The sequence below is a fragment of the Breoghania corrubedonensis genome (genome assembly GCF_003053845.1).
GTDB classification, from domain to species: domain Bacteria; phylum Pseudomonadota; class Alphaproteobacteria; order Rhizobiales; family Stappiaceae; genus Breoghania; species Breoghania corrubedonensis.
In genome coordinates, this window is sequence record NZ_QAYG01000013.1 from 1 (window position 1) to 55,726 (window position 55,726).

Consider the following 55,726-nt stretch of genomic DNA (forward strand, 5'->3'; position numbering starts at 1 on the left):
TGACCACGCCAATGGTTCAAGCATGGAGGTCTCTCACCTATATTGTAGAACTCGTCCAGTCCTCCACCGTAGGTGGAGGTTTATCTAGGATGTAAAAAAGGAGAGACGGGCCGCCTCTCCTTTTGATCAGGTCACAGCCGATGCTTGAGATCAAGTTCTCGGCTTCACGCCCCGCACCATCATCGTCATGCCCGGGATCATTTCCGAAACCTCGATATCGGCAAAGCCGGCGTCTTTCATCAAGGAACTGACAAAGCCACCGGTGATCGACTTGGCCTGCGGGTTGAAGGCGACATGCTGGAGCTGCCACAGCGCGGCGAGCTTCGGCCCCGTGCGGTCATCCCCGACCATGAAGTCATGCACGATGAAATGCCCGCCAGGCGAAAGCACCTCCATCGCCTTGCGAACGAGACCGGGAATCGTCTCACCGGGAACCCCCGAGAAGAGATAGGACATCAGCACCACGTCGACCGGCGCCGGCCATTCGTTCTCCAGCGCATTGCCACCCTGGAAGGAGATGCGTTCGGAGAGCCCCGCCGCTTTCACGAAATCCTCGCCGACCTTCACCACGTTCGGAAAATCGAGCACCGTGGAGGTCAGTTCCGGATAAGCCTTGCACAGCGAAATCGAAAAGGCGCCGGTGCCGCCGCCCACATCCAGCATCTTGCGCGCGGCCGAGAGATCGACCGTACGGGCCAACGACCGGCCGGGACCGAGCGAGCCGGCGTGCTGGGATTCCGAATAGAGCCGCGCTTCCTTGGGATCGGAGAACCAGTCCGCATAGGAGGAAACCTGCTCCGGGTCGAGTTCGCCCGTCAGAGCGCCTTCAAGTTGCGTCAGGAACGGGTACATCTGCTTGTCGATCTGCAGACGGAGATAATCGCCGAAATCATATTTGCGGCCATTGACCAGGAAGGATTCGGCGGCGGGCGAATTGCGGTAAGTCCCGCCCGCGCACTCGACAAGCCCGAGGCTTGCCAACGCGGTCAGCAACGTCGTCGCGCGGTCGGGATCAAGCCCCGTCCTGTCCGCAACGATATCCAGCTCCGCTCCTTCATCCGCCAATGCCGTGAACAGTCCTACATGCAGCGCGGTAAACAACGCTTTCGATCCCATGAAGGCGAAGGCAATATCCGAAATCTGCTCAGCCGATTCGAGCGGCTCTGGACTGATCATCGGGACGTATCTCCTCAAGTCTAATTGCACAAAAAGCCGTCAAACAACCGATGAAAACGGAGGCATAACGTTGCATGGATTGTGTCGCGTGTCGGTATCATATGTGCCTTTGCGCTGGATGCCAACTTCCGTAACGGAATTTGCTTGTGTAAGCTTCGACAAGTGTTTCGCGCATTTGCACTTGCTCCCGACTTTTGCCGATTTGCAGTCTCGACAGCCCTGCTTGAAACCGCTTAGAAACAGCGCCATGAGCACAGAGCGATACTTCGAAGATTTTTCTTCAGGAGAAATCATCACCCTCGGCCCGCGCATCGTGGAAGCCGGGGAAATTGTCGAATTCGCATCCGAGTTCGACCCTCAGCCCTTTCACCTCGATGAGGAGGCGGGCCGCAAGTCGCTGTTGGGGGGCCTTGCCGCTTCCGGCTGGCACACGGCCGCGCTGACCATGCGGATGATCTACGACGCGTTTCTTGCGCAAACGGCATCGATGGGGTCGCCCGGAATTACCAGCGTCAGTTGGCGCCGGCCGGTGCTTGCGGGCGACACGCTTTCCGGTGTCGCCGAGGTACTGGAGACCCGCCGCTCCTCCTCGCGTCCGCAGATGGGCGTCGTGACCTTCCGCATCACCCTCGCCAACCAGAAGGGCGAGACCGTCATGATTCAGGAAAACCCGATCTTCATCGGAAGCAGGGAGGTGCCCGCGTGAAGTTCTTCGAGGATATCGAAATCGGTGTGGAGGAGCACCTGGGCGCCTATACGTTCACGGCGGAAGAGATCAAGGCCTTCGCGGCGAAGTTCGATCCGCAACCCTTCCACATGGACGAGGAGGCCGCGAGGCAGAGCTCGTTCGGTGGACTCTGCGCGTCCGGCTGGCACACCGCGGCGATCTGGATGAAGGTGATGATCGCCTATCGCAAGCGCCAGATGGAGGAGACGACTGAGAACGGCGACAACGGCCACCGAGGTCCCTCCCCCGGCTTTGAGGACATGAAGTGGCTGAAGCCCGTCTATGCGGGAGATACGGTCAGCTACACGGCAAAGGTGGTCAGCAAGCGGCCCCTGGCCACGCGAGCCGGATGGGGACTGGTGTCTCATGACAGCGCCGGCGTGAACCAGCACGGAGAAACGGTCTTCTCGTTCCGATCCCACGTGCTGGTCGGGTGCAGGAGCGCGGTGGCAGCAGGGTAGTCCCGCAGCCCGTCCGCGTTCAAATGGCGACGCGGACGCAGGCCGCCTCAGTGCCCCTCGAATTCCACCAGCGTGCGGACCGGCACGCCAAGCGCCTCGATCTTCTTGCGTCCGCCGAGATCCGGCAGATCGATGATGAAGCAGGCGGCGACGATATCGGCCCCTACGCTGCGCAGCAGGTTGATCGCCGCCTCCGCCGTGCCGCCGGTGGCGATCAGATCATCGACCAGGATGACTTTCTGTCCGGGCTGGATCGCATCCTTGTGGATCTCGATCTCGTCGAGACCATATTCCAGGGAATAGGAGGCCGATACCGTCTCGTAGGGCAACTTGCCCGCCTTGCGGATCGGCACAAATCCCGCAGAGAGCTGATGCGCGACGGCACCGCCCAGAATAAACCCACGAGCCTCGATGCCCACGATCTGATCGATTTTCGAACCCGCCCACGGCTGGACCAACGCATCGACAGCCTGCCGGAAGGCCTTGGCGTTGCCGAGCAGGGTCGTGATATCGCGGAACAGGATGCCCTTCCGGGGGTAGTCTGGTATTGTCCGGATCGCGGCGGTGAGTTCATCCGAGACGCTGGCACTGGTCATGAACTAGACGCTCCTTGCCGTTTCATGCGAGATCGCCGGCCGTTTGACCGATCCCTGTCAACACATAGCCGATGGCACCGGCTACCCGCCATAAGCAATCCACCATTTCCGAAGAGGTTTTTTCCATGAGCGACCCGACCGATCCCGGCAGACGCGTCACGTTGACCGACATAGACATCCCCTTCACGCGGCTCATCCTGATCTTCATCAAGTTCGGCCTCGCCGCCATTCCCGCTGCAATCATCCTGTCAATTATCATGGGCGTTGTCATGGCCGTGCTCGGCGGAATTTTCGGCGGAATGTACGGTGCGGGAATGATGGGCGGGCGGTTCTAGAACGCGACCTTGCCGGGCAAGCCGCTCCACCAAGCCGCATGTCCCATTCTTCCACGTCATTCATCCGTCGTTGCGGTTCAAAACCCGGCCCGCGACGGCGCCAAGCTTTTCCGCAAGCGCCGGATCTCGCATGTCGGGCGCCGTCATCAGCGCATATTCGAGCGCGGTGTCGGAACCAACCGGACAGGCCGGATGTTCACGCGGGAAATCCTTGGCGATCCGGCCCACCAGCCGCTGTGCGTTCTCCGCATTGTCCTTGAGCACGCGGATGATCATGGTGATGTCCACCTCGCCGTGCTCGGGATGCCAGCTGTCGTAGTCCGTGACCATGGCCACCGTGGCGTAGCATATCTCCGCCTCCCGGGCGAGTTTGGCTTCCGGCATGTTCGTCATACCGATCACGTCGCACCCCCAGGAACGATAGAGATGGCTTTCGGCGAGCGATGAGAACTGCGGCCCCTCCATGGCAAGATAGGTGCCGCCGCGGCGGTGGCGAATGCTCTCGGCCCGCGCCGCAGCCTCGATCGCGTCAACAAGCTTGGGGCTCACCGGATAGGCCATGGAGACATGAGCCACGCAGCCCGCACCGAAGAAGCTCTTCTCGCGGGCGAAGGTGCGGTCGATGAACTGCTCGACCAGAACGAAGGTGCCCGGTGCCAGCTCTTCCTTGAGCGAGCCGCAGGCGGAAACGGAGATCAGGTCGGTGACGCCGGCCCGCTTCAGAACATCGATATTCGCACGGTAGTTTATGTCGCTGGGCGAAAGGCGGTGCCCGCGGCCGTGGCGGGGGAGAAAGACGACCGTCATGCCGCCGACCTCGCCAATCCTGAGTTCATCTGACGGCTCACCCCAGGGGCTCTCCACCTTGACCCATTCGGCCTTCTCAAGCCCCGGCAGTTCGTAGATACCCGAACCGCCGATAATCCCCAGCACCGATTTCGTCATCACGATCCCCGTTTGTCATCTCAAACATCAGCATGTCCGGCGGCCGCCGTTTGTCAACGCGGCCATTGCGGCGACCGGACACGAAAACGCCGCGCGATTGCTCGCGCGGCGTGAAATCACGGCATCTGATCAGCACTCAGTGCGCGACGTTGCGCCAGATCTTCTTCTTCGTGAAGTAGAGAAGGCTGGCAAAGACAACGAGGAAGATCATCACCCTGAAGCCGATCTTCTTGCGCTCCTCCAGCTTGGGCTCGGCTGCCCACATCAGGAAAGCGGAGACGTCGGTCGCATACTGATCCACCGTCGTCGGCGAACCGTCGGGGTAGTCGACCAGATCGTCCGACAACGGAGGAGGCATGCCGATGGCGGGACCCGCGATGAAATGGGGATTGTAGTACTTGCCATCGGGGATTTCGACATCCTCGGGAACGTCCTCCTCGTACCCCGTCAGAAGACCATGGATATAGTCCGGCCCCTGCTCCTGGTACTGGGTGAAGGCATCGAAAACGAACCAAGGAAAGCCGCGTTCAACGGCCCGCGCCTTGGCGATCAGCGACAGGTCCGGCGGATAGGCGCCGCCATTGGAGGCTTCCGCCGCCTTCCTGTTGGGGAACGGCGCGGGAAAGCGATCGGACGGCTTGGCCGCGCGCTCGAACATGTCGCCTTCGTCGTTCGGCCCATCCTGGACGGTGTACTCCGCCGCCAGCGTCTTGATCTGGTCGTCGTCGTAGCCAAGTCCGCCGGCCTCGCCAAGATTGCGGAAGGCGATCTGGTCGAGGCTGTGACAGCTGGAACAGACTTCCTTGTAGATCTTGAAGCCGCGCTGCAGCTGGGCCTTGTCGTAATGACCGAACGGTCCGGAGAAGGTCCATTGCTGCCGTTCGATATGAGGACCTTCGCCCGCGGCGAATGCCGGTGCGGCCATCCCGACGAAGGCGGCGGCCACGGCCACACGGACGGAGGTGGAGATGAGGGTCTTCATGGTTTGATCTTCCTCTCTTCCGTCCATCAGCTCTTGGTCTCTGGTGCGGCGACCGCACCGGAGGGCTGACCACTGCCGTTCTTTTCCAGAACCGCCTCGTTGATGGAGGCGGGCAACGGCTTCGGCTTCTCGAAAAAGCCCAGCAACGGCAAAATGACCAGGAAATGGATGAAGTAATAGGCTGTGCAGATGCGCGAGGCCAGGACGTACCCACCTTCCGGCGGCTTTGACCCGAGCCAGCCCAGGACAACGCAGACCACCGCGAAGATCCAGAAGAACTGCTTGTAGATCGGGCGGTAGGTCGCAGAGCGGACACGCGAGGTGTCGAGCCAGGGCAGGATGAACAGCACCGCGATGGCGCCGAACATCGCGACCACGCCGCCGAGCTTGTCGGGAATGGCACGCAGGATCGCGTAGAACGGCAGGAAGTACCATTCCGGCACGATGTGCGCGGGCGTCACCAGCGGGTTGGCCTCGGTGTAGTTGTCCGGGTGCCCCATGTAGTTGGGTGCGTAGAAGGCGAACCAGGCGAACAGCAGCATGAACACCACGATCGCGTAGAGGTCCTTCATCGTGTAGTACGGATGGAAAGGGAGCGTGTCCTTGTCCGACTTCGGATCGACGCCGGTCGGGTTGTTGTTGCCCGACGTATGGAACGCCCACACGTGCAGCAGCACAACGCCGACGATCATGAACGGCAGCAGGTAGTGCAGCGAGAAGAAGCGGTTGAGCGTCGGATTTCCGACCGCGAAGCCGCCCCACAGCCAATGGGTGATCGTCTCGCCGACAAGCGGGATCGCCGAGAACAGGTTGGTGATCACCGTGGCGCCCCAGAAGGACATCTGGCCCCAGGGCAGCACGTAGCCCATGAAGGCGGTCGCCATCATCAGTAGGAAGATGATCACGCCAAGGATCCACGAGATCTCGCGCGGATCCTTGTAGGAACCGTAGTAGAGGCCGCGGAAGATGTGGATGTAGACGGCGATGAAGAACATCGACGCGCCGTTGGCGTGCAGGTAGCGCATCAGCCAGCCGTAGTTCACGTCGCGCATGATGTGCTCGACGGAATTGAATGCCATGTCCACATGGCCCGTGTAGTGCATCGCCAGCACGATGCCGGTGACGATCTGCGCGACTAGGACGAAAAAGGCGATACCGCCGAATGTCCACCAGTAGTTCAGGTTCTTGGGCGTCGGGAAATCAACGAAGCTGCCGCGCACCAGGCTGATGACCGGCAGGCGTTTTTCCAGCCACCGGGCAGCCTTGTTCTGCGGCACGTAGGTCGAATGTCCGGCCATGGTGCTTCCTCCTCGCAACAGCGCGTCAGCCGATCGTCACGACCGTCTCTGAAGTGAACTTGTAGGGCGGGATCAGAAGGTTCTCGGGAGCGGGACCCTTCCGGATACGGCCGGCGGTGTCGTAATGCGAGCCGTGGCACGGGCAGAACCAGCCATCGAAATCGCCGGACTCGCCAAGCGGGATGCAGCCCAGATGGGTGCACACGCCGACCATGATGAGAAGCTTTTCGCCGAGATCCGCGCCACCGCCTTCCGCGCCGCCGGCGGCGCGGTTCTCGTCGGTCGCCTGCGCGTCGGCGGGCAGGTTCAGATTGCGCGCGAGCGGATCGCGCAGCTCGGAGATGTCGACGGCCTTGGCCTCTTCGACTTCCTTGTCTGTCCGGTTACGGATGAAGAGGGGCTTTCCGCGCCACATCACCTTGATCTGCTGGCCCTCGGCGACGTTCGAAACGTCGACCTCGATGGAAGCCAGCGCCAGCGCGGATGCGTCCGGGTTCATCTGATTGATGAACGGCCATGCCAACGCCCCCACACCGACAGCACCCACGGCACCGGTCGCGATATAGAGGAAATCGCGACGGGTCGCCTCTCCCATTTCCGTCGTAGCCAAGGTCTGATCCTCTCCAATCGTGTCGCCACGCCAGCAATCTACCATGCATCGCGTGCGGTTCCGTAGATGGAACGCACGTGATCTATGCGGCTTCTTCTGGCGCAATCTGCGGCTAGACCGCACATTCCCAAGCGGTTGGTCTTTTTGCACCCTTCCCAGCAGTTGTCCAGATGGGCCTTAAGTTTAAGGCCCATTTGTTGCCCGCAGGGCACGCGCGGTCACCGGTCTGTGTGAGCCCGGCTGCGAGACTTTATAACAATTCAAGAATGCACGCGCCGTCGAGCGGGAAAAGCGCAACGGACACTGTGTCGCAGGGATCAAGCGGCGGCGGTCTGCGCCAGAAAGCCACCGGACTGGCGTTCCCAAAGGCTGGCATAAAGACCTCCCGCCTCAAGCAGCTCCCGGTGCGTCCCCTGTTCGATGATATCACCAGCATCCATCACGACGAGCCGGTCCATCGCCGCGATGGTCGACAGTCGGTGCGCGATCGCGAGCACGGTCTTGCCCTCCATGAGGACGTTCAACTGCTCCTGAATCGCCGCCTCCACTTCCGAATCAAGTGCGGATGTCGCTTCGTCGAGCACCAGTATCGGCGCATTCTTCAACAAGACGCGCGCGATGGCGATGCGCTGGCGTTGTCCGCCGGAAAGCTTCACGCCGCGTTCGCCGACGAGTGCGGCAAACCCGCTGCGTCCGGCCCGATCGCGCAGTTCGGGAATGAACCCGTCGGCCTGGGCGCGCTGGACGGCCTCCAGAACGTCCTCGCTGTCCGCGTCGGGCTGGCCGTAGACGATATTGTCGTGGACAGAACGATGCAGGAGCGCGGTGTCCTGTGTGACCATGCCGATATGGCGACGCAGAGAGTCCTGGGTGACGTCCGAGATATTCTGCCCGTCGATGAGAATGCGCCCCGACTCCAGATCGTAGAAGCGGAGCAGCAGGTTGACGAGCGTCGACTTGCCGGCACCAGAGCGCCCGACCACACCGACCTTCTCGCCTGCCTTGATCGTCAGCGAAAGATCGTCGATGACGCCGCCTTCCTTGCCGTAGTGAAATCCGATCCGCTCAAACCGGATCTCCCCGCATGGAACGCTCAGCTCCCGCGCGCCAGGCTTGTCGACGACACTCGTGGGCCGCGACAGGGTCTCGATGCCGTTCTGAACCGTCCCGACATTCTCGAAAAGCGCGGTCACAGTGCGCAGGATCCAGCCCGACATCTGGTTGAGACGGATGGAAAGCCCGTTGGCCAGCGCCACGGCGCCGACGGTAATGGCACCGGTGTGCCACAGCCAAAGAGACAACGCGCCAACGCCCACGATCAAAAGGCTGTTGAGCACCGTGAGCACGACCGTCATCGACACGATGGCACGCAAAAGCCGCCGCATCGCGCCAAGCTGGCGCTCCAGCCCTTCAAGCACGAAGCCCTCGGCCCGTTCGGGATCGGAGAAGAGCTTCAAGGACTGGATATTGGTGAAGCTGTCGACAATACGCCCGGAAAGCGCGGAATTGGCCTCGGCGACGGCGGCTGAGCGCGCGCGCACGGGCGGGACCAGATACAGGATCGTCGCCCCGTACCCGATGGTCCAAAGCACCAGCGGCAGGGCCATGCGCCAGTCGAGTCCGACGAAAAGCGCCAGCGTTCCCGCCAGATAGATGAACAGAAACCAGACGCCGTCCACGACATTGACCACGCTTTCGCGCAGCGCCATGCCGGTCTGCATCACCTTTTGCGCCACACGTCCGGCGAAGTCGTCCTGAAAGAAGGAAAGGCTCTGGCGCTGCACATAGCGATAGCTGCGCCAGCGCACGATGGCCGTCAGCCCGGGAACCAGCGCGAGATTGATGAGCCCGCGCGCCAGCAGCGTCAGTACCGGCCGCATTACCAGAACCACGAAGGCCATGCCGGCCAGAACGGGCCCCTGCGTTTCGAAGAAGGCGTCGGGACCGTTGGCGTTCATCAGGTCGACCAGATCGCCGACGAAAACGAATAGCGCCATTTCCGCCAGCGCGGCCAGAAGTGATATGAAAAGCGTCACCGCCAGAAGCCGCCACCATGGCTTCAGGTGGTAGAGGTAGAATCCCCGCGCGGTATCGGGCGGACATTCGACGGGACTATCCTCAAACGGCTTCAGCAGGTTTTCGAACCAGGCGAACATCGCTATCCCGTGACTTGCGGCCCTTCGACCGAATCGGCCCCGGCCTGGCAGCTCTGAAGATAGGACTGCCGCGCCGTGGATCAACTTCACAACAGCCTCCTTGCCGGAAGGCGGGATCTCCAGCCCGATGACACCCAGATGCCCGATATAGCCCTCTTCCAGCCCGACATTCCGCAGAACACCGGTACCATCCTGCGCATGGCAGCCTGCCTCGGGCTGACGGTACATCTGATCGAGCCGGCGGGCTTCGCGCTGTCAGATCGAAATTTCCGCCGTGCCGGCCTCGACTATCTCGACCAGGCCGCCATGCGCCGCCACGTTGACTGGTCCGCCTTCCGCGACTGGCAGACGAAAACCGGCCGACGGCTGTTGCTGCTCACCACGAAGGCGGACATCGTCTATACCGACTTCTCGTTCAGGGAAGATGATATCCTGCTTCTTGGACGCGAAAGCGCCGGCGCGCCGCCAGAGGTCCACGCCGGCGCCGATGCACGGCTGAAGATCGCGATGCGGCCGCAGACGCGCTCGCTCAACATCGCCCTTGCCGCCGCAATGATCACGGGAGAAGCCTTGCGACAGACGGATCAATTCCCCTAAATCTTCATTAGGGAGAAACAGGAGGACTCATGAGCGATCGGGGCGGGCCGATTCCGGAGGGGATCGAGGAAAAGAAGGTGGAGGCGGCGGACTGGTTCCGTTCACTGCGTGACAAGATCTGCGCTCTTTTCGAGGAGCTTGAGGACGAGATCGGGCCGCGCGGCGGACCGCGTGGGGAAAAACCGGCCGCCCGCTTCAAGCGCGAGCCGTGGGAACGTACCGATCACTCGGGCGAAAAGGGCGGCGGCGGCGAAATGTCGATGATGACGGGCGGGCGTCTCTTCGAGAAGGCCGGCATCCACATCTCGACCGTTCACGGCGAATTCTCACCGGAATTCCGCGACCAGATACCGGGCGCTTCCGAGGATCCGCGTTTCTGGGCGTCCGGCATCTCGCTGATTGCCCATCCGCATAATCCGAATGTGCCCGCCGTCCACATGAACACCCGCATGGTGGTCACCACCCGGCAATGGTTCGGTGGCGGCGCCGACCTGACACCGATGCTGGAAGACCGGCGCACCCAGGATGATCCCGATACAAAAGCCTTCCATGCAGCCATGGAAGCCGCTTGCGAGGACCATGCGAGTATCGACTACCAGCGTTACAAGACGTGGTGCGACGAGTATTTTTTCCTTGCCCACCGCAACGAGCCGCGCGGCGTCGGCGGAATTTTCTACGACTATCTGAATTCCGGAGACTGGGTGGCCGATTTCGCATTCACCAAGGACGTTGGCCTCGCGTTTCTTGGCATCTATGCCGAGATCGTTCGCAACAATTACCTGAGGCCCTGGACCGAGGAACAGCGCGAGGAACAGCTCGTGCGTCGCGGCCGCTACGTGGAATACAACCTGCTTTACGACCGCGGCACGATCTTCGGCCTGAAGACCGGCGGCAACGTCGCCTCGATCCTGTCGTCCATGCCCCCCGTGGTGAAGTGGCCTTGAGTGCCGCGACCATCTGAATTGCACGGAGGGGGGGCGCATACGGGTCACCCCCGACCGGCGCGAGCGGGCATGTGCCGGCAATCGCGAGATCAGACAGACGCCAGCAACGCGTCCCTGCCGAGCGTAAAGCCCGATGCGATCCAGTCAGCCTCGATGGCCCTGAGCGCTTCGCCGAGCCCCGGCCCCGGCTTCATCCCAAGCGCAAGGAGATCACGGCCCGCAACGGGAAAGACCGGCACGGTCTGCGCGCGCAGTGAAACGATCAAACGCCGCCAGGACTGATCCTGTGCCCCCGCCGCAACGCGGCACCAGGCGAGCAGCGCCGCATCGATCGCCGTTTCATGGCCCAGCCGGTAGAGCCGTTCGCGGCACGCGATGTCGTCAAGCGCCGGCGAAAACGACGATGCGGCGACCAGGACGAGTGCCATGCGCCCCGCTTCCGCATTGGAAAGACGAAGTCGTTCGAAGAGCCGGTCCACGTCTTCCTGAACGAAGCACGACAATGCGGCAAGGCGCAGGATGGCATCGCCCGCTTCCGCGGCAAAATCCTTCAGGCGGTGAAGATGCGCAAAGTCCTCCAGCCGCACCACCCCGCCGAACGCGATCTCGATGATGCCCGTCTCCGCCATCACGCCCACCGTTTCCACCGCATACGGAGCCGGCAGGATGCGACGGATCTCGTGGCCGACACGTTCGCCCGAAAGCTGACGAATTCCCTCGCGTGCGGCGATGACGGCGGAAAGCCCGGCCGCATCGATGGCGCCGGATCCATAGTGCGCATGGAAACGGAAGAAGCGCAGGATGCGCAGGTAGTCCTCGCGGATGCGTGCATGAGGATCGCCGATGAACCGCACGCGACGGGCAAGGCAATCGGCATGCCCTTCTCCCGTTGGATCGTGGATGGCCCCGTCGGGATCGGCATAGAGCGCGTTCATGGTGAAATCGCGCCGCGCCGCATCCGCCTGCCAGTCCCGCGAGAACCGCACCACCGCGTGCCGGCCGAACGTTTCCACGTCCTCGCGCAGCGTCGTCACCTCGTAGGGCGTACCGCCGCTGACCACGGTGATCGTTCCGTGTTCGATACCGGTCGGAATGGGCTTGAGCCCTGCGGCTTTCGCGCGTTCCATGACCGTTTGAGGCAATGCGGTGGTCGCGATGTCGACATCGCCGACGGGTTCGCCCAGCAGCGTATTGCGCACGGCCCCGCCAACCACGCGCGCCGTATCGCCATCGATCGCGATCGCGTCGAACACGCGACGGATGCTCGCGCTCGTGAGCCATGGCGCGTCGGTTAGTCGTGCGGGCAAGGGCCTATTCCAGCTTGCCGGGGACGAGTTTGCCGTTTTCATACTGCATCGGCGTATAGGTCGCGTCCGCGTTGTCGTCCTCGAAGGAGGCCAGCATGACGAGGCTGACAATCACGATGACACCACCGATGAGCGACAGCCACAGCATCGGCGCGTCGCGCCAGTTTTCCGCGGATGCCGAGCGTCGGACAATCATCAGCCACACGCCATAGGCGATGAATGGCAGGAGAAAGAGCAAAAAGTGTACGACGATGACCCGCAACATGTTCTCAGCCGTATACCGTATCGTAGAGGCTACGCAAGATCCCTGCGGTCACACCCCAGATATATCTGCTCTCATAGGGCATGGCGTAGAAATAGCGCCGGGCGCCCTGCCATTCCCGTGACAGCTTCTGATGGTTGCCGGGCGACATCAGAAACGCCAGCGGCACCTCGAATATATCCGCGACTTCGCCGGGTTCGGGACGCAGGTTGAAGCCCTCGCGTACAAAGCCCACCACCGGCACGATCCGGAAGCCTGAGCCGGTGAGATAGGGGCCGAGCCGTCCGATCGGCTCCACGAAATCGGGGGCGAGGCCGATTTCCTCGTGCGCCTCGCGCAGCGCCGCATCCGTGGCGTCACGGTCTCCCGCGTCGATCTTTCCCCCAGGAAAAGCGACTTGCCCCGCGTGGCTCGACAGGTGATCTGTTCGCAGCGTCAGCAGCACGCTTGCTTCCCGTCCGCGGTCGACGACGGGAATGAGAACCGCCGCATCGCGCAAAGAGCGCTTGGACGATTCGGGAAACAGCGTTGGATTGAGAACGTGGTCGCCCGTTTCCCGGCCCACCTGGTCAAGGCGCATGCGAGCGCGTTCTCGAAACGCGTAAGCGGAGAAATCACCCATATCAGGCGACGTCGCATTATCGCCGGAAACTATTCCGAGCGTTTCACTCGTCATTCCTGCCAAGCGCCTCTCCTCACCTTTCATCCTCCCCGGACCGGGCAGAATGCTGCGGATGCATCTCGAAGAAGCACCCGCCACTCCATACGCCAAACCGTGCCGCGCCGTCCCCGGCCGTCTCCGTCGCGAGATCGGCCAGCTCATAGAGAAGCGGCCGCGCGAGCTTCGCTTCCAGCCGTCCCCGAACCAGTATATAGGGTATGAGGCCGCCCGTTTCCTCCTCCTCGACAAACCGCAAGGCGTGATCCGCGCCGGCCTCGACCACATCGCCGACATTGGTCCGGAAGGTCAGCACCTGATCCTTACCCTCCCCGCGCGCATGCATCTCCACTGCGAGGAAAGGCGCGTCCTCGACCGTGATGCCGATCTTTTCCACCGGAGTTACGAGGTAGTATTCTCCATCGCCATCGCGGCGCAGAACCGTCGAAAACAGACGCACGAGTGCTTCACGATTGATCGGCGTGCCCATGTAGTACCAAGACCCGTCGGCCGCGATGCGCATGTCGATCGCGCCGCAATAGTCAGGCTCCCAGCGCTCCACCGGCGGAAGCCCCTTGCCGGAAGGCGCGGCGCGGCGGATCAGCTCCTGCAACGCGTTCGGGGTCACGTCAATGTGATGTGGCATGTCTCCGTCTTTTTTCGCGCTCATATTTCACCAATTCCTACGCACTATAGCTGACATTCTTGCCTTCTTTCTGTCAGTATTGCTCCCTCAAATCCAATGGTCGGCCATGAATGGCATCGTGGCCGCCGGTCAAGTGGATTGTGTTCCCCTTCACATCGCGGAAGGACCGCCGCACAACACAGTAGGATTACCGCGCTTGACGCGCGGCGCCAGCGCCGCATTGTGGAGACGACTTGAGTCCGCGCCCTGATGCCCTTCCGCGCAGGACCGACGTTGGGCAAAGACTGATTACCTGAAGGACTTTCATGCAGGACCGGCGACATCGAGCCGGCCTTCGGCTCAGGGACGGGGAGACGAATGAGCGCCTATCAAGCTACTGAATCCGACGCCGTCGTTGCCGAGACGGAGGCCGCCGTAAACCGTCTCGCCGCCGCGCGCGAGGAGATCGGCCGCGTGATCTTCGGCCAGCAGTCGGTCGTGGATAATTCGCTGATCACGATCCTCGCCGGCGGCCACGGCCTTCTCGTCGGTGTGCCAGGTCTTGCCAAGACCAAGCTCGTGGAAACGCTCGGCACCGTGATCGGACTTGCGGCAAACCGCATCCAGTTCACCCCCGACCTCATGCCGTCCGATATTCTGGGCGCGGAAGTGCTGGAACAGGCGTCGGACGGCACCCGTTCCTTCCGTTTCATTCCCGGCCCGGTCTTCGCCCAGTTGCTGATGGCCGACGAAATCAACCGCGCCAGCCCGCGCACGCAATCAGCACTGCTGCAGGCGATGCAGGAGTATCACGTCACCGTCGCCGGTCAGACCCACGACGTGCCGCGCCCATTTCACGTGCTGGCCACGCAAAATCCGCTGGAACAGGAGGGAACCTATCCCCTCCCCGAAGCACAGCTCGACCGCTTCCTGATGCAGATCGACGTCTACTATCCCGACATCGAGGCGGAACGGAAGATCCTGCTGGAGACAACCGGCTCGCGTGGTTCAACGGCCACTGCCGTGCTCAATGGCGTCGAGCTGAGCTCGTACCAGAACCTCGTGCGCCGGATACCGGTGGGAGACTCAGTGGTGGAAGCGATCCTTAAGCTGGTGCGCTCCGCCCGCCCCGGCGAAGGAGCGGACCCCATCACCGAACGCATCGCCTGGGGGCCGGGCCCGCGCGCCTCGCAAGCCCTGATGCTGACCGTAAGGGCCCGCGCGCTGCTGCAAGGCCGGTTGTCACCGTCCCTCGATGACGTCATGGCCATGGCCGAGCCGGTTCTGCAGCACCGCATGGCGCTCACGTTCGGCGCACGTGCGGATGGTCACACCGTGCGTGGCGTTATCGCCGAACTCAAGACGAAGCTGGCCTGAATTTCAGCGCTTCTGCGCGGCACCCGGCCAACCAACCGCCGGGCCTGATACGGACGCAAGATGCAGCCGACACCCGAGCCCGACATGCCCTCACAAGAGGCCTTGCTGAACGTCATCGGCGAAGCGCGTTCCCTGTCGGAGGCGTTGCCGGACCTGCTCGTGGAGGCCAAGCACATCGCCAACACTGTCGCGGCCGGCTGGCATGGCCGACGCAGGGCGGGACCGGGCGAAACCTTCTGGCAGTTCCGCCCCTTCAACATGGGCGAGCCGGTCAAGCGCATCGACTGGCGTCGGTCGGCGCGCGATGATCATCTTTTCGTGCGCGAACGCGAATGGGAAGCTGCCCACACCATCTGGCTGTGGCCGGATCTCTCTCCTTCCATGTCCTTTCGCTCCCGCCTAGCGGCAGCTTCCAAGCGTGATCGCGCGCTCGTGATCCTGCTGGGCCTTGCCGATCTGCTGGCCCGTGGCGGCGAACGCATTGGGCTGACGGGCCTGACCCGTCCCCTCTCGCATCGCAACGCCGCGGAAAAACTCGCGGCCGCCCTCAGCCATTCTTCCCCGCGTATTTCGCTGCCCGACACCCACTCCATCGGCCGGTTTTCCGAGGTGGTTCTGATCGGCGACCTGCTTGATCCGGTGGGCGAGACCGCGACCTGGGTCCAGCGCGTGGTCGCATCGGGCGCGCGCGGCCATCTGGTGCAGGTGATGGACCCGGTGGAGGAAACCTTTCCCTTCGCGGGACGCACGGAATTCCGTGACCCGGAAACCGGCGCGCGGTTGACGGCGGGACGCGCGGAATCCTGGCGCGACGCCTATCAGCAGCGCCTCATCCGCCATCGCACCGAACTCTCCGAACTGGCCCGCAAGGCGGGCTGGACGTTTCTCGTTCATCACACCGACCGCCCGGCGAACGAGCCGCTGCTCGCGCTGCATGCCCGCCTTGCCGACAATGCCGATGCGGCGCCGCGCAAGCCGGCCATGGCAAGGGGTGCATGATGTTCGGCCTGCCGCTCGCCTTCACAAGCCCCTTCGTCCTGGCAGCCCTGTTGAGCCTGCCGGTCATCTGGTGGCTCCTGCGGTTCACCCCGCCACGCCCGAAGGAAATCTCCTTTCCCCCGACGAGGCTGCTGCTCGATGTCGAAAAGAACGAGGAAACGCCAGCGCGCAGTCCGTGGTGGCTGACCCTGCTGCGGCTGCTCTTAGCAGCTATCCTCATTCTGGCGCTGGCGGGGCCCGTGTGGCGTCCGCTTGCCGATACCGGCGGTGGCAGCAGCGGCCCGCTCTGGCTCATCCTCGACAATGGCTGGACGTCGGCGCCCGGGTGGGATGCGCGGCTCATCACTGCCGAACGTCTGATCGACGGGGCGGAGAGCGAAGGTCGCCCGGTTCTGGTCGCGGCGAGCGCCGATGGACCGGGACAGTCCTTGAACCCGATCGGCGCAGGCGAGGCGCGTGAGCGGCTGCGCGCGCTGGAACCGCGTTCCTGGGTTTCCAGGCCCGATGATCTCCTTCCCGCGCTGCGCGCCGCAGCGGCCGAGACCGCCCCCGGCGCCATTGCCTGGCTGCAGGACGGGCTCGGCGGAGATCCCATCACCCATTTTGCCGAAACGCTGCGGGATATGGCCGGCGATGTCCGGATCGGCATTTACATGCCCGAGCGCCTGCCCGCCGGCCTGAAAGGCGTACGCAACGATGCCAACGCGCTGACCGCAACCGTTATCCGCGACAAGGGACAGAGCGCGCGCGACATGTCCGTCCAGGCAATCGACATGAAGGGCCTCGTCATTGCGGAAGCTCCGGCCCGATTTGATACTGGCGCAAGCGAAGCCGAAGTCCGCTTCGAACTGCCGGTGGAACTGCGCAACGAGATCGCCCGGCTTCAGGTGGAAGGCGAGCGCGCCGCCGGCGCCGTCCAGCTTGTCGACGAACGCTGGCGGCGGCGTACCGTCGGGCTCCTTTCCGGCGATTCGACACAGCGTGCGCAGCCTCTTCTGGCGCCTCTCTACTATCTCCGCCGGGCATTGACGCCCTTTGCCGATCTGCGTGAACCGCGATCACTGGACTTGGCGCAGGCGCTGCCGGAACTGATCGAGCAGAATGTGTCGGTGCTGCTGATGGCCGACATCGGCAACGTGCCACCGGACTCAATCGACGCTCTGCGTCGCTGGGTTGCAGCCGGCGGTGTGCTGGTGCGCTTTGCGGGACCGCACATGGCGGCGCGTACGGATGATCTCGTTCCCGTCGACCTGCGCTCGGGCGGCCGCGCACTGGGCGGCAGCCTTTCCTGGGAACAGCCACAACCGCTGACCGGTTTCTCAGAAAATGGCCCCTTCGCAGGCCTTGCGGTGCCCGATGACGTCACCGTCCGCCGGCAAGTTCTGGCCGAACCCGACGCGACGCTTCCCGACAAGACCTGGGCGAGCCTTGCTGACGGCACACCGCTCGTCACCGCGATGGCGATCGACCGGGGCTGGGTGGTGCTCTTCCATGTCACCGCGGACACGACCTGGTCCAACCTGCCGCTGTCTGGAACCTTCGTCGACATGCTGAGGCGGATCCTCGCTTTTTCCGCAGCCCGCGTATCCAGGTCCGGCGAAGGTGAGGGCTCCGCCAAGGTGGCGCTCGCCCCGATGCGGCTGCTGGATGGCTTCGGCCACTTTGTCTCGCCGGGAGCCACCGCAAGACCGGTGTCGGTCTCGGACATCGACGGCATAGAGCCGGGCCGGGAACACCCGCCCGGTCTTTATGGTGTGGACGATGCCTTCCGCGCGCTTAATCTGCTGAAGCCCGATTCCGAACTCGTCCGTTTCGATGCCAGTGCTTTGGGATCCGGGATCTCGATCGAAAGCTATCGGACTGCCGGTCCTCTCGACATGCGCGCCGGCCTGTTTGTCGTCGCCCTGCTTCTGCTGATCGCCGACGCGCTCGCCGTCCTTGTGCTCGGCGGCGGGTGGCGTCTGTTGCAGCGTCCTGCCGGGGCCGCCGCAGCCCTTCTGGCCATGGGGCTTCTCGCCGGAATGCCGACGGATGGCCATGCGCAAGGCACAACGGCCACCGGATCCGGGCGCACGGTCGCCAACGAAGCCTGGGCACTCGATGCAGTACTGACCACCCGTCTGGCCTATGTGGTCACCGGCAATGCGCAGATCGACGAGACCAGCCGCGCGGGCCTTTACGGCCTGTCACGCTATCTGGAAAGTCGAACCGCGCTGGAGCCCGGTGATCCGATCGGTGTGCGGATCGATCAGGACGAACTGTCCTTCTTCCCGCTGCTCTACTGGCCCATCGACGAAAACGCCGCCAAGCCGGACGCACAGACGACCGCGCGCATCGACGCCTACATGCGCGGCGGAGGCACGATCCTGTTCGATACCCGCGACGAGATCGGCGGCACGGCGGCGACAGGCGGTTTCGGCACGTCTCCCGCAACCCGCAAGCTGCGCGAGATCCTCTCCGGTCTCGACATACCGGCGCTGGAGCCGGTGCCGCCGGATCATGTGCTGACGAAGGCCTTCTATCTGCTCGATGAGTTTCCCGGCCGCTGGAGCGGCGGTCAGCTCTGGGTGGAGGCGACGCCGGAGACCGACGACGTCAGCGGCAGGCCAGTACGCGCGGGCGACGGGGTTTCGCCGATCCTGATCAGCGCGAACGATTTCGCATCCGCCTGGGCAACCGACGAGATCGGCAATCCGCTTTATCCGACCGTGCCCGCCGACCCGATGCAGCGCGAACTTGCCTACCGCTCCGGCGTCAACATCGTCATGTACACGCTCACCGGCAACTACAAGGCGGACCAGGTGCATGTGCCCGCACTGCTCGAACGGCTCGGACAATAGAAAGGCGGCGCGATGAACACGACCTGGAGCATCGACTTCGCACCGCTGGTGCCCGTTTGGCTCATCATCGCGCTCGCCTGCGCGGCATTCGTCCTCATGGCGCTTGCCTTGTGGCGGCGCCAGCGCGGCACCCTCGTGCGCTCCTGCGCCTTTGCCGCACTCCTGCTCGCGCTGCTCAATCCGGCCGTCGAGCGTGAAAAGCGGGAACCGCTTTCAAGCGTCGTCGCCCTCGTCGCCGACCGAAGCCAGAGCCAGGATCTCGACGGTCGCAGGCAGACAACCGACAAGACGGTCGACGCTCTCAAGGCACGCCTGGAGGCCCTTCCGAACGTTGAGGTGCGGGTCATCGATGCCGGGCGCGGGCGCAGCGATTTGCAGAATGACGGCACCGCGCTGTTCGCTCCCCTGAACCAGGAGATGTCCGACGTCCCGCCCGACCGCATCGCCGGCGCCATCATGGTCACCGACGGTCAGGTCCACGATATTCCCGAAAATGCCGGCGCCCTTGGCTTCAACGCCCCCATCCACGCGCTGATCACCGGCCATGAGAAGGAGCGTGACAGGCGCATCGTCATCGAGCGCGCGCCCCGCTTCGGCCTCGTCGGCAAGGAGCAGCAGGTGCGTTTGCGCGTCGCCCAGGCCGGCGAAGGGCTCGATCAGGCCCCCGCCCGCATGACGGTGCGGCGCGACGGTGAGGAAATCGACAGCCGGATGGTTTCGCCGGGCGAGGCGGTCGAGATCCCGGTCGAGATTGCCCATGGCGGCCAGAACATATTCGAATTCGAAGTGGAGGCACTCGACGGCGAGCTCACCACTCTCAACAACCGTGCGGTCATCACGGTCGACGGCGTGCGCGAGAACCTGCGCGTGCTGCTGGTCTCGGGCGAGCCTCATGCGGGCGAGCGGACCTGGCGCAACCTGTTGAAGTCGGACGCGGCCGTCGATCTCGTTCACTTCACCATCCTGCGCCCGCCCGAAAAACAGGATGGCACGCCCATCAGCCAGTTGTCGCTGATCGCCTTTCCCACGCGCGAACTGTTCTCCGTCAAGATCGACGAGTTCGACCTGATCATCTTCGACCGCTACAAGCGCCGTCGCGTGCTGCCGATTCTCTACTTCGACAACATCGCCCGCTATGTGCGCGACGGCGGCGCGCTGCTGATGGCGACGGGCCCGGAATATGCGGAAGCCGGCAGTCTCTACCGCACACCGCTTGCCACGGTCTTGCCGGCGGAGCCTTCCGGCCGGATACTGGAGGAACCGTTTCTGCCGCGCATCTCGGGACTTGGCCAACGCCATCCCGTCACCCGCGGTCTGCCCGGCAGCCGCGGCGAAACGCCGGACTGGAGCCACTGGTTTCGTCTCATCGACACCGTCAACCACCAGGGCGAAGTCGTCATGAACGGGCCCGAGAACAAGCCGTTGCTGGTCCTCGACCGCCAGGGCAAGGGCCGGGTCGCCCTTCTGCTGTCCGATCATGTCTGGCTCTGGGCGCGCGGTTACGAGGGCGGTGGACCGCACGTGCAGCTGCTGCGCAGGCTCGCCCACTGGCTGATGAAGGAACCCGATCTTGAGGAAGAGGCGCTGAGGGCAACGAGCCGAGGGCACGAACTGACCGTCGAGCGCCAGACGCTGGGTGAGAGCGTCGGCCCCGTCGAGATCACCGGACCGACCGGCGACACGCGGACCGTCACACTGAAGCAGGCGGAACCGGGTTTGTGGCGCGCGACGGTGGAAACGGACGATATCGGTCTTTATTCGGTACGCGACGGTGAGCGCACGGCACTTGCCAATATCGGTCCGGCGAACCCGCGCGAGTTCGCCGACGTGCTTTCCTCATCCCAACCGCTTACGCCGCTTGCAGAGGCGACACGCGGCAGCGTCCGACGGCTTGAGGGCAGCGGCGATGAACCGAACGTGCCGCGTGTCGTCGCGCTTAACCGGGCCACGTCCTATTCGGGAGCAGGCTGGATCGGCCTGAAGATGAGCGATGCGAGCGTGTTGAAGGGAATAGACCGTCTTCCCCTCTTCATCGGGTTCCTGGGCCTTGCCATCCTGCTGGGCCTCGTCTCGGCCACCTGGTATCGCGAAGGACGGTGACGCGCCCTATCGGGCGCGCACGTCATCCCAGTCCGGATGCTGCAGGAACTGCGTTGCCGCGTAGGGACAGACCGGATTGATCTTCTTGCCGCTTGTGCGCGCATGCGCGACGATGTGCTTGAGAAGCTTCAACGCGATGCCCTGACCGCGATAGTTTTCCGGCACTTCCGTATGATCGAGGACAAGCACATCCTCCCCTTCCTTGGCGAAGGTGAGTTCCGCCTCCCCCATGCCGGGCTGCTGATAAACGACGCGCCCCCTGGTTTCGGTTTCTTCCAGCGCAATATCAGCTTCGTTCATAACTCATACTTCCTTGCGACAGGCCGCGGCCGCCCGGATGACGGGCATGTGCGGCGGCGATGGAAACTTCAGGACAACGGCGATAGCCGCGGATGTGCGCGCCGGGAGGGGTACGCCGTCAGGACATAGTGCCAGCATCCACATCGACAAGCGGGCCCTACGAACGGCCTCCATGAACGCTACCCTGTGCTGCCTCCAGCGCGCCCTCGACAAGCTCCGCGGCGAGAAGCCGAGTGGGATCGACGGGACCGGGCAGCTGGATCCGGCCCTGCGGCACACGGCGAAACCCGAAAGGCCCGTAATAGGGCAAGTCACCGACGAGCAGAACGAGTCCCTCACCAAGCCGGGCGCTTTCTTCCAGTGCCTTGCGCATCAGCGCTCGTCCTATGCCCAACCCCTTGCAAGAAGAGATGACCGCCAACGGACCGAGAAGCTGGGCGGGAGCCTCGCCGATGCGGATCGGCGTGAGGCGGACAGCCCCCAGAAGCGCGCCTTCCGCCAACGCGACGAAGCTCAAACGCGGGTCATGCGGCACGCCCTCGCGGATCCGGAAAGCGGTTCGAGCAAACCGGCCCGGCCCGAAGGCATCGGAGTGGAGGGCTTCGATAGCGGCATCGTCGTACGGCGTCTCGAGCCGTATGTCATAGGAAAGGGGCGGCATCGTGTGATCCTGCTTGGGGATGTCGGTCAAGCAGTCCGGCCTGCCTTGCGCGCGACTGGCACGCAGTGGGACGGGGCTTTGAAATCGTCGGGAGACGACAGGCGGCGGACAGGGCAATATCGGTCGAGGCGCATAAAGCGCGTTCAGCCCATTCGTCGTCGCCGCTGGATCACCATGTCTACCCGTTCTGGAGGCACCCGATCATGGGCGCCAGTCTGGAAAAACCGTTCCCGCAAAATCCGCGAGGCAGGTCCGATATCATGCCACATTTCCCGCGTCCAGCCGGATTACATCAAACCCGTGCGGAAACTGCCCCTGGCTGATCCGCACGATGGTGAACGCTGCGTCCACATGCCGACGAACCATGACGCCACCTGTTAGGTTCTTCCCAACATTCGGGCCGCGCCTTGCGGAACTTCGGTCTCCGCTGCGCGGTTGATCTCGACAAAAGTCAGTCGCCGCGATACGCGGCGTTACAGAGTGCGAAAGGATCGGGTCATGGGACTTCTGATCGACGGCAAATGGCAGGACCGCTGGTACGACACCGCCAAGACCGGCGGCAAATTCAAGCGCGAATCATCGAAATTCCGCAACTGGATCACCGCAGACGGCAGCCCCGGACCGACCGGCGAAGGCGGCTTCGAGGCCGAGGCCGGCCGCTATCATCTCTATGTCGCCAACGCCTGCCCGTGGGCCCACCGCTCGCTCATTTTCCGAAAGCTGAAGAAGCTCGAGGACATGATTACCGTCTCCGTGGTGGAGCCGCTCATGCTGGAAGAAGGCTGGACCTTCGCCGAGCCTGACCCCATCAACGCCGTGACGCGGCTCTATAAGGTCTATCTCGCTGCCGATCTCACCTACACCGGCCGCGTTACGGTACCGGTGCTATGGGACAAGAAGCGCAAGACCATCGTCTCCAACGAGAGCGCGGACATCATCCGCATGTTCAACAGCGCATTCGACGGTATCGGCGCCGCAAATGGCGACTACTATCCTGAGGATCTGCGCGAAGAAATCGACGAGATCAACGCCAAGGTCTACGACACGGTCAACAATGGGGTCTACAAGGCGGGCTTCGCGACCAGTCAGGACGCCTACGAAGAGGCCTTCAACGCGCTTTTTTCGTCATTGGACGATCTGGAAAAACGCCTGTCGCGCCAGCGTTATCTGACCGGCGACCGGATTACCGAGGCCGACTGGCGGCTCTTCACGACGCTGGTTCGCTTCGATGCGGTCTATGTCGGCCACTTCAAGTGCAACTTGCGCCGCATCGCCGACTATCCGAACCTTTCAAACTACCTGTGCGAACTCTATCAGGTGCCCGGCGTTGCCGAGACGGTCAACATGGACCACATCAAGCAGCACTACTACGGGAGCCACAAGACCATCAATCCGACAGGCATTGTGCCGGCGGGGCCTGAACTCGACTTCCTTCGTCCGCACGACCGGGCCCGGCTCGCCGCCTGAGGCACCACGCCCTTCCCCTCTACCAGATCTCGTCCCGTTGCCTCTCCGCGCCGATTTCGTCAAGGCGGCGGAGGGTAGCGGGCGTGGTTTCTGCGGGAAGATCATCCAGACGAAAGAACCCGGCTTCCGCGATTTCGCGGTTTGGCAGGCGCGGTGGTTCCGGCTGGCGCCAGGCCCTGATCACATAGAGCGCAACATGATTGCGCCGCGACAGCCGCGCATTGAGGTAAAGCCCGAACAGCTCGGGACGTCCCTCCACCTCGATATTGCCTTCCTCGCGCAATTCCCGGATCACCGCGGCTTGCGATGTTTCACCCGGGTCAACGCCCCCGCCCGGCAGATACCAGCCCGGCAGATAAGTGTGGCGCACCAGAAACACCCGCCCCTCCCCGTCAAGAACCGCCCCCCGGACACCCACCGTCATGGGCCGCAGCAGCAATGTCCCCAACGCGATGGCGCGACGGATCAGCGGCTTGAACAGACGAACAATTTTCCTGGTCATTTTGTAATCGGGCCCCGAATGCAGGCATTATTGGCTGAGATCTGAAGAAACAAAGCTGATTAACGAAGAATTAATCATGATCCTCATGCGTTGAATGCATGTCGGACACGCGATTTATGCACTTCCAACCAGGCGACAACGATGTCAATAAAACGCCGCAACGTCAGGAAAGATCGCACCCGACAAAGAAGTGCAATCTGACGCCCCCCAGAAAAGAAAATCGAGTTCGTCATGTTCTCCTCGCTGTTCTCCCGTTCGCGCCACCAACGCCGTTTTTGCTGGAAGCCCGCCCTGGCAGGCGATCATGCTCGCCACTCCCTGGCGCTGACGACGTTCCCCCTCAACTAAGGGCACCGCCGGCAATGTGGGACGGCGTGAACCGTCTCCCGTTTGGGACCGCCAGGCGATTATGGCAGCGTTGTCCTTGACCTGCGAACGCAGGCGGGGATGATGGCCGGACCATGTTTATTCTCGCTCACTTATCCGATCCTCATCTCGGCCCGCTTCCGAGCCCATCCTTGCGCGAGCTCGCTTCCAAGCGGGCTATCGGCTATCTGAACTGGCAGCGCAACCGTGCTTCCAAGTTCACCACCGCGCATCTGGACGGGCTTGTCGCCGATCTGAAGGCGCAGGCTCCTGACCACATCGCGCTCACCGGCGATCTCGTCAATATCGCCATCGAGGCAGAATTGGCGCCTGCCCGGCGCTGGCTCGATGCGCTCGGTGCTCCCGAAGATGTGTCGGTCGTTCCTGGCAATCACGACGCCTATGTCCCCGGCGCCTTGCGCAAGGCGAGCGAGGCGTGGGCGCCATTCATGCGCGGTGACAACGAGCATCTGGCTGCCGCCTACCCCTATGTGCGCCGACGCGGCGATATTGCGCTCGTCGGTGTTTCCAGCGCGCGTGCCTCGGCCCCGTTCCTGGCCACGGGCCATGTCAGCACGGGCCAGGCCAAGCTGCTTTGCCAGCACCTCCAAACACTCGGACGCAAAGGGCTGTTCCGGGTCGTGATGATCCACCACCCTCCGGTTCGCGGCTCCACCGATTGGCACAAGCGGCTGGTTGCAGGTTCCCGGGTTCGAGCCGCCATTCAGGAAGGCGGCGCCGAGCTCGTGTTGCATGGCCACACCCACGTGGACAGCCTGCACTGGCTCAAGGGACCGAAAGGCCCCGTTCCCGTTGTCGGGGTTCCGGCGGCATCGAACGCACCGGGCGGCAAGAAGCCAGGTGCGCGATACAATCTCTTCGGGATCGAGAAGGCCGGCGACGATTGGCACTGTCACTGGCGCGAGCGCGGATACGAAAAACCGGGCCAGGGTGTCGTGGATATTCGCGAGCGCAATCTTTCGGACGAGTTGCTCGCGGCGGCCGAATAACGGACTTATGCCGGCATCGACCGGATACCCGTATCAGCCCAGCGGATTAAAGAACCAGGCGTAGCCAACGATCCCGGCGATGCCGATCACAAGACCAATCAGAAAAACGAGGGCGGTCGCAGCGACGCCGAAGCCGCGGCGCGGCAGCCCCGCCTTGCGACGATCCTCCGCTTCGACCATCGCCTTGTCCGCATCCGCGCGCAGCCGCTTCAGCAGCCAGTCCGATTCGAGCGCGCGTTCACGGTCGATCATGCGTTCCGCAACATATTCGGTGATGCAATCGGCCATCGCGTGGGCCGAGTCCGTCTCCAGAAGAACGGTCCGTCCGAGACGCGTATCCTTGACGAACCGATAGGTCCGCCGGTCGCGTGCGATCACCACATGACTGGTAACATCGATCCACATGCGCGGCGGATTGCCGGGCACGACCTGCAGCATGAACTGCTCGTCGCCATCCGGGATTTCCTTGGAAACGCCTTCCAGTTCCTCGCACAGGATTTCGAGCCGCGCCCTCTCCGTCTCCTGCAGCTCGATGATGACGTCGGTTCGCTCGGCCTCGGCCAGGCGGACCTTGCGCATCGCCTCGCGCAGGCTGCGCACCTTGGCATGCGGCACAACGTTATCCGCCTGATCGCTCATCGCCGTAACTTCTCCGGGCTTCGATCGCAGGAAGGAATGCGGCCATTGCGAAGCCGCGACCTTCAACTCGCACGTGAATATATATTAATACGTCATTAAGTAACACGGTGAGAGTCCCGTTTCAGCTTCACGGCCACTTGATTGCGAGTCTTCCCCGGTTAATCTCCCCGTCATGGTAAACATTCACGAGGCGAGAAAATGACAGTGATACCGGCAAGCGCCGAACTCGTTAGAAACGCTGCGGAAGCCGCTGGCTTGTCCATTCACGTCGTGGAGGTCCCGGGAACGGCGCGAACCGCGCAGGAGGCGGCCGACTCGGTCGGCAGCACAGTCGGCCAGATCGTCAAATCGCTGGTTTTCAGGGGGCGTGATTCGGCCAAGCCGTACCTTCTTCTGGTCAGCGGCGACAACCGCGTCAACGAAAAGGCCGTCGCCCGCGACATCGGAGAAGCGCTTGAGCGGCCGGACGCCGCATATGTCCGTGAAGTGACCGGTTTTGCGATTGGCGGCATTCCACCGCTCGGCCATGCCCAACCTATGGCGATCTACATGGACGAAGATCTTCTCGCCAAGGACGAGATCTGGGCGGCTGCAGGAACGCCGCGCTGCGTCTTCGCGACCAATCCGCAGGCCCTGCGCGAGGCCACCGGCGCGACGGTGATCTGCGTCAAGGGCTGAGAACAACTGGCGCCCCCATGTTGCGGACGACACAATGGCGGCGCGACGACGCGAAACGCACGAAACGGGAGACAGACGATGCTGGTGGACGGAAAGCCGTATCGCACGATCTGGCTGAACGAGGATGGACGCTCGGTCAACATCATCGACCAGACGCGGTTTCCGCACGTCTTCTCGATAGTGACGTTGAGATCGATGAAAGCGGCTGCGGTCGCGATCCGCACGATGCAGGTGCGCGGCGCTCCGTTGATCGGAGCAACGGCCGCCTACGGCGTGGCACTCCAGATGGCGGAGGATCCCAGCGACGGGGGCCTCGATCACGCCTGCCGCACGTTGATGGCGACGCGACCGACGGCGGTCAATCTTCGCTGGGCGATCGATGAAATGCGCACGCTGCTGAAGGATCTGCCCCGGGACAAGCGGAGCGCACGCGCCTATGCCCGCGCCGCCGAAATCTGCGACGAGGATGTGGCGATCTGTGCCGCGATAGGCCGCAACGGACTTGAGATCGTACGTGGCATAGCGGCGAGAAAAGGCCCGGGCGCCACCGTCAATATCCTCACCCATTGCAACGCAGGCTGGCTCGCCACGGTCGACTGGGGTACGGCCACCGCGCCGATCTACATGGCGCACGATGCGGGCATTCCGGTTCATGTCTGGGTCGATGAAACCCGCCCGCGCAACCAGGGTGCGGCCCTCACCGCATGGGAACTCGGTCGTCATGGCGTCCCCCACACGGTCATTCCCGACAATTCCGGGGGACATCTCATGCAGCACGGACAGGTGGACATGGTGATCGTCGGCACCGATCGCACCACCGCTTCCGGCGACGTCTGCAACAAGATCGGCACCTACCTGAAGGCGCTGGCGGCCCGAGATAACGACGTTCCCTTCTACGTAGCCCTGCCCTCGCCCACCATCGACTTCACGATCGATGACGGCGTGCGCGAGATCCCGATCGAGGAACGCGCCGGTGAGGAGGTTTCGAAAATCTGCGGCCTTACCCGTGACGGCCGCATCGAGACGGTGTCCATCGTCGCGGACGGATCGCCAGTGGCGAACCATGCGTTCGATGTCACCCCGGCCCGGCTGATCACGGCCCTCATCACCGAGCGTGGCGTCGTTGCAGCCGACAAGGACGCGCTCTCGGAGATGTTTCCCGAGCGTGCAGTCGGCGCGGTGTTGCCGTCCCACGAAAAGGAAGCCGGTGCGGCATGACGACAGGGGGCAGCAGGCATCGCGTCGCTGCGTCATTCATGTTTTCTTAATCCGGGACGGAGATACTGGAAGTGTGTATCTTCCGGATACAATCGGAATAGAATGCACCGGCTTTTATCAGGGGCCCGTCGTGGTTGGCAGTGTCGGCTATCAGAAACGATATGCGCTGACGAGCGTGAAGAAATTCTCGTTCACGGACAATAACGCCACGTGGAAAGCCAAGCGCCAAGCCTCGAACGAGAAGTTCCTCGCACAGCAGACAACCACGGCCAGCCTCTTCTCCACCAGCACCAATGCCGTCGCGGGCCAGGTGCAGCTCACCACCCAGCTCGTCCAGTCGCGGCTTCAGTCCGAGATGAACGCAAAGCTCGCAGAACGGCAATCCAAGCTCGATGAGCTCTATTCCGGTCTCGACATGACCGTCTGACGGTTTCGCTTAAGGCGCCATCCGCCCTCGGCACATCGAGTCACGTCAGCAACCTGCACATCAGTTATGCCTTCAACGCGCTTGTGAGAACGCACGAGCGGCGATATTGCCGCGGCTTCGGCCACGGGTCCGCGTATTGAAGCGCCCGACGGACGGACGGCAAGGCCGGTTGGCCGCCTGGTCTCGAACACGACGAGCGTCTCATGTCTTCCCAATCCAGCCTCGGAAAGGGCATTGCCCTTGCCTTCCTGAGCTTCGCGACATTCTCCTTCTCGGATGCCTGCGTGAAGCTGCTTGGAAACCAGCTCGATCCATTTCTGGTAACAAGTATCGGCTCGATCTTCAGCCTGATGGCGCTGCCCTTCGTGAAGGCGCCGGAGGACCGCTGGAGCGACGTCTTCCGCACCTCCAACCGAACCCTCTGGATGGTGCGAGCCGGCACCGCGACGCTCGGTTCCGCCGGCAGCGTGACTGCCTTCTCCACACTTCCCATGGCGGAAGCCTTCGCGCTGATCTTCCTGCTCCCCTCTTTCGTGACGATCCTGTCGATCCTGTTCCTGAAGGAACAGGTCGGCTGGCGGCGCTGGGCGGCCGTGGCGATCGGCTTTGCAGGCGTGCTGATCGTGCTGCGGCCGGGTTTTCGCGAACTCTCGATCGGACATCTGGGCGCACTCTTCGGCGGCCTGGCCGGCGCTGTCTCCGTCATCCTGTTCAGGGCTATGGGCCCTTCGGAAAAGCGCATTTCCCTCTATGGAGCAGGCTTCTTCGGGCCGATTGTCCTGTGCGCCATCCTGATGATCCCGCACTTCACCTGGCCCAATAGCGAGCAATGGGTATTCATCGCGGGCTACGGGCTGCTCGCGGGGCTCGCCAATGTCGTGCTGATGCGTGCCGCCCATCACGCTCCGGCAAATGCGCTCGCACCTTCGCAGTACAGCCAGATGCTGTGGGCGCTCCTCCTCGGCTGGCTGATCGCGCGCGAGACGGTGGATGCGATCATGCTGGCCGGAATTGCCCTGATCATCCTGTCCGGATTGCTCACCTTGATGCGCGAGCGCGTGCGCGGCACCCCGTTGCCCCCGCCGGTGGCATCAGCCGATGCCCAGCCGGCCCTTTCAATCGACGCGGCATCGGACGAAACCGACGGCGGGCAGACCACCGGAAACTGCGTCTGCGAACACCGCCCGGCGCGCTGAACGCGGCCTTTGGAGATCCCCCGAGCGGGCAAAAGCCGCCGCCCGGTCCCGACGAGGGTTTCGGGCGGAGCTTCTCGTTCCGGGCGCGGTGTCCTTCGGCTCAGACAGATCCGATCGTCTTCAACCTTGCCCGGGTGTGGATTTCGCTCTGGCTCATGACCGTTGTGTGTGCCCGGAAGCGTTCCACGATGGAGCGCACAAAGGGACGCGAGGCTGCCGAGGTCAGGAGCACCGGTGCCTCGCCAACCATCGCCGCCTTTTCGAAGGCCTCGCGCACCTGGGCAACAAATTCCTGCAGCTTGCTGGGCGCCATCGCGAGATGGCGATCGTCGCCCTCGCCCACGATGGCTTCCGCGAAGGCCTGCTCCCATTTCGGCGTCAGGCTGATGAGCGGCAGATAGCCGGCCGGCGACTGATTGGCGGAGCAGATCTGCCGGGCCAGACGCGCCCGCACGTGCTCGGTGATGACCTGCGGATTGCGGGTGAAGCCGACAGCTTCCGCGATACCCTCCAGGATGGTCGAAAGATCGCGCACCGAAACGCGTTCGGCCAGCAGCATCTGCAGCACGCGCTGGATGCCGGAAATGGTGATCTGGCCCGGAACGATATCGTCGACCAGCTTCGACTGCCCTTCGGGAAGCTCCTGCAACAGTTTCTGCACATCGGCGTAGGAAAGCAGTTCGGACACGTTGGCGCGCAGGATTTCCGTGAGATGCGTCGACATGACGGTCGCCGGATCCACCACCGTATAGCCCTTGAGCGTCGCATCCTCGCGCAGGGACGGATCGACCCACGTCGCCGGCAGGCCGAAGGTCGGCTCCGTCGTGTGCGTGCCCGGCAGCTTCACCTGCTTGCCCTGCGGGTCCATGACCATGAACTGATTGGCGTGGATCTCGCCCTTCCCCGCTTCCACTTCCTTGACCTTGATGACGTATTCGTTCGCACCAAGCTGGACGTTGTCGAGGATACGCACCGGTGGCATCAACACGCCGAGATCGAAGGCAAGCTGACGACGCAACGCCTTGATCTGTTCGGTCAGCTGATCACCCGTGACGCTTTCGGAATTGATCAGCGGCAAGAGCGCATAGCCAAGCTCGATGCGCAGATCATCCATCTTGAGCGCATCGGTGATCGGCGGCTCCGGCACGGGCGCGGGCTGGGCCGCTTCCACTTCCGCCGCGACCTTCTCCATTTCCTGGCGCTTTTGCACATTGTTGCCCTTGGTGGCGAGCCAGCCGGCAAGCCCACCCAATGCCAGGAACGGAATCATCGGCATTCCGGGAAGGAGCGACATGATCACCATGACGCCCGACGACATTCCAAGCGCCTTGGGATAGCCGGAGAGCTGGGAGACCAGCGCCTTGTCGGCGGCGCCCTTGACGCCGGCCTTGGAGACGAGAAGACCGGCGGCGGTGGAGACGATCAGGGCCGGGATCTGCGAAACCAGTCCGTCGCCAACCGTCAGCAGCGTGTAGGACCGCCCCGCCTCGGCAAATGTCAGATCGTTCTGCACGACACCGATGACGATGCCGCCGATAACGTTGATGAACGTGATCAGAAGGCCGGCGATCGCGTCGCCACGAACGAATTTCGAGGCACCGTCCATGGCGCCGAAGAAGGAGGATTCGTCTTCCAATTCCGTGCGGCGGCGGCGCGCCTCACTTTCGTCAATGAGGCCGGCGGACAAGTCCGCATCGATCGCCATCTGCTTGCCGGGCATCGCATCTAGGGTAAACCGCGCCGCGACTTCCGCGATACGTCCGGAGCCCTTGGTGATGACGACGAAGTTCACGATCACCAGAATGCCGAAAACGATCATTCCGATGACGAAATTACCTCCCATCACGAAGCTGCCGAACGCCTCGATAACGTGCCCGGCGGCATCCGGGCCTTCGTGCCCGTTGGCCAGAATCAACCGGGTAGAGGCCAGGTTGAGCGCAAGTCGCAACATCGTCGCGATCAGCAGCACCGTGGGAAAGGACGAGAATTCCAGAGGTGTCTGAATGAACAGCGACGTCATCAGGATCAGCACCGAAAGGGTGATCGACATCGCCAGAAACAGGTCGAGCAAAAACGACGGCATGGGCAGGATGAGCACCACGAGGATGGTCATCACCGCGATGGCGAGGCCCAGATCGCCGCGTTTCAGGACACCGAGTATTTCGGTGACACTGAATCCCCCGCCTCCGCCACCGGAAGGCAAGTTGCCACCTGTCTTCGCGGGGGGCGCTGCAACACTCGGAACGTCGCTCATCAACAGGCCTCTAAAGGGTGCGCGCTAGCGCGGGGCAGTCAGGCAGGCTTCGGGTATCTAGTAGGCAGCATAGCGGGGTTCGCCGGGCGACGGGATTTGCGTCCCCTCTCCGGCGTAGAGATTGAGCTTGTTGCGCAATGTGCGAATGGAGATTCCGAGAATCTTCGCCGCATGGGTGCGATTGCCCAGGCAATGATCCAGCGTTTCCAGAATGAGCTGCTTTTCGACTTCCGCAACGGTGCGCCCGACCATGGTGCGGCTGACCGCTTCCGCCGTCATGGCAGCCTGCTCGGCCGTCCCCCCGCCGCTGCGGATGGGGCTGCCATCGGGCATCAGGATGGCCGCCGCCGAGATTTCCTCGTCCTGCGCCAACAATACGGCGCGGTGCATCGTGTTTTCAAGCTCGCGCACGTTGCCGGGCCACGGATTGGACGCAAGCGCGCGGCGCGCATCCGCACCGATCGGAAGCTCAGGCACCCCGTTGATCTCGGCATACTTGCGCACGAAATGCTGGGCGAGTTCCAGAACGTCGGCGGGGCGCGAACGCAACGGCGGGATCTTCAGGTTGACCACGTTGAGCCGGTAGAGAAGATCCTCGCGGAACCGCCCGGCGCGCACCTCTTCCGCCAGATCCCGGTTCGACGTGGCGATGATGCGGATGTCGACGGGCACCGGACGCGTGCCCCCGACCCGGTCGATCACGCGCTCCTGCAAGGCCCTGAGAAGCTTTGCCTGCAGACGGATATCCATTTCGGAAATCTCGTCGAGCAGCAGCGTGCCGCCATCGGCCTCCTCGAACTTGCCGACACGGCGTGCAACGGCGCCCGTGAACGCGCCCTTCTCGTGCCCGAAGAGTTCCGATTCCAGCAGATTGTCGGGAATGGCGGCGCAGTTGATCGAGACGAAGGTCTTCTTCACGCGCTGCGACCTTCGGTGAACGTGGCGCGCCAGCACTTCCTTGCCCGTACCGGATTCACCCGTGATCAGCACCGAGGCGTCCGAGGGAGCGATCTGCTCGGCGAGTTTCACCACCGCGGCCATCGCCTCGTCGCGGTAGATGAGATCGGACTGGTCCTCCGCCACCGCGCTGAGGACAGCGGCGATCAGGTCCGGGTCCGGCGGCAGCGGGATGTACTCCTTGGCGCCGGCGCGGATGGCATCGACCGCAGCGCGGGCATCCGATTGTGTGCCGCAGGCGACGACCGGAACGTGGATGCGTTCGTGCTGCAGTCGTTCGATCAGTGAGGCGATGTCGAGACCGACATCGATCATGATCAGATCCGCGCCCTTGCCGGCGCGAAGTGTCTTGAGACCGTTCTCGACGGTCTCGGCGAAAGTGACGCTGGCGCCGCTTTCCATGGCGATCTTGGAAGCCACGGTAAGCTGTCCGCCGAGCGTGCCAATGATCAGAAGGCGCATGTCATTTCTCTCGTCCTGAAGACCGCTATCGATCGGTCTTGATGATTTCCGTCATCGTCACGCCCAGCTTGTCCTCCACGAGGACCACTTCCCCGCGTGCAACCAGCCGGTCATTGACATAGATGTCGATCGCTTCGCCGACCTTCCGGTCGAGTTCGACCACCGTTCCCGACGACAGGTTCAGCAAATCGGATACCTGCATGCGGGAATGGCCGAGAACGGCCGCCACCCGCACCGGCACGTCGAAGACGGCTTCCAGGTCCGCGGCCGACCGTGCATGGAGAGGCTCGCCTTCCTTGTCGCGCCTCGCCTCGCCCGGCGTCAGTTCCTCGAACTGCATGCCGCCGGCACCGGGCCCGTTTTCGCTCTCGTCGTTATCGCTCATGCGTCACGCTCCCGTGGTATCAGCCGCCGGCCGGCGCGCGGCGAAATAGCGTCGAATAGCGGCCTCGATGTGCTTCTCCAGCGTCTTGCGATCACGCACGAGCCCGCCATCGGCCCACTCCAGGCGGCAATCCCCTCGCTCGATCTCCGGCTCGCCCAGAATGACGATCCGCCCTTCAAAGCCGCGTTCGAAAGCGATCTTGTCGACATGGGCGCGCAACGTCTCGCTATCGCGCTCACAGACCCGGATCACCACATGCGGAGCGCGGCGCAACGGCCCCAGACACTCCGAAATAAGCGCGACCACTTCCCCCAGCGGTTCGCGGGCAATCAGGTGCCCCGCGAAGCGACGGGCGATCAGGAAGGCGAAGCCGACAGAATCCTTCTCGATCCTGTCCAGTTCCCCATCGAGCCTGAGAAGCAGTTCCGCCGCACTGTTGGCGAGCTTTGCCGCCTCCTTCGCCAGCACGTGCATCCCCTCTTCGCCGACCTTCGTGCGTTCCTCGGCCTGACCACGTTCAAAACCGCGTTTTTCCGCCTCCCGGACAAGCCGGTCATGCTCCGACTTCAAAATCGTCGGCTCGACATACACCACCTCCTCCTTCGCGGGCTCCGCCGTGGCGGTAGCCGCAAGATCGCGATCGAAAAGGAACCGAGCCGGATTGGCCATCATCACTCCATTAGTAGACGAGTTCGTCGTCGCCCTTGTTCTTGGTAATCATGATCTCGCCGCGCGCAGCCAGATCCTTGGCGACGTTGACCATTCCGGACTGCACTTCGTCGACGTCGCGCAACCGCACGGGACCGAGCGCCTCCATGTCGTCGCGCAGCATCTTCGCGGCGCGCGCCGTCATGTTGCCGAAGAAGAACTCGCGAACGGCCTCGTTCGAACCCTTGAGCGCGACTGCCAGCTTGTCCTTCTCCACATTGCGCAGCAACGTCTGGGCGCTGGCGGCGTCGAGTTTGGCCAGATCGTCGAAGGTGAACATGAGCGTCTTGATGCGCTCCGCCGATTCGCGGTTGTCTTCTTCAAGCGCGGAGAGGAAGCGGGCTTCGGTCTGCCGGTCGAAATTGTTGAAGATGTCGGCCATCAGTTCGTGCGAGTCGCGTCGGCTGGTGTGCGAGAGGTTCGACATGAACTCCGTACGTAGCGTCTGCTCGACCTTTTCCAGCACGTCCTTCTGCACCGCCTCCATCCGCAGCATGCGGTTGACCACCTCGAGCGCGAATTCCTCCGGCAGAATCGAGAGCACGCGTGCCGCATGGTCGGAGCGGATCTTCGACATCACCACCGCGACTGTCTGCGGGTATTCGTTCTTCAGGTAGTTGGCGAGAACATTCTCCTGCACGTTGGAGAGCTTCTCCCACATGTTCCGCCCGGCCGGCCCACGGATCTCCTCCATGATCGCGGCAACCCGGTCTTCCGACATGAAGGTCGAAAGCAGTCGCTCGGTCGCATCCACGTTACCGGTCAGGGCGCCGGTGGACGTGAGTTTGTGCACGAATTCGCCGAGGAGCTGTTCCAGCATCAACGGCGTAATCGGCCCCAGCCTCGCCATCGCGGCGGAAATTTGCCGAACCTCGATTTCGTCCAGCCGTTCCCAGATGTGCCGGCCATGTTCTTCTCCCAGCGCGAGCAACAGCACCGCAGCGCGTTCGGAGCCTCCCAGCGTCCGCTCGTTCTGGTCGTCAATGACCTTGAGTTCGGCTCCGACAACCATCAAGCGGCCTCGTTCAGCCAGCCGCGCACGATGGACACGGCTTCATTGGGATATTCGCCGACGATCTCGCCGATCTTCTCGACCGACTTGGTATGGTCCTGCCCGGCCTTCTGCGCATCGAGAAGCCACTGGATCCCGTGCTCTTCGTCGCCCTCTCGAACCTCGTTGGTCGCGACCGGAACGAGCGATCCGTCGGCGGCAATCATCATCTGCGGCTCACCACCCTCGATCTGCTCCTGTTCCTTTTCCTCCTCGGCGACAACCTTGCGCACCAAGGGACGGACCACAAAGAACAGCAACAGGATGGAGATCAGCACGATCACCCCGAGCTCGGCTATGTAGAGGATGTCTTCCTTGGTGAAGTCGAACAGACCGACCTCGCTTGCGGGCAGATCTACGATCGGACCCTGGGCAAAGCGAAGATTGACGACCTCGACCTTGTCGCCGCGCTTTTCGTCAAAGCCAACGGCGGAACGTACGAGCGTGGAGATCCTGTCGAGCTCTTCCTGCGAGCGCTCCGCATAGACCAGCTCACCGGCATCGTTCGTCTGATAGACGCCATCGACCAGGACCGCGACAGACAGCCGCTTGATCGCCCCGGCTTCCTCCACAGTGGTGCGCGTGGAACGCGAAATCTCGTAGTTGACGGTCTCTTCGGTGGTATTGGACGCGTCGCGATTGCCCGCATTGTCCTGGTTGACGTTGGCGTTGGGCAACTGATTGCCCGCTGTGACGCCCCCCTCATTCGATGTGCTGGTCGAGTTTTCCTCGCGCGACTGCGTGGACCGCACGACCTGGCCGTCCGGGTCGTAGGTCTCCGACGTCTCCGTCGTGTGGTTGAAGTCGATATCGGCCGCCACGCGAACACGGGCCCGCCCCTGACCGACGACCGACGACACGATTTCCTCGACCTGCTGACGCAGCTTGCGCTCCACCTCGTTGGCCCGCTGCTGCAGCGACGACGAAACCATCCCTTCCGCGTCCTGTTCGACACCGCTCGCCAGCAAGGTGCCGCGCTCGTCGACAATCGAGACGCGGTCTGGCGCCAGCCCTTCCACCGCAGACGCGACCAGATGCTGGATCGCGCGGATCTGACCGCTGTCGAGCGTGCCGCGGACTTTCAGCGCGATCGAAGCCGTCGGATCTTCCCGGTCGCGCTGGAACAATTCGCGCTTGGGCAGGACCAGATGCACCCGGGCACTGACGATTCGCGATATCGACTGAATCGTGCGCGCCAACTCCCCCTCGAGGGCCCTGAGCTGATTGATGTTCTGAACGAAACTCGTGGTGCCCAGCGTATCTGTGCGGTCGAAGATCTCGTAACCGACGGACCCACCGGTGGGCAGCCCCTGTCCGGCGAGCGTCATCCGGGTGCGCAGAACCTTGTCCTGCGGAATGAGGATAGCCGCCCCCTCGTTGCGCGTCTCGTACTCGATACCCATGCTCTCGAGCTGCGTGAGGATAGCGGAGGAATCATCGAAGCTCAGATCGGTGTAGAGCGGCGCCATCGTCGGGGTCGTCACGCGCAAGATGATGACCGTGAACATGCCGATAAGAATGGCCGCAACGGCGCCCATCGCGGCCAGCCGGCCGGCGCCAAGGGTACGCATAAATTCGAGCATGCCGTTCACGAGATGCAACCCATCGGACTGTTTGCGCAAAATTCGCGAGCCGTCTGGAAGAATGAGGATTCTGGGTGTGCGGATTCCTTCCAGACGGCCCGCTAGGCAAAAATTGCCTCGGTCATGGTAAACAACCGGTTAACAAAATATTGCCAGCCCTTTAACAGCCGTGGAAAACAGCGGCGCCTCGCCCTTTCGTTTCCCGCGCAACACGGCAAATTTCGCCGTTCCGGTTAACGGAGTCCGTGCGATACCGCACGCGATCGCGCGGACTGCCAGCATGCCGGAAATGCTATTGGCAATTTTCAAAAGGTATAAAATGAAAAGCGGGCCGGCATGACCGGCCCGCATCGATTGATTAAAACGATCTGCAAGCGATCGCTTCCGCCTGTGCGGAAACCGCGACAGGCCGCGCTATGGAACGCAAAGTCCCACTACGGACGATACTGCTGAACCCGCGTCGCCCGAAGACCCGCAAGCCCGTGCTTATCGATGGAACTCTGCCAGGACAGGAATTCCTCGACGGTCAAGGTATAGCGCTGACAGGCCTCGTCCAGCGACAATAGTCCACCGCGCACCGCAGCCACGACTTCCGCCTTGCGGCGAATGACCCAGCGCTTGGTATTGGTCGGCGGCAGATCGGCAACCGTCAATGGGCTGCCGTCAGGCCCTATGACGTATTTGACCCGAGAACGCACTTGTTCGGTCATCGTACTCTCACACTAAACGTGACCTGCGAAGCCTCGTCCATCCGGACGCATCCGACCGGGTTGCTGGACTATGCTTCAACAAATATTTCCAGACGGCTTCCGATGGCTTGAAGACATCAAGTTCAACGGAAAACGCCTCAGACACCGAGAGACAATACCGGGCTGGTTTTAAAATTTACCTAAGCCATTAGCAACAATTCGGTAAGAGTTAGCACTACCGCTTCCGCCCTTCCCACGCGCGCTATCGGGAGAGCGGAAAAACGAAAAAATGGCGGAATACGGTCGTTTTCCGTATTCCGCCATCCGGCTCGCACTTCTAAAATCGGGAAATGACAACCTCGTGCCAGCCATCACGCGTCGGAAAAACAGACCGACGTCGTCACGATAACTGCGGGGCCATCCTCATAGAGAGAGGCATCTGACGCGCCTGTGTTCATGGAAGCGGTCTGAGAGAATCGCCAGCATCGCGGCAAAGGAATCCGAACCCCGGCGATCGATTCGAAACGGGACAGCGCGAGCTACAGGTTCGCCGACACCGAGGTGACCGACGAGAGGGGGATCGCCACATCACCCATCTTCAAGACCGGCTCGCTGCCACTGAAGTCAATACCATCGACGATGCCGGTCGCCTCCGTTTCGATATCGATCTTCTTGCCGTTGGCATCCTTGGCGGAGAACTCGATCGAATAGGCACCGTCGGGTGCTGTCGTGCCGGAATTCGTGCGTCCGTCCCAGACATAGGCACCCTTCCCCTTCGAGATATCCGCCGTGTGCGAATAGACGATCGCACCCATCGAATTTCGAATGGTGATCTCCGCGTCCTCGGCGGATTTGGAAGCGTCGAATTCCCAAGTGGCGTACCCGTCGATCAGCACGCTCTGGTCGCCAGTCGCGGTGACGCGCTGGCCGATATAGCCGACAAGGTTCGTCGCATTGCTGGACGAGACCTTGTCGATGAGGGTGTCCATACTCGAGTTCAGCTTAATCTGCTGCTCGACCGAGGAATATTGCACCAGCTGATTGGTAAAATCTTCCGCCTTCAACGGATCGAGCGGATCCTGAACCTTCAGCTGGGCCGTCAACAAGGACAGAAACATCTCGTAGTTGGACGACAGGGCATTTGTGCTGTTGGACGCTGCCGAACTGCCTGCGGATGACGAACCCGTAATACTGTCAACCATCACTCTGTTTCCTCTACGCACATACCCAGTTTCATCCGCCGGGCTTCCGGCTAGATTCTGATATCGACGCCGCCGGCTCCGTGCCGGCTGTAAGCCGCTATGCGATCCAGCATCTGCTGCTGATCGGCGGCTTCGCTGGCCGCAGGCCCGCCGGCAAGCGGACCCGTTGGCGTTCCATTGCCATTCTGATTGCCGTCACCACCTGCAAAGCCCTGGCCCTGGCCCTGGTCTTTCAGCGAAAACTGCAATCCGCCGTCCGAATTGGCCTTCAAGCCCGCATTCTCCAGGGCGCGCTCCATGCCACGCTGGTCGCGCATGAACATGTCCAGCGTGTCGCGGCGCTCCACGACGAGATGCGCCTGCACCTTGCCGTCGTCGTTGATCTTCAAATGCACGTCTACCCGACCGAGTTCGGGCGGGTCGAGACGGATTTCAAACCGTGTCACGCCGCGTTGGGCATTGCGCGCAATCTCGGTTGCGACCATCGCGGTGGGCAACGCCGTCGCCGTACCCTGGCCGCTCTGTGCCGCGCGCACCGCTTGTCCGTCAGCGCCCCGCACATTCGCGGCGCTGCCGTCTACACTCGTTCCGAGTACCAGCGGATCGAGCGTGTCACTCTTGGCGCCGTCGACGGCCTTGTCGGCTGATGTCGCAGCAGCCCCAGCCAAAACCGCACTCGCGCCCGTCACGCCACGCGTGCGCTCGTGGGCTGTCGACTTGTTCGCTCCCTGCGGTTCCACCTTTTGGATTTCCGCATCGCCGTCATCGCCAACGTCGGAAACGGACGAGAGATTGTTGAGCCGCGGATCGCCGTCATCGACAGGCTGCCCCGCTCCCGCGGCGGCCTTGAGGCCTGCCGACTGGGCTGACACCTGATCGGGGGTACGCTGCGGTGTCGCCTGCGGCTTGGCGGGATCGGCTCCCTTATCAGCGTCCGTCGGATCTGCCGAATTCGCGCCGTCCATGTTCAAGGCAGAAGCCTTGGAATTCGTCTTTGCAACAACGACCGGTACATTCTCGTCACCGTCCGCGACCGGAGCGGTTGAGACAGTGGCCGTCGGACCGTTTCGCATTGCCTTGACCGAAAGAACGGCAGAGTCCGTCGCCGCGTTATCGCTCTTGCCGGCAGCAGCGGTTTCGCCCCCCGCCGGAGATCCCGACGGCAGCGTGACAGCCGGCGAACGGGCGAGTGCCTTGTCGGACGCCGTCTGCGCCGGCGCCCCAGCCGCGGAAGACTTGTCCACATTGGCCTTGTCGGCTGGCGATCCTGCCGACTTCGCGTCCTTTCCGGCTCCATCGGCGGCGACCGCCGTCTCGCTATCTTTGAGCGTATTCGCCACCGCGTCGGCAGTTGATCCCGCCTTCGCCTCAATACCGCCCGCCATGGCCGCCGCGCCCGAGGCATTCGCCGCTGCCGGCACCTGGGCAGGCGCGCCGCCCTGAGCAGGCGACGTCCCCGACGACTGCGCATTCATTGCAGCATCACCGGCCGCTTGGTCACCAGATGCCGAAGCCCCGGCAACCTGGGGGAAGAAGGTCGGCAAATCCAACCCGGCATCACCCGAGGAAGCTTGCCCCGCCGCCGGCGCACCCGATGTCGGTGCGTCCTGAACCGGCATTGTCCCATCGCTCGCCGTATTCGTCTGTGCGCCCGCATTGACCGTGGCAGCATCCGCCCCGGTTACGGCGTCGACCTGCGGAACGAATGCCAGACCGGCTTTCAAAGCCGCCGTACCTTCGTCCACCGCTCCATCGCCAGTATCTGTGCCATCCCCATCTGCGACGGCTTCACCATCGTCCGGCGTTGCCGCTAGCGCCTGCACAACGGCCTGGGCGAGTTCGCCGGTCGGACTTGCCGCTACGGCCACCGTTGTATCGGCCCCAAGGTCAATGTCGGCCTGGATGACGCCGAGGACATCAAAGGATCCCCCGCTCATGCCGGACGTCCCGGCAGAGGCGGGTTGACCGGCACTCCCGGCGTCGCTCGCGGAGGTCGCGCCACCCGACATGACGCCCGAAAGCTGTGCCGCGAACTGGCCCGATGCGCCACCGCCCTGGTTGCCGCTGGCCGTACCCGCGCCTGCACCGACGGAAAAACCGCCCATGGTCGGATCCAGCGAACTCATCGACTCGAATGTCAGCACGGCTACCTCGCACGCTCCAACGCCAACCGCTCGGATTGGCGGATGGAATTACCCGCCTCCTTCTAGCAAGGGCAGGGCCAATCTCGACGATGGCGGAGTTCTGCGGAAAACGCACTTCGCCTGACGCCGAAACGCCCTGGCAGGCAGCGGAAATCTTTGCCAGGGCGGCAAAGCTTGCCGGGTATGTGAGGACAGAATTGGCGAGCGGGGCCTCATTCGATATAGTGCGCCCAAATAAACCGCCCCATTGAGAAAGCGTTTTCCTTTCCCAAATAGGCGGCAGGCGCGTAAAGGAACGCGCAACACGATCAAGCGACCGCCAGCGAGGGATTGCCAGCCTGTCGCGCCGCCGCAACGGCCGCTCTCGCTCAACCGGCCGATAACTCACGGAGTGGCCACCGATGCTCAACAGCCTGGACCTTCCCGGCCGACCGGAGGATACGCGCGTCGTCGTCGCGATGTCCGGCGGTGTCGATTCCTCAGTCGTCGCTGGCCTTCTCAAGCGCCAGGGATACGATGTCGTCGGCGTGACGCTGCAGCTTTACGACCACGGCGAAGCGATCCACCGCAAGGGCGCCTGTTGCGCCGGACAGGACATCCACGATGCCCGGCGCGTCGCGGAGACCATCGGCATTCCCCATTACGTGCTTGATTACGAACAGCGCTTCCGCGAGGCGGTGATCGATCCCTTTGCCGCCAGCTATATCGCGGGTGAAACGCCAATTCCGTGCGTCGCGTGCAACCAGACGGTCAAGTTCCACGACCTGCTCGACACCGCGCGCGAGCTGGGCGCCGACGTTCTGGCGACCGGCCACTATGTTCGCACCCGTCCGCTCAACGGTCGGCGCGCGCTTTTCCGTCCCGTCGATCTGGAGCGCGACCAGAGCTATTTCCTGTTCGCGACCACGCCTGAGCAGCTCGAGTTCCTGCGCTTCCCTCTGGGCGGGCTGACGAAGCCCGAAACCCGCGAACTGGCCCGTGAACTGGGCCTGGAGATCGCCGACAAGCAGGACAGCCAGGATATCTGTTTCGTACCGACCGGGCGCTATTCCGACCTCATCAACAAGCTGAAGCCGGGAGCGGCGGAAAAGGGCGAGATCGTCCATGTGGATGGACGCGTCCTCGGCCATCACGAAGGCATCATCAACTACACGATCGGTCAGCGCCGGGGCATCGGCATTGCGGCCGGCGAGCCGCTTTATGTCGTCCATCTCGATGCGGACAACAGCCGCGTCATCGTTGGCCCGCGCGAGGCGCTGATGACCCACCGCATGCGGCTGCGCGAGGTCAACTGGCTGGGCGACGACGCGCTAGAGGCCTTGCCGGAAGGCGGACTGGAGATTTACGCCAAGGTGCGCTCCACGCGCCCGCCGCGCCCTGCCCGTTTGCTGCGCGAAGGCGATGACATCATCGTGGAGCTTGACGGCGGCGAACACGGCATCGCGCCTGGTCAGGCCTGCGTTTTCTATGACAGCGACGGTGATGCGGCCCGCGTTTTCGGCGGCGGCTGGATCGATCGTACAGAACGCGCCCGCGACGCGGAGAGCGCGTTTGCCGCACCAAACGACGTTCAGGCAGCGGCCGCCAACGGATGATGAGAAGCGAAACACTCCCCGACCGACTGCGCAAACTGCGCAAACGCATCCAGCGTCCCTTCAACGCGAAGGACGGCGGACTGGACGACGTTGCCGTACGCGCCGCTTACGCCCGCTGGGCTCCCATATATGACATGGTCTTCCGCGCTCCGCTCTACTGGGGGCGGCGCGTGGGCGTGAAACGCGTCAACGAGTTCTCCGGCACTGTTCTGGAAGCAGGCGTTGGTACGGGCATGGCGCTGCCCCACTATAGCAAGCACCTCAAGGTGACAGGCATCGACCTCTCCCAGGAAATGCTCGCCAAGGCCGAACGCCGGGTGCGCGGAGGCAAACTCGACAATGTCGATGGATTGCTCGCCATGGATGCGGGCAATCTCGCGTTCCCCGACAATCATTTCGACGTGACAATCGCCATGTACGTGATCACGGTCGTCCCGGATCCGGTGAAGGTGATGCTGGAACTCGAACGTGTGACCAGGCCGGGCGGCCATGTGATACTGGTCAATCACTTCTCCGCCGAAAAGGGCCTTCGCGCCATCGTCGAGCAATGGCTTGAGCGCTACGCCAGCCGGGTTGGCTGGAACCCGGTGTTTCCCAAGGCCAGAATCCTGGGCCGCACGCACCTGTTGCTGGAAGAGGACCAGTCGGTTCATCCCTTCGGCCTCTTCACCATGCTGACCTTTCGCAAGCCCCGGGCATGAGGCGATCCGAGGGGCCTCTCGTCGTCCTCGCAGCATGACGACGGCCGGTCCTCTCTTGCCGGCCGGTTCAGCATGCACGTGGCAGACCGACAACGCTGTAGCGGCACGAAAGAAAACGGTTCACCGCCACTCGAACCAGCCTTGCCACCAGCCTTCCCAAATGGGCTTGCATCGGATTGGAGCGGCAAATTGGCATGGCTGGCTGGCGAGCGGAAATGGTTCTCGTGAACAAGTGCAGTTCCCACCGACGTGATGCTTGACAGGCAAACCGCGCCTCCCCTATATGCACCCACGCTGCCGGTTCACCCGGCGGACATGATGCGCTTGGAGCAGCAAGAACTGCACTGACGCACCGGATGGCGGAGTAGCTCAGCTGGTTAGAGCAGCGGAATCATAATCCGCGTGTCGGGGGTTCAAGTCCCTCCTCCGCTACCAATTTCTTTCCATCAAAATTGACTGCGCACTTTCCCGACACATGATCCTTTAAAATGGGAAGAGCGTGACAACCACGCGTGTTCGATCAGACAACCGCACCTCGATTGATCCCGTCGAAAGCAGCTGTCAGCTTGTTGGTGCGTTTGAGATCAAAAACCTGCTCGTGCCCGCTCGGCGCGACATCGGTGGACGTTGCGGCCAACGGCTTGCCGCGCCTGAGCTTCTGAAGTCCGATATTGTCCTCGTGCTCCAGCAGAAAATGCCGCGCCTTGCGCTTGAACTTGACAAAATCGACCTCGCCGGCCGCGCCGAGTTTATCCTCGAAATTAGAGTAGACGGTCGCCTTGCGCTTCCTGTCGATGTGCGGGACAAGATCGCCTGTCATCGTTGAAGCGGTTCCAGATTTCGCGCTTCTGGTATTTTTCGACGGCGCGGCGCTTGGCGCGGACGATGAAGTTGTCGAGGTTCATGCGCGCGACGTAATCGATCAGGAATTCGAGCGCGTCGTCGCGGATCGTCGTCTCGTCGAGGGAACACGCTCTTGCGCCCCGCCGAGGCACTCATAAGGCTCGGCCCCTCGCTCATCTCGAGGCAGGCCTCCGTCGCCTGCTTCTCCTCGATCGCACGCACAAGGTCGAAGCGGGCCTGGAACAGGCGCTCGCTCAGCGACTTCGCCAACGCCCCTTCGGTGACGGCCGGGTTCTGGCCGAAGAATTCCTGATTCTGGCAGAAGTCGAAGACGTAGAAACAATCCGTTTCCTGCCCTGGTCCGAAAAGATCGGGACACTGACGCGTGACACGGCCGAGGATCTGCCAGAACTTCGTCTGGGAGCGGATCAGCTTGAAGAGGACGAGGTTCACCACCTCCGGCACGTCGATGCCGGTGTCCAGCATGTCGACCGAAATGGCAATATGCGGCGCTTTTCCGGAGGTCGAGAAATCGTCGATCGCGCTCTGGGCATACTCGGTCTTGAAGGTGATGACGCGGGCGAAGTGGCCGGCCAGCTTTGGATAGGCCGCGTTGAACCATTCCTTGATGAACTCCGCATGCGCCTGGTGCTTTGCGAAGGTGATCGTCTTGCCGCACCCATCGCCCGTCCGACCTCGTGGCCAGCGCGCCGCAAGCGTCGCGCCATCTGGCGATTGCCGTCATCGGCGCCGGCGTTTCGTCGGTCTCCGGCGCCGGCACATGGTATTGGGGCGAGCGGCTGATCCACAGCAGGCGACATTGCGCCGAAATCGGCACGCGGCGATGATCAGGTTCGGCCATCATCGTGTGGTGGAGGCCGATCTTGCCGGTCAACTCCGCAAGCGAACGGACGCTTCGGGGAGTACGTCAGACGGGCAACGACAGTTCGCTGACAGTTCTTGACGAGGCCGGAGTTTGACAAACTCCGTTACACTTTTTTCGAAGTCCGGAGCGGCCCGGCTTTGTATAGTCCCCCCATGGAAGCCACCGCACACATCCTCATCGTCGATGACCACCGGGATATTCGCGAGCTTGTCGGCAAGTTCCTGGTCAAGCATGGGCTGCGCGTCACCCAGGCCGCGAACGGTACAGAAATGTGGAAAGCGCTGGAAGACCACCGGATCGACCTCGTCGTGCTCGACCTGATGCTGCCCGGCGAAGATGGTCTCAGCCTTTGCAGACGGCTGCGCGGCGAACGGAACTACACGCCGGTAATCATGCTGACCGCCATGGGCGAAGAAACCGACCGGATCGTCGGGCTGGAAATGGGAGCCGACGATTATGTCCCGAAGCCATTCTCGTCGCGCGAGCTGCTGGCACGCATCAAGGCGGTCCTGCGCCGGATGCAGGCGGTTGCGGAAAATTCTACGGGGAGCGCGGGCGAAGAAGAGCGTTCGGTGGCGCTCTTCGCCGGCTGGACGCTCGATCTTTCAAGGCATGACCTGCACCGGCCTGATGGCGTCATTCTGCCGCTCAGCAAGGGCGAATACAGCCTGCTCGTCGCCTTCGTGGAACGGTCGAAGCGGGTCCTGACACGCGATCAGCTTCTCGATCTTGCCCGTGGCCGCTCGGCAGTTCCCTTCGACCGCAGCATCGACACGCAGGTCAGCCGGCTGCGCCGCAAGATGGAAGAAGACCCGGCAAACCCCATCCTGATCAAGACGGTTTGGGGCGACGGCTATATGTTCACCGCCGACGTCAGTTTTCAATGAGCGGCCGCAACTCCCGCTATCGGCTGCACTGGCCGCGCAGTATGGCCGGACAGACCATGCTGCTTCTGGTCGTGGGACTGATGCTGACACATGCCGTCAGCATGCTGTTCTACTCGTACGACCGCGACGTTTTGCTGGCAGCTGCCGGCGGACGCGAATTCGCCCACCGTGCCGCAGTCGTTGTCGAACTGATGACTGCGGTTCCTGCGCCGCAAAGAGTGCAACTGGCAAACGCCGCTGGGGCGACGGATCTCGATGTTTCGATCATACCGAAAGTCTCGTCCTCACGCGGGCATGAAGCGAACTGGCGCAGCAGCCTCATCCGCCAGCTGCTGGAGCACGAACTGCCGGGCCAGACCGGCCGCATCACGGTCCGGATACTCCCCGCCCGCACGGATGCCGCATCCGCGCCCTCCGTTGCCGGGGAAGCGGTTCGCAACCGGGTGCAGGCAATCATAGGTCTCGATGACGGCTCCTTTATCTCCATAACAGGCACCTTGCCCGAACACGGAACAGGCCTTTCCGGGGGCACCGTTGCTTCTGCTCTCTTCATGGGCGCAGCCGTGCTCGTGCTTTCGTTTTTCGCCGTGCGGCGAATGACCGAGCCGCTGCGCCGGCTCGCCCGCGCGGCGGACCGGCTGGGGCGGGACGTCGCCGCCCCGCCTCTCGACGAACGCGGCCCGGATGAAGTGCGGCGCGCCGCCCGCGCCTTCAACGAGATGCAATCGAGGTTGCGCCGGTATGTCGAGGATCGCACGCAGATGCTGGCAGCGATTTCCCACGACCTGCGTACCCCGATCACGCTCCTGCGCCTGCGGGCAGAATTGATCGAGGACGACGAGGAACGCGAAAAGACCCTCGTGACACTCGACGAGATGGAGGAGATGGTCCGCTCGACACTTGCCTTCGCACGCGAGGACGCCAAGGCCGAGCCGATGCAGCAGGTCGACCTGGGCGCACTGGTCCAGAGCCTTTGTGACGATCTGGCCGAGACGGGACAACCGGTCGAATGCACCGAGCCGCCTGCGGTTGTCGTCGCCTGTCGGGCACAGGCATTACGTCGTGCGGTGACGAACCTCATCGAGAATGCGGTGCGTTACGGTCACCGGGCGCACGTCACCGTCAAGACATCGGCCGATGCCGCGATTGTCCGCGTGGACGACGAGGGCCCGGGCATCCCGGGAGACCAGATCAGCGAGGTCTTCCGCCCCTTCTACCGGATCGAGGGATCGCGCGGACGGGCAACCGGCGGCGTGGGGCTGGGCCTCAGCATAGTCGCGAGCGTCGCATACGCGCATGGCGGGGACGTCCGCCTGGAGAACCGGCGGGAAGGCGGCTTGAGCGTCACGTTGCTCCTGCCCCGGTGAGACACGCCCCCTCTGTCACACACTGACACACTTTTCCTCTGCTCTGACAAAACCGCGTTTCACGATCCCTGTTTCATCATCCCATCGCTGAAGACCGCGGGAACGAATGCTCCTCGGTCGGCAAACGAACTGGGATCGAAGAAGATGGACTGGCTTTCGGGAAACTGGCTCTGGATCGCCCTTCTCGTTGCGGGATACGTCCTAGCAACGCGCCGCGGCGCAGGATGTTGCAAGACTGACCGGACATTCGCACAGCGCGGCCGGCATGCTGGGGATGCTGACCGGCGCCTTCGCGATGCGGACACGGACGTCGCGAACACGATCGATCCGGTCAGCAAACGGCCGCTGTCCGATATGGTCAGCGCCTCCTCCGTCTATGCCGGGCGCACATTCCATTTCGAGACCCCCGAAAACCGCGCGGCCTTCGAACACAATCCGAAGCGTTACGTGCGGTCTCCGCGTTGCGCGCTCCTGCCGCGGCCCCTGCAGCCAAGCCACCAAGCTTACTGAGAGGCTCGCCAACACGCCGGATGCCCCAATCAAGTTTCGCCCACGTCGTTTGCGGCGAGGAGCCGGCGGTTTTCCTCTGAAACGGAAACTTCGAAATGAAACAAACCTCTTGCAAGAACCCGAGCCACACACGTAACTGGCTGCTCGGCGGCCTCGGCGCGCTCGCAATCGCGGGCGTGGCGGCCGGAGTGATCTATCCCTCCATCGCGGCCAATGCCGCCGCCAACCCCCCGATCCCTGAAAGCGCGGCTCTATCAAATTGGAAGGAGAACGGCGCTGATGGACGCTATGTACTGCAGATGCTCGAAGGCAGCGCGCCAACCGGTGTCGTCACCGGAAAGGTCCTGAGCGACACGCAGTGCACACCGGACGAGCAGGGTATCAACCATTGCCACAACGAAATCAGCCTTCCCGACGGCACCACGATCACCGTGATCGACAATCACAGCATGATGGTCAATCGATGCCTGAACCCCGGCGACAGGCTCACCCTCGAGCAACTTGAGACCGGATGGATCGTCGGAACGCTTGCCAACCCGTCCCAGGGATAAGGCTTGCGCCGTATCTCGGGCGCACAACGGTCGCCGGGACCGGGACATACCCCGCCTTCTCCGCCCAGCGCTCCCGACTTCCCAATCTTCAAAAACAGGACCTAACCGATGAAAAAGATAATCGCTTTTCCCGTTGTTGTGCTCGTGTCCGGCCTCGGCCTGTTCGCGGCCCAGGCCCAGCAGGGCGGCATGGGGACAGGTCACGAGGATTCCCATCATCAAGGCAGCGGCATGATGAACGGCGGGATGACGAGCGGTGGCATGATGGGCAATGGCATGATGGGCGACGGCATGGGCCGGATGATGCTGGCCATGATGGATGCCGATGACGACGGCGCGTTGTCCATCGATGAGTTCCAGGCCGTCCATGCACGCATGTTCAAGATGGCGGATGCCGATGGAGACGGGAGAATATCCGCAGACGAACTCGGGGCGCTCTGCGGTGGCGCGGGCGGGTCCAGATCCGAGTGATCCGACCGTTTTGAAGAGCCGCAACCTGGTCATTGCGACCGGTTGCGGCTCAGCCGGTTTGAACAGCCCATGCGGGCGATGCGTCCGAGCGTGGCCCGGCTCGACAAGTCCGGGCCGAATTTCGCTGGATCAGTGGACCTTCACCTTCGCGGCGATCTCGGCAGCCCGGGCCCGCAACTGGCCGATGCTTTCTTCGCCAAGTCGGTCGTAGGCAAGCACCACCCCCATGCGGCGGTAAGGGCGAGTGGTTGGCTTGCCAAAAATGCGAAGATCCGACTGGCGGTAGGCGCAGGCCTCCTCGATACCGGAATAGTTCGGCTCGTCATCCTTTTCGGCCAGGATCACGGCGCTGGCGGCAGGATACCGTTGTTCGATCTCCGCAATCGGCAGCCCCAGAAGAGCGCGGGCATGCAATTCGAACTCGTTGAAGTTCTGCGTTCCGGCAAGCGTCACCATGCCCGTATCGTGCGGGCGCGGGCTGAGCTCGGAGAAATACACGGTGTCGTCGGACAGAAAGAACTCGATCCCCCAGATCCCCGCCCCGCCGAGGGCGGACGTGACCTTGACAGCCATATCGCGACATTCCTCGAGTTGCGCCGGATCCACGTGGCAGGGTTGCCAGCTCTCCTGATAGTCACCGCGCTCCTGCCGGTGACCGATCGGCGCGCAGAAGAGGGTCTCGCCCGCCTTCTGGGTGACGGTCAGGAGCGTGATCTCGGTGTGGAAGTCGATGAACCCCTCCACGATCATCTCGCGGATGTCGCCGCGTGCCCCTTCAAGCGCGTAGTCGAACGCGGATCGCATTTCGTCTTCGCTCCGAACCACGGACTGCCCCTTGCCGGAACTGGACATCAATGGTTTGACGACACAGGGCAGACCGACCGTCTCGATCACTGAGAGAAACTCCTCGTAGGTCGTCGCGTAGCCATAAGGCGCGGTTATCAGGTCCAGATCCTTCGCCGCCAGATCTCGAATGAGCTTGCGGTTCATGGTGAAATTCGCAGCCTTGGCGCTGGGGGTCACCTGAATGCCCTGCGCTTCGTAGGCATAGAAGCGGTCGGTGCGGATACTCTCGACCTCGGGCACGATGATGTCGGGAGCATGCCTGGCCACGGCGGCGTCGAGGCCGTCCGCATCGAGCATCGAGAAGACCTCGAACCCGTCCGCAACCTGCATTGCCGGCGCCCCGGCATAGGAGTCGCATGCGATCACGGTGTGACCGAGACGCTTCAGTGCGATGACGACCTCCCGTCCGAGTTCTCCCGAACCGAGCAACATGACCTTCTTCATCAAGTCTTTTCCCGCTTTTGGTTTTCGGCGACAGTTTGGTCGATCATGCCCCAAAGAGGCGCTAATCGGCGTGTCCGAGCGATGGAGGGCGCTTTCTCCGCACGCCAAGACTGGGCGATTCCCGTGAGGTTGGACAGGATCGGGCACGTTCTATCGACTTTCTCCTCCGCGAAACAGCCTCCATCATCGGGCGGAACGAGATCGTGTCTTCGAGACGTTGATCAGGCAACCTTCGCCATCAGCTGCTCAATGTGGGCCGGGGCGGCCGGCGTGATCCTTGCGGGGTTGAGCCGCTCGATCGCATAATAACCGCGGATGATGTGGTCCATGTTCACCGTCTCGGCGACGCCCGGAACGCGCAGGAAGCGTTCCATGTAGGCGGACAGGCGCGGATACTCGGCGATCTGCCGGCGGTTGACCTTGAAGAGACCATAGTAGGCCGCGTCGAAACGGATCAGCGACACGAAAGTCCGTATGTCGGTCTCGGTCAGCCGGTCACCGAAGAGAAAATCGTCGGTCAGCTGTTCCTCGAGTTCATCGAGCATGTCGAAGACCCCGGCGACGGCCTCTTCATAGGCTTCCTGCGACGAAGCGAAGCCCGCCTTGTACACGCCGTTGTTGAGCTTGTCGTAGATGCGCGGGTTGAGAGCATCGATTTCGCTGGCGAGCTCTTCAGGATAGAGCCGGAGATCGGACGGCACGAGGTGTTCGAAAGCGCTGTCGAACATGCGGACGATATCGGCACTTTCGTTGTTGACGATCACGCCGCGTTTTGTGTCCCAAAGGACGGGAACCGTGGCCCGACCGGTAAAGGCCGGGTCCGCGCGGGTATAGATTTCGTGCAGGTGGCGTGCGCCGAAGAGCGGATCTTCGTCCGCTCCCGCATAACCGCCAAACTGCCAGCCCTGCGTCGCCAGGGCAGGGTTCACTGCGGTCACCGGGATCAGGTCTTCAATCCCCTTCAGCTTGCGCGCGATGAGCGTGCGGGAAGCCCATGGGCAGATCAGCGCGACATAGAGCCGATAGCGGCCTGTCTCAGCCATGAAGCCGGCCCCGCCGGCAGGTCCCGCACTGCCGTCCGGCGTGATCCAGTCCCGGAAGCTCGAGACCTGGCGAACGAACCGCCCGTCCTCGTCCGCTTTTTGAACCGGCTGCCAGTCCTCCGTCCATCTGCCGTTCACAAGCATGGGGATCCTCCTTCAGGCTGCATGGAATACGAACGACCGCATGGAGACCGATCCCAGGTCGATGGCATCAGTCATGAACGTCAGTTCGTCGCGTTCGTCGGATGCGCCAGCAATGGTAAGGGCCGGCAGGTAATGGTCGACCGAGGGATGCGCCATGCGCAGCAGGTTTCCGAGCTTGGCTTCGTTCGAGAGCGTCGCGAAGTCGCGATCGGCAAGACGGTCGGCAAACAAGGTGTCGAACTCGAGCGCGAAGTCGTGCGGACGCCCGCCGGGGCGCATGGCACGCAGGTTGTGCACCACGTTGCCTGACCCGAGGGTCAACACGCCGCGGTCGCGCAGCCCTGACAGGGCTTTGCCAACCTCAAGCTGGTAGTCGAGCCCCTCGCTCATGTTGATCGAAACCTGGAAGACGGGCACGTCGGCGCCGGGATAGAGGAACTTCAGCACCGTCCAGGCACCGTGGTCCAGCCCCCAGGATTCGTCTCCCTGCGCATGATGGCTCGCCAGCAGCGACACCACTTCGCGCGCCAGTTCGGGTTCACCGGAAGCGGGATAGCTCTGCGCATGCAGTTCCGCCGGGAACCCATAGAAGTCGTGGATCGTGCGCGGCATGGCGGAAACGTCCACCAGCGTGGTGTCGCGGGTCATCCAGTGGGCGGAAACCACCAGGATCGCCCTGGGGCGCGGCAGTTGCCGACCCAGGTCCGACCACACGCGGCTGAAGGCAGTATCCTCGATAGCGTTCATCGGGCTGCCGTGGCCAAGGAACACAAGCGGCATCCGCTCGGACGGCGACAGGCGATCGCGCAGGTTGTTCAGGTCTTGTGCAGTACTCATGGCCATTTTCCCCAAAAGATCGGCGGGGCCGCCCGTTCCGACGGTCCCGGCAGGCTCATGCGTGGCGCCAGACAGGGGCGATTTCCGTGCCCTTGCCAAGGACATAACCGAACTGGATGTTCAGGAAGCCAAGCGGCTCGAGATAGCGGGCGTTCTTGAGCGGACCGGCATCGACTGCCTCGAGCCCCATATCGGTGGCAAGGCTCATCACCATTTTCTTAGCCGCGTCGTCGTCGGCCGCGACGAACGTCTGGATGGGAGCACCGCCGACCTTCATTCCGCCGGCGTAGTGCTGGGCGAAGATCGTGTTGAACCCCTTCACCACCGAAGCGCCGGGGAGCAGCTTTGCGATCTCTTCGGCGGCGGAACTGTCATGACCGACCTGCAGACCCGAGAAATCCTCGGTGATCGGGTTGGAGAGGTCGACGACCACCTTGCCCTTGAAGTCCGCCTTTCCGGCCAGCCCCGCGGCCGCCCCGTAGGGAGTGGCAAGGATCACCAGATCCGCACCGCGCACCGCGGCCGCGAGATCTGCGTCCCGAGCGTAGGCGGTGACATCGTGGGAGGTCTTGGCGATGGCCCCTGCGAGGCCGGAGCCGATGTTGCCGTTTCCGATGATTGCGATATTCATTGCTCTTGTCCTTTTCTCGCCGCCACCGGGCGGCCCGTGTTGTGTGAAGCGAAGTTAGGACTTGAGTGCCTTCTACAAAATGGCGAAGTTATAGAATTACTATCTTCTTTTTGTTCCTAATAGGCACACCATGGATATCGTTGATGAGCTCAGGGCCTTCGTCGCGACCGCCCAGGCGGGATCGTTCACGGCCGCGGCGGACCAGCTCGGGGTGTCGAACCGGCTGACATCGAAATACGTCGCCGAACTGGAGGCGCGCCTTGGTACGCGGCTGTTTCAGCGCACGACCCGCCGCGTCGGTCTGACGCCAGCCGGCGAGGATCTGCTCGCGCGCGCGCCCGCCCTGATCGACGATCTTGATGAGCTTCTTTCCGAGGTGGCGGAAAGTTCGCATGGGCTTTCCGGCGTGATCCGGATCTCCGCTCCCGTCACTTTCGGGGAGGTCTATGTCGGGGCGATGCTGGGCCGGTTCGCCCGTCTCAATCCCGGACTGACACTCGACCTGCGGCTGAACGACCGCTACGTCGATCTGGCGACGGAGGGCATCGACGTGGCCTTCCGGATGGGGGAGAGCGACATGCTTTCTCTCAAGGTGCGAAAGTTCGGCAGCTTTCGCACCGCGGTCGTGGCAAGCCCGGATTATCTCCAACGGAACGGCACACCGACCTCGCCGGACGAACTTGCAGAGCACAGTTGTATCGTGGATACGAACAGGCGCTCGCCCCGGCGTTGGGTGTTCAACCGCGACGGGGACGATGTCGTCGTCAATATCGAGGGAAAGATCCTCGTCAATTCGGCCCGCGCTGCCGCCGGATTGTCCACGGACGGCCTGGGCATCGCATATGCACCGCGCTTTGCCGTCCGCGACGGTCTGGCATCGGGCGCTCTCGTCCGGTTGATGGAGGGATACGAGAGCGAGAGCAATCCGCTCAGCGCCGTCTACCTTGAAGGTCGCGCCCTGCCGCGCAAAGTGCGGGCGTTAATCGACTTCGCGGCCGAAGATATCCGCTCCGCCGACATCCTGTGATGCGGAACGGGGCGCGCGCACGGGTGCACCCCGTGCAGAAGCTCTGGATCGTCCCTATCCCCGGCACCACCAAACGGCATCGGCTCTCCCGACATCGCCCTCACATCCGATGATCTCGCGACGATCAAGGCCTCCGTTGCGGAAATCCACGTCAAGGGCGAACGATACACCGAAGCGGGCCTTCGGACTGTCGGGCTCTGATCAGTCGCAGTATCACCGCCTTGAACGGTGAAAAGCGGATCGCTTTTTTTCAAGAAGTATCAAATGCACAGCTTCTCGACAAAACTTCGGCGTCGATCTGTTTGCTCGTCCTATAGAACACCTCCTGTTTCGTAAGGAGGTGCTCTCCATTTTTTCCAGGGAAGTCCCGAAGCCCTCATTGGCGAAGCACCGGAAGATGTCCGCAACGCACTTTTGTCTCTCGAAAAGCGGACCAGAGCTCAGGGGCAGAGCAGTGCGGTTCGAAGCGAACCGGGAAGTGACTTCAGCCAGCTCCAACCCGATGGCTTCAGGAACTGCCAACGAGGACGACCCGGACATGACAGCCGGCGTCGGTGGCAATAACCCGCGCATCGCCGTGATGCAGCCCGGAAATATCACGCACGATCGACAGTCCGAGCCCGCAGCCAATCGCACCTTCCGGAGCCACCCGATAGAAGCGGTCGAAAACCCGTTCCGCGGAGGCGGAGGGAATGCCCGGACCGTTGTCACGCACGTCCAGCTCGACATGCTCCGCCGCGAAAGTCAGGATCACCTCGATAACGGGCTGGACCGCGACACCATACCGCTCGGCATTCTCGAGCAGGTTGAGAAGCATCTCCCCCACGAGAACCGGATCTCCTGAAAAGCTCCGCGGCTCTCCGCGAAGCTGATAGGTGATCTCGATGCCTTTCGGCAGAACGCGCTCGGCGAAATGGCGGGTGATGTCCTGGACCGTGGCCTCCAGATCGAAGCGAACCGCCAGCCCCTTCAAGTCGCGCCCGCGCACCCGTTCCATCGAGAGTAGCTGATTGGTCAACCGCCCGGCGCGTCTGGCTGCGACCGCGACCTCCTCCACCCGCACTCTCAACGCCGTCTCATCCTTCGCCGTCAGCGCCGCCTCTGCCTGCGCCTGAATGCCGGCAATCGGCGTACGAACCTGGTGCGCGGCATCGGAAATGAAGGCATCGCGGATTTCGAACGCTCTCCTGAGCCGCTCGAACAGGGAATTCATCGCGGCAACGAGCGCTCCGATTTCCCGCGGCACCACCTGCTCGATCGGGCGCAGGTCGTTCGCGGTGCGCGACACGAGCGCCGCCTCCAGATCCTTGAGCGGTTTCAGGCCGCTTCGAATGCCGAACCAGACAAGCAGCCCGGCGACGGCGAGCAACCCGCCAAAATATACGGCGGTTTGTCCGAGCAGGCTCAGACTGAGATCCTGGCGCTGCCGGACGGTCTGCCACACCTCGACAGTCACCGTGCCACTCATCGGACGGTCGGTGACAACCTCCGTCATGAACAGTCCGCGAACGGTCTGACCGTGATAGACGGCATCGAAGTAGACGGGTTCACCCGGCGGCTTCGCACCGGCATTCGGCACATTCGGCGCATCCGACATGCCCGTCACATAGGCCCCTCCGGGACCGGTAATGCGGTAGAAGATCTGATCGCCCAACGTTTCCACAAGGGCGTTGAGCACGGCCCTCGTCAGCAGGTCCCCCTCGTTCGTGGTCACGTCACGCGAAATGGTGAGCGCGATCGTGTAGAGGGTATTGTCGTAGAGATCGCGAGAGAGTTTCGTGAACTGGCTGTAGCGGGCGACCGATGCCACGCAAGCAGCGACGAAGAGCGGAACGACGATGAAAACGAACAACCGGTTCTTGAGCGACCCCGTGTTCAAGCGCTTTCCCCATCCAGCATATAGCCGAGCCCGCGCGCCGTCCTGATCGCGACACCCGTGCCGTCGATCTTGCGGCGCAGCCGGGAGACGAGAAGGTCGATCGCGTTGTCCTCGATCTCCGCGCCCGTTCCGTAAAGGGTGTCCGATATGAGCGCGCGCGAGACGATGCG

The 55,726-nt window shown here is 62.8% G+C and carries 55 protein-coding genes and 1 tRNA gene (1 of these 56 cut by a window edge); 23 read left to right on the top strand and 33 right to left on the bottom strand.

Features of this window, described 5'->3' with window-relative positions; all coding sequences use genetic code 11:
- Nucleotides 1-150: 150 nt before the first annotated feature.
- Nucleotides 151-1,176, bottom strand: coding sequence for a methyltransferase (locus C8N35_RS21665; RefSeq protein WP_107991837.1), 1,026 nt, complete (start codon nt 1,174-1,176; stop codon nt 151-153).
- A 247-nt stretch (nt 1,177-1,423) separates the two neighbouring features.
- On the opposite strand from C8N35_RS21665, the gene C8N35_RS21670 reads away from it, so the two are divergent.
- Together C8N35_RS21670 and C8N35_RS21675 are read left to right on the top strand one after the other, a co-directional pair.
- Nucleotides 1,424-1,882 (top strand): MaoC family dehydratase, encoded by a 459-nt coding sequence (locus C8N35_RS21670; RefSeq protein WP_107991838.1) that lies wholly within the window; start codon nt 1,424-1,426, stop codon nt 1,880-1,882.
- Nucleotides 1,879-2,364 (top strand): MaoC family dehydratase, encoded by a 486-nt coding sequence (locus C8N35_RS21675; protein ID WP_107991839.1) that lies wholly within the window; start codon nt 1,879-1,881, stop codon nt 2,362-2,364. The genes C8N35_RS21670 and C8N35_RS21675 overlap by 4 nt, the downstream gene beginning before the upstream one ends.
- Before the next feature lie 47 nt (nt 2,365-2,411).
- Here the strand turns inward: C8N35_RS21675 and C8N35_RS21680 are convergent, their stop codons facing one another.
- Nucleotides 2,412-2,960, bottom strand: a complete 549-nt coding sequence (locus tag C8N35_RS21680; protein ID WP_107991840.1) for an adenine phosphoribosyltransferase — start codon at nt 2,958-2,960, stop codon at nt 2,412-2,414.
- 125 nt (nt 2,961-3,085) lie between these two features.
- Between C8N35_RS21680 and C8N35_RS21685 the strand changes: the two genes are divergently transcribed.
- A complete protein-coding gene (locus tag C8N35_RS21685) occupies nt 3,086-3,295 on the top strand; it encodes a hypothetical protein (RefSeq protein WP_107991841.1) in 210 nt (69 codons plus the stop codon).
- Between the two features lie 60 nt (nt 3,296-3,355).
- Here the strand turns inward: C8N35_RS21685 and C8N35_RS21690 are convergent, their stop codons facing one another.
- The 5 genes from C8N35_RS21690 to C8N35_RS21710 all read right to left on the bottom strand — a co-directional run bounded on the left by C8N35_RS21690 (nt 3,356) and on the right by C8N35_RS21710 (nt 9,286).
- Nucleotides 3,356-4,240, bottom strand: a complete 885-nt coding sequence (locus C8N35_RS21690; RefSeq protein WP_107991842.1) for an S-methyl-5'-thioadenosine phosphorylase — start codon at nt 4,238-4,240, stop codon at nt 3,356-3,358.
- A 136-nt stretch (nt 4,241-4,376) separates the two neighbouring features.
- A complete protein-coding gene (locus tag C8N35_RS21695) occupies nt 4,377-5,222 on the bottom strand; it encodes a cytochrome c1 (protein WP_107991843.1) in 846 nt (281 codons plus the stop codon).
- Between the two features lie 26 nt (nt 5,223-5,248).
- Nucleotides 5,249-6,520: a cytochrome b gene (locus C8N35_RS21700; RefSeq protein WP_107991844.1), complete on the bottom strand. Its 1,272-nt coding sequence runs from the start codon at nt 6,518-6,520 to the stop codon at nt 5,249-5,251.
- Between the two features lie 25 nt (nt 6,521-6,545).
- Nucleotides 6,546-7,148 (bottom strand): ubiquinol-cytochrome c reductase iron-sulfur subunit, encoded by a 603-nt coding sequence (gene petA / locus C8N35_RS21705; protein WP_210203646.1) that lies wholly within the window; start codon nt 7,146-7,148, stop codon nt 6,546-6,548.
- Nucleotides 7,149-7,447: 299 nt separating this feature from the next.
- On the bottom strand, nt 7,448-9,286 hold the full coding sequence (locus C8N35_RS21710) for an ABC transporter ATP-binding protein (protein ID WP_107991845.1): 1,839 nt from the start codon (nt 9,284-9,286) through the stop codon (nt 7,448-7,450).
- 138 nt (nt 9,287-9,424) lie between these two features.
- On the opposite strand from C8N35_RS21710, the gene C8N35_RS21715 reads away from it, so the two are divergent.
- Both C8N35_RS21715 and hemF read left to right on the top strand, forming a co-directional pair.
- Nucleotides 9,425-9,883: a tRNA (cytidine(34)-2'-O)-methyltransferase gene (locus tag C8N35_RS21715; protein ID WP_107991941.1), complete on the top strand. Its 459-nt coding sequence runs from the start codon at nt 9,425-9,427 to the stop codon at nt 9,881-9,883.
- A gap of 29 nt (nt 9,884-9,912) precedes the next feature.
- A complete protein-coding gene (gene hemF / locus C8N35_RS21720; RefSeq protein WP_107991846.1) occupies nt 9,913-10,827 on the top strand; it encodes an oxygen-dependent coproporphyrinogen oxidase in 915 nt (304 codons plus the stop codon).
- Between the two features lie 89 nt (nt 10,828-10,916).
- On the opposite strand, the gene C8N35_RS21725 is transcribed toward hemF, so the two are convergent.
- From C8N35_RS21725 to C8N35_RS21740, 4 genes are all read right to left on the bottom strand, one after another.
- A complete protein-coding gene (locus C8N35_RS21725; RefSeq protein WP_245926927.1) occupies nt 10,917-12,134 on the bottom strand; it encodes a CCA tRNA nucleotidyltransferase in 1,218 nt (405 codons plus the stop codon).
- Nucleotides 12,135-12,138: 4 nt separating this feature from the next.
- Nucleotides 12,139-12,399, bottom strand: coding sequence for a DUF6111 family protein (locus C8N35_RS21730; protein WP_107991848.1), 261 nt, complete (start codon nt 12,397-12,399; stop codon nt 12,139-12,141).
- Between the two features lie 4 nt (nt 12,400-12,403).
- Nucleotides 12,404-12,976, bottom strand: a complete 573-nt coding sequence (locus C8N35_RS21735; RefSeq protein WP_245926930.1) for a CoA pyrophosphatase — start codon at nt 12,974-12,976, stop codon at nt 12,404-12,406.
- Nucleotides 12,977-13,091: 115 nt separating this feature from the next.
- Nucleotides 13,092-13,724, bottom strand: coding sequence for a DUF1285 domain-containing protein (locus tag C8N35_RS21740; RefSeq protein ID WP_107991849.1), 633 nt, complete (start codon nt 13,722-13,724; stop codon nt 13,092-13,094).
- Between the two features lie 333 nt (nt 13,725-14,057).
- On the opposite strand from C8N35_RS21740, the gene C8N35_RS21745 reads away from it, so the two are divergent.
- From C8N35_RS21745 to C8N35_RS21760, 4 genes are read left to right on the top strand one after another with little or no spacing between them, the layout of a single operon-like run.
- Nucleotides 14,058-15,056, top strand: a complete 999-nt coding sequence (locus C8N35_RS21745) for an AAA family ATPase (RefSeq protein WP_107991850.1) — start codon at nt 14,058-14,060, stop codon at nt 15,054-15,056.
- 60 nt (nt 15,057-15,116) lie between these two features.
- Nucleotides 15,117-16,055, top strand: a complete 939-nt coding sequence (locus C8N35_RS21750) for a DUF58 domain-containing protein (RefSeq protein WP_107991851.1) — start codon at nt 15,117-15,119, stop codon at nt 16,053-16,055.
- A complete protein-coding gene (locus tag C8N35_RS21755) occupies nt 16,052-18,895 on the top strand; it encodes a DUF4159 domain-containing protein (RefSeq protein ID WP_107991852.1) in 2,844 nt (947 codons plus the stop codon). Before C8N35_RS21750 ends, C8N35_RS21755 begins: the two co-directional genes overlap by 4 nt.
- Nucleotides 18,896-18,907: 12 nt before the next feature.
- The gene (locus C8N35_RS21760) at nt 18,908-20,995 is read left to right on the top strand and encodes a hypothetical protein (RefSeq protein WP_107991853.1); all 2,088 of its coding nucleotides are present in this window, start codon (nt 18,908-18,910) and stop codon (nt 20,993-20,995) included.
- A 6-nt stretch (nt 20,996-21,001) separates the two neighbouring features.
- Here the strand turns inward: C8N35_RS21760 and C8N35_RS21765 are convergent, their stop codons facing one another.
- Nucleotides 21,002-21,295: a GNAT family N-acetyltransferase gene (locus C8N35_RS21765; RefSeq protein ID WP_107991854.1), complete on the bottom strand. Its 294-nt coding sequence runs from the start codon at nt 21,293-21,295 to the stop codon at nt 21,002-21,004.
- A gap of 157 nt (nt 21,296-21,452) precedes the next feature.
- Complete coding sequence (locus C8N35_RS21770; protein ID WP_107991943.1) at nt 21,453-21,956, bottom strand: GNAT family N-acetyltransferase; 504 nt, start codon at nt 21,954-21,956, stop codon at nt 21,453-21,455.
- 498 nt (nt 21,957-22,454) lie between these two features.
- Here C8N35_RS21770 and C8N35_RS21775 point away from each other — a divergent pair, with 498 nt between their 5' ends.
- A complete protein-coding gene (locus C8N35_RS21775; RefSeq protein WP_107991855.1) occupies nt 22,455-23,423 on the top strand; it encodes a glutathione S-transferase family protein in 969 nt (322 codons plus the stop codon).
- Nucleotides 23,424-23,442: 19 nt separating this feature from the next.
- Here the strand turns inward: C8N35_RS21775 and C8N35_RS21780 are convergent, their stop codons facing one another.
- Both C8N35_RS21780 and C8N35_RS23970 read right to left on the bottom strand, forming a co-directional pair.
- Nucleotides 23,443-23,925, bottom strand: a complete 483-nt coding sequence (locus C8N35_RS21780; protein ID WP_107991856.1) for an NUDIX domain-containing protein — start codon at nt 23,923-23,925, stop codon at nt 23,443-23,445.
- 144 nt (nt 23,926-24,069) lie between these two features.
- Complete coding sequence (locus tag C8N35_RS23970) at nt 24,070-24,231, bottom strand: hypothetical protein (RefSeq protein ID WP_170122215.1); 162 nt, start codon at nt 24,229-24,231, stop codon at nt 24,070-24,072.
- 155 nt (nt 24,232-24,386) lie between these two features.
- Between C8N35_RS23970 and C8N35_RS21785 the strand changes: the two genes are divergently transcribed.
- Nucleotides 24,387-25,301 (top strand): metallophosphoesterase family protein, encoded by a 915-nt coding sequence (locus C8N35_RS21785; RefSeq protein WP_107991857.1) that lies wholly within the window; start codon nt 24,387-24,389, stop codon nt 25,299-25,301.
- Between the two features lie 33 nt (nt 25,302-25,334).
- Here C8N35_RS21785 and C8N35_RS21790 read toward each other — a convergent pair whose 3' ends face one another.
- Nucleotides 25,335-25,940 (bottom strand): hypothetical protein, encoded by a 606-nt coding sequence (locus C8N35_RS21790; RefSeq protein ID WP_107991858.1) that lies wholly within the window; start codon nt 25,938-25,940, stop codon nt 25,335-25,337.
- 198 nt (nt 25,941-26,138) lie between these two features.
- On the opposite strand from C8N35_RS21790, the gene C8N35_RS21795 reads away from it, so the two are divergent.
- The 4 genes from C8N35_RS21795 (at nt 26,139) to C8N35_RS21810 (ending at nt 29,459) form a co-directional block, all read left to right on the top strand.
- Nucleotides 26,139-26,618 carry a YbaK/EbsC family protein gene (locus tag C8N35_RS21795; protein WP_107991859.1) on the top strand — a complete coding sequence of 160 codons (480 nt, stop codon included), beginning with the start codon at nt 26,139-26,141 and terminating at the stop codon, nt 26,616-26,618.
- Between the two features lie 78 nt (nt 26,619-26,696).
- Nucleotides 26,697-27,836 carry an S-methyl-5-thioribose-1-phosphate isomerase gene (mtnA, locus tag C8N35_RS21800; RefSeq protein ID WP_107991860.1) on the top strand — a complete coding sequence of 380 codons (1,140 nt, stop codon included), beginning with the start codon at nt 26,697-26,699 and terminating at the stop codon, nt 27,834-27,836.
- 130 nt (nt 27,837-27,966) lie between these two features.
- Nucleotides 27,967-28,263 carry a hypothetical protein gene (locus C8N35_RS21805; RefSeq protein ID WP_146177459.1) on the top strand — a complete coding sequence of 99 codons (297 nt, stop codon included), beginning with the start codon at nt 27,967-27,969 and terminating at the stop codon, nt 28,261-28,263.
- Nucleotides 28,264-28,466: 203 nt separating this feature from the next.
- Nucleotides 28,467-29,459, top strand: coding sequence for a DMT family transporter (locus C8N35_RS21810; RefSeq protein WP_107991862.1), 993 nt, complete (start codon nt 28,467-28,469; stop codon nt 29,457-29,459).
- A gap of 100 nt (nt 29,460-29,559) precedes the next feature.
- Here C8N35_RS21810 and flhA read toward each other — a convergent pair whose 3' ends face one another.
- From flhA to C8N35_RS21855, 9 genes are all read right to left on the bottom strand, one after another.
- Nucleotides 29,560-31,713 (bottom strand): flagellar biosynthesis protein FlhA, encoded by a 2,154-nt coding sequence (gene flhA / locus C8N35_RS21815; protein WP_107991863.1) that lies wholly within the window; start codon nt 31,711-31,713, stop codon nt 29,560-29,562.
- Nucleotides 31,714-31,770: 57 nt separating this feature from the next.
- A complete protein-coding gene (flbD, locus tag C8N35_RS21820) occupies nt 31,771-33,132 on the bottom strand; it encodes a sigma-54-dependent transcriptional regulator FlbD (RefSeq protein ID WP_107991864.1) in 1,362 nt (453 codons plus the stop codon).
- A 25-nt stretch (nt 33,133-33,157) separates the two neighbouring features.
- A complete protein-coding gene (fliN, locus tag C8N35_RS21825; RefSeq protein WP_210203649.1) occupies nt 33,158-33,472 on the bottom strand; it encodes a flagellar motor switch protein FliN in 315 nt (104 codons plus the stop codon).
- Between the two features lie 48 nt (nt 33,473-33,520).
- Complete coding sequence (locus tag C8N35_RS21830) at nt 33,521-34,186, bottom strand: FliH/SctL family protein (RefSeq protein WP_170122216.1); 666 nt, start codon at nt 34,184-34,186, stop codon at nt 33,521-33,523.
- Nucleotides 34,187-34,196: 10 nt separating this feature from the next.
- Nucleotides 34,197-35,237 (bottom strand): flagellar motor switch protein FliG, encoded by a 1,041-nt coding sequence (gene fliG, locus C8N35_RS21835; RefSeq protein WP_107991866.1) that lies wholly within the window; start codon nt 35,235-35,237, stop codon nt 34,197-34,199.
- Nucleotides 35,237-36,859, bottom strand: a complete 1,623-nt coding sequence (fliF, locus tag C8N35_RS21840) for a flagellar basal-body MS-ring/collar protein FliF (protein WP_245926934.1) — start codon at nt 36,857-36,859, stop codon at nt 35,237-35,239. Before fliF ends, fliG begins: the two co-directional genes overlap by 1 nt.
- A gap of 434 nt (nt 36,860-37,293) precedes the next feature.
- Nucleotides 37,294-37,569: a CtrA inhibitor SciP gene (sciP, locus tag C8N35_RS21845; protein ID WP_107991867.1), complete on the bottom strand. Its 276-nt coding sequence runs from the start codon at nt 37,567-37,569 to the stop codon at nt 37,294-37,296.
- 518 nt (nt 37,570-38,087) lie between these two features.
- On the bottom strand, nt 38,088-38,750 hold the full coding sequence (locus C8N35_RS21850; protein ID WP_107991868.1) for a flagellar hook assembly protein FlgD: 663 nt from the start codon (nt 38,748-38,750) through the stop codon (nt 38,088-38,090).
- A gap of 50 nt (nt 38,751-38,800) precedes the next feature.
- Complete coding sequence (locus C8N35_RS21855; protein ID WP_107991869.1) at nt 38,801-40,894, bottom strand: flagellar hook-length control protein FliK; 2,094 nt, start codon at nt 40,892-40,894, stop codon at nt 38,801-38,803.
- A gap of 401 nt (nt 40,895-41,295) precedes the next feature.
- Here C8N35_RS21855 and mnmA point away from each other — a divergent pair, with 401 nt between their 5' ends.
- The 3 genes from mnmA (at nt 41,296) to C8N35_RS21870 (ending at nt 43,625) form a co-directional block, all read left to right on the top strand.
- Entirely contained in the window at nt 41,296-42,489 is a 1,194-nt protein-coding gene (gene mnmA, locus C8N35_RS21860; RefSeq protein ID WP_107991870.1) for a tRNA 2-thiouridine(34) synthase MnmA, read from the top strand.
- Complete coding sequence (locus C8N35_RS21865) at nt 42,486-43,190, top strand: class I SAM-dependent methyltransferase (RefSeq protein WP_107991871.1); 705 nt, start codon at nt 42,486-42,488, stop codon at nt 43,188-43,190. Before mnmA ends, C8N35_RS21865 begins: the two co-directional genes overlap by 4 nt.
- A gap of 358 nt (nt 43,191-43,548) precedes the next feature.
- Nucleotides 43,549-43,625: transfer RNA gene (locus C8N35_RS21870), tRNA-Met, on the top strand.
- 85 nt (nt 43,626-43,710) lie between these two features.
- Here C8N35_RS21870 and C8N35_RS24305 read toward each other — a convergent pair.
- Both C8N35_RS24305 and C8N35_RS23980 read right to left on the bottom strand, forming a co-directional pair.
- Nucleotides 43,711-44,010 (bottom strand): hypothetical protein, encoded by a 300-nt coding sequence (locus tag C8N35_RS24305; RefSeq protein WP_107991872.1) that lies wholly within the window; start codon nt 44,008-44,010, stop codon nt 43,711-43,713.
- Entirely contained in the window at nt 44,007-44,699 is a 693-nt protein-coding gene (locus tag C8N35_RS23980) for a helicase-related protein (RefSeq protein WP_107991873.1), read from the bottom strand. The genes C8N35_RS24305 and C8N35_RS23980 overlap by 4 nt, the downstream gene beginning before the upstream one ends.
- A 372-nt stretch (nt 44,700-45,071) precedes the next feature.
- Between C8N35_RS23980 and C8N35_RS21885 the strand changes: the two genes are divergently transcribed.
- The 4 genes from C8N35_RS21885 to C8N35_RS21905 all read left to right on the top strand — a co-directional run bounded on the left by C8N35_RS21885 (nt 45,072) and on the right by C8N35_RS21905 (nt 48,705).
- A complete protein-coding gene (locus C8N35_RS21885; protein WP_107991874.1) occupies nt 45,072-45,806 on the top strand; it encodes a response regulator in 735 nt (244 codons plus the stop codon).
- Nucleotides 45,803-47,173: an ATP-binding protein gene (locus tag C8N35_RS21890; protein ID WP_210203641.1), complete on the top strand. Its 1,371-nt coding sequence runs from the start codon at nt 45,803-45,805 to the stop codon at nt 47,171-47,173. The genes C8N35_RS21885 and C8N35_RS21890 overlap by 4 nt, the downstream gene beginning before the upstream one ends.
- Nucleotides 47,174-47,778: 605 nt before the next feature.
- Nucleotides 47,779-48,234, top strand: a complete 456-nt coding sequence (locus C8N35_RS21900; RefSeq protein ID WP_107991876.1) for a hypothetical protein — start codon at nt 47,779-47,781, stop codon at nt 48,232-48,234.
- 108 nt (nt 48,235-48,342) lie between these two features.
- Nucleotides 48,343-48,705, top strand: coding sequence for an EF-hand domain-containing protein (locus C8N35_RS21905; protein WP_107991877.1), 363 nt, complete (start codon nt 48,343-48,345; stop codon nt 48,703-48,705).
- A 129-nt stretch (nt 48,706-48,834) separates the two neighbouring features.
- Here C8N35_RS21905 and purT read toward each other — a convergent pair whose 3' ends face one another.
- The 4 genes from purT to C8N35_RS21925 form a co-directional block, all read right to left on the bottom strand.
- Nucleotides 48,835-49,995 (bottom strand): formate-dependent phosphoribosylglycinamide formyltransferase, encoded by a 1,161-nt coding sequence (purT, locus tag C8N35_RS21910; RefSeq protein ID WP_210203642.1) that lies wholly within the window; start codon nt 49,993-49,995, stop codon nt 48,835-48,837.
- A 221-nt stretch (nt 49,996-50,216) separates the two neighbouring features.
- Nucleotides 50,217-51,182, bottom strand: a complete 966-nt coding sequence (locus tag C8N35_RS21915) for a glutathione S-transferase family protein (RefSeq protein ID WP_107991879.1) — start codon at nt 51,180-51,182, stop codon at nt 50,217-50,219.
- A gap of 12 nt (nt 51,183-51,194) precedes the next feature.
- Complete coding sequence (ygiD, locus tag C8N35_RS21920) at nt 51,195-52,019, bottom strand: 4,5-DOPA-extradiol-dioxygenase (RefSeq protein ID WP_107991880.1); 825 nt, start codon at nt 52,017-52,019, stop codon at nt 51,195-51,197.
- Nucleotides 52,020-52,074: 55 nt separating this feature from the next.
- Nucleotides 52,075-52,650 (bottom strand): NADPH-dependent F420 reductase, encoded by a 576-nt coding sequence (locus tag C8N35_RS21925; protein ID WP_107991881.1) that lies wholly within the window; start codon nt 52,648-52,650, stop codon nt 52,075-52,077.
- A 130-nt stretch (nt 52,651-52,780) separates the two neighbouring features.
- Between C8N35_RS21925 and C8N35_RS21930 the strand changes: the two genes are divergently transcribed.
- Nucleotides 52,781-53,677, top strand: a complete 897-nt coding sequence (locus tag C8N35_RS21930) for a LysR family transcriptional regulator (RefSeq protein ID WP_107991882.1) — start codon at nt 52,781-52,783, stop codon at nt 53,675-53,677.
- 508 nt (nt 53,678-54,185) lie between these two features.
- Here C8N35_RS21930 and C8N35_RS21940 read toward each other — a convergent pair.
- Together C8N35_RS21940 and C8N35_RS21945 are read right to left on the bottom strand one after the other, a co-directional pair.
- Nucleotides 54,186-55,556: a sensor histidine kinase gene (locus C8N35_RS21940; RefSeq protein ID WP_107991883.1), complete on the bottom strand. Its 1,371-nt coding sequence runs from the start codon at nt 55,554-55,556 to the stop codon at nt 54,186-54,188.
- A protein-coding gene (locus C8N35_RS21945; RefSeq protein WP_107991884.1) for a response regulator transcription factor crosses the window boundary here: on the bottom strand, nt 55,553-55,726 show its 3' end. The gene runs 498 nt beyond the window's last position; only the last 174 of its 672 coding nucleotides appear in the window; its start codon lies off the right edge, out of view; its stop codon occupies nt 55,553-55,555. The genes C8N35_RS21940 and C8N35_RS21945 overlap by 4 nt, the downstream gene beginning before the upstream one ends.

What these genes read in the sequence shown, in the direction of transcription:
- C8N35_RS21665 (WP_107991837.1), bottom strand. Translation starts at nt 1,176, where the DNA reads ATGATCAGTCCAGAGCCGCTCGAATCGGCTGAGCAGATTTCGGATATT.
- C8N35_RS21670 (WP_107991838.1), top strand. Translation starts at nt 1,424, where the DNA reads ATGAGCACAGAGCGATACTTCGAAGATTTTTCTTCAGGAGAAATCATC.
- C8N35_RS21680 (WP_107991840.1), bottom strand. Translation starts at nt 2,960, where the DNA reads ATGACCAGTGCCAGCGTCTCGGATGAACTCACCGCCGCGATCCGGACA.
- C8N35_RS21685 (WP_107991841.1), top strand. Translation starts at nt 3,086, where the DNA reads ATGAGCGACCCGACCGATCCCGGCAGACGCGTCACGTTGACCGACATA.
- C8N35_RS21690 (WP_107991842.1), bottom strand. Translation starts at nt 4,240, where the DNA reads ATGACGAAATCGGTGCTGGGGATTATCGGCGGTTCGGGTATCTACGAA.
- C8N35_RS21695 (WP_107991843.1), bottom strand. Translation starts at nt 5,222, where the DNA reads ATGAAGACCCTCATCTCCACCTCCGTCCGTGTGGCCGTGGCCGCCGCC.
- C8N35_RS21700 (WP_107991844.1), bottom strand. Translation starts at nt 6,520, where the DNA reads ATGGCCGGACATTCGACCTACGTGCCGCAGAACAAGGCTGCCCGGTGG.
- C8N35_RS21710 (WP_107991845.1), bottom strand. Translation starts at nt 9,286, where the DNA reads ATGTTCGCCTGGTTCGAAAACCTGCTGAAGCCGTTTGAGGATAGTCCC.
- C8N35_RS21715 (WP_107991941.1), top strand. Translation starts at nt 9,425, where the DNA reads ATGCCCGATATAGCCCTCTTCCAGCCCGACATTCCGCAGAACACCGGT.
- hemF (WP_107991846.1), top strand. Translation starts at nt 9,913, where the DNA reads ATGAGCGATCGGGGCGGGCCGATTCCGGAGGGGATCGAGGAAAAGAAG.
- C8N35_RS21730 (WP_107991848.1), bottom strand. Translation starts at nt 12,399, where the DNA reads ATGTTGCGGGTCATCGTCGTACACTTTTTGCTCTTTCTCCTGCCATTC.
- C8N35_RS21735 (WP_245926930.1), bottom strand. Translation starts at nt 12,976, where the DNA reads ATGCGCCTTGACCAGGTGGGCCGGGAAACGGGCGACCACGTTCTCAAT.
- C8N35_RS21740 (WP_107991849.1), bottom strand. Translation starts at nt 13,724, where the DNA reads ATGAGCGCGAAAAAAGACGGAGACATGCCACATCACATTGACGTGACC.
- C8N35_RS21745 (WP_107991850.1), top strand. Translation starts at nt 14,058, where the DNA reads ATGAGCGCCTATCAAGCTACTGAATCCGACGCCGTCGTTGCCGAGACG.
- C8N35_RS21750 (WP_107991851.1), top strand. Translation starts at nt 15,117, where the DNA reads ATGCAGCCGACACCCGAGCCCGACATGCCCTCACAAGAGGCCTTGCTG.
- C8N35_RS21755 (WP_107991852.1), top strand. Translation starts at nt 16,052, where the DNA reads ATGATGTTCGGCCTGCCGCTCGCCTTCACAAGCCCCTTCGTCCTGGCA.
- C8N35_RS21760 (WP_107991853.1), top strand. Translation starts at nt 18,908, where the DNA reads ATGAACACGACCTGGAGCATCGACTTCGCACCGCTGGTGCCCGTTTGG.
- C8N35_RS21765 (WP_107991854.1), bottom strand. Translation starts at nt 21,295, where the DNA reads ATGAACGAAGCTGATATTGCGCTGGAAGAAACCGAAACCAGGGGGCGC.
- C8N35_RS21770 (WP_107991943.1), bottom strand. Translation starts at nt 21,956, where the DNA reads ATGCCGCCCCTTTCCTATGACATACGGCTCGAGACGCCGTACGACGAT.
- C8N35_RS21775 (WP_107991855.1), top strand. Translation starts at nt 22,455, where the DNA reads ATGGGACTTCTGATCGACGGCAAATGGCAGGACCGCTGGTACGACACC.
- C8N35_RS21780 (WP_107991856.1), bottom strand. Translation starts at nt 23,925, where the DNA reads ATGACCAGGAAAATTGTTCGTCTGTTCAAGCCGCTGATCCGTCGCGCC.
- C8N35_RS23970 (WP_170122215.1), bottom strand. Translation starts at nt 24,231, where the DNA reads ATGATCGCCTGCCAGGGCGGGCTTCCAGCAAAAACGGCGTTGGTGGCG.
- C8N35_RS21785 (WP_107991857.1), top strand. Translation starts at nt 24,387, where the DNA reads ATGTTTATTCTCGCTCACTTATCCGATCCTCATCTCGGCCCGCTTCCG.
- C8N35_RS21790 (WP_107991858.1), bottom strand. Translation starts at nt 25,940, where the DNA reads ATGAGCGATCAGGCGGATAACGTTGTGCCGCATGCCAAGGTGCGCAGC.
- C8N35_RS21795 (WP_107991859.1), top strand. Translation starts at nt 26,139, where the DNA reads ATGACAGTGATACCGGCAAGCGCCGAACTCGTTAGAAACGCTGCGGAA.
- mtnA (WP_107991860.1), top strand. Translation starts at nt 26,697, where the DNA reads ATGCTGGTGGACGGAAAGCCGTATCGCACGATCTGGCTGAACGAGGAT.
- C8N35_RS21810 (WP_107991862.1), top strand. Translation starts at nt 28,467, where the DNA reads ATGTCTTCCCAATCCAGCCTCGGAAAGGGCATTGCCCTTGCCTTCCTG.
- flhA (WP_107991863.1), bottom strand. Translation starts at nt 31,713, where the DNA reads ATGAGCGACGTTCCGAGTGTTGCAGCGCCCCCCGCGAAGACAGGTGGC.
- flbD (WP_107991864.1), bottom strand. Translation starts at nt 33,132, where the DNA reads ATGCGCCTTCTGATCATTGGCACGCTCGGCGGACAGCTTACCGTGGCT.
- fliN (WP_210203649.1), bottom strand. Translation starts at nt 33,472, where the DNA reads ATGCAGTTCGAGGAACTGACGCCGGGCGAGGCGAGGCGCGACAAGGAA.
- C8N35_RS21830 (WP_170122216.1), bottom strand. Translation starts at nt 34,186, where the DNA reads ATGGCCAATCCGGCTCGGTTCCTTTTCGATCGCGATCTTGCGGCTACC.
- fliG (WP_107991866.1), bottom strand. Translation starts at nt 35,237, where the DNA reads ATGGTTGTCGGAGCCGAACTCAAGGTCATTGACGACCAGAACGAGCGG.
- fliF (WP_245926934.1), bottom strand. Translation starts at nt 36,859, where the DNA reads ATGCTCGAATTTATGCGTACCCTTGGCGCCGGCCGGCTGGCCGCGATG.
- sciP (WP_107991867.1), bottom strand. Translation starts at nt 37,569, where the DNA reads ATGACCGAACAAGTGCGTTCTCGGGTCAAATACGTCATAGGGCCTGAC.
- C8N35_RS21850 (WP_107991868.1), bottom strand. Translation starts at nt 38,750, where the DNA reads ATGGTTGACAGTATTACGGGTTCGTCATCCGCAGGCAGTTCGGCAGCG.
- mnmA (WP_107991870.1), top strand. Translation starts at nt 41,296, where the DNA reads ATGCTCAACAGCCTGGACCTTCCCGGCCGACCGGAGGATACGCGCGTC.
- C8N35_RS21865 (WP_107991871.1), top strand. Translation starts at nt 42,486, where the DNA reads ATGATGAGAAGCGAAACACTCCCCGACCGACTGCGCAAACTGCGCAAA.
- C8N35_RS24305 (WP_107991872.1), bottom strand. Translation starts at nt 44,010, where the DNA reads ATGACAGGCGATCTTGTCCCGCACATCGACAGGAAGCGCAAGGCGACC.
- C8N35_RS21885 (WP_107991874.1), top strand. Translation starts at nt 45,072, where the DNA reads ATGGAAGCCACCGCACACATCCTCATCGTCGATGACCACCGGGATATT.
- C8N35_RS21890 (WP_210203641.1), top strand. Translation starts at nt 45,803, where the DNA reads ATGAGCGGCCGCAACTCCCGCTATCGGCTGCACTGGCCGCGCAGTATG.
- C8N35_RS21900 (WP_107991876.1), top strand. Translation starts at nt 47,779, where the DNA reads ATGAAACAAACCTCTTGCAAGAACCCGAGCCACACACGTAACTGGCTG.
- C8N35_RS21905 (WP_107991877.1), top strand. Translation starts at nt 48,343, where the DNA reads ATGAAAAAGATAATCGCTTTTCCCGTTGTTGTGCTCGTGTCCGGCCTC.
- purT (WP_210203642.1), bottom strand. Translation starts at nt 49,995, where the DNA reads ATGAAGAAGGTCATGTTGCTCGGTTCGGGAGAACTCGGACGGGAGGTC.
- C8N35_RS21915 (WP_107991879.1), bottom strand. Translation starts at nt 51,182, where the DNA reads ATGCTTGTGAACGGCAGATGGACGGAGGACTGGCAGCCGGTTCAAAAA.
- ygiD (WP_107991880.1), bottom strand. Translation starts at nt 52,019, where the DNA reads ATGAGTACTGCACAAGACCTGAACAACCTGCGCGATCGCCTGTCGCCG.
- C8N35_RS21925 (WP_107991881.1), bottom strand. Translation starts at nt 52,650, where the DNA reads ATGAATATCGCAATCATCGGAAACGGCAACATCGGCTCCGGCCTCGCA.
- C8N35_RS21930 (WP_107991882.1), top strand. Translation starts at nt 52,781, where the DNA reads ATGGATATCGTTGATGAGCTCAGGGCCTTCGTCGCGACCGCCCAGGCG.